53 protein-coding genes, 1 tRNA gene and 2 rRNA genes (1 of these 56 cut by a window edge) are annotated in these 57,083 nt (G+C 62.5%); 31 read left to right on the top strand and 25 right to left on the bottom strand.

The features are described from left to right. The 11 genes from phnH to phnE (EN808_RS01105) form a co-directional block, all read left to right on the top strand. On the top strand, window positions 1-252 hold the end of the coding sequence (gene phnH, locus EN808_RS01155) for a phosphonate C-P lyase system protein PhnH (RefSeq protein WP_127279889.1). Its footprint begins 360 nt before the window's first position; 252 of the gene's 612 nt are visible here — the last part of the coding sequence; its start codon lies off the left edge, out of view; its stop codon occupies window positions 250-252. Between the two features lie 2 nt (window positions 253-254). Continuing rightward, a complete protein-coding gene (locus tag EN808_RS01150) occupies window positions 255-1,367 on the top strand; it encodes a carbon-phosphorus lyase complex subunit PhnI (RefSeq protein WP_127279890.1) in 1,113 nt (370 codons plus the stop codon). Next, window positions 1,364-2,275, top strand: coding sequence for an alpha-D-ribose 1-methylphosphonate 5-phosphate C-P-lyase PhnJ (locus tag EN808_RS01145; protein WP_135865813.1), 912 nt, complete (start codon window positions 1,364-1,366; stop codon window positions 2,273-2,275). The genes EN808_RS01150 and EN808_RS01145 overlap by 4 nt, the downstream gene beginning before the upstream one ends. After that, window positions 2,272-3,048: a phosphonate C-P lyase system protein PhnK gene (gene phnK, locus EN808_RS01140; RefSeq protein ID WP_135914961.1), complete on the top strand. Its 777-nt coding sequence runs from the start codon at window positions 2,272-2,274 to the stop codon at window positions 3,046-3,048. The genes EN808_RS01145 and phnK overlap by 4 nt, the downstream gene beginning before the upstream one ends. Window positions 3,049-3,367: 319 nt before the next feature. Further along, complete coding sequence (gene phnL / locus EN808_RS01135; protein WP_127277885.1) at window positions 3,368-4,075, top strand: phosphonate C-P lyase system protein PhnL; 708 nt, start codon at window positions 3,368-3,370, stop codon at window positions 4,073-4,075. After that, the gene (locus EN808_RS01130; RefSeq protein ID WP_127277886.1) at window positions 4,072-4,689 is read left to right on the top strand and encodes a DapH/DapD/GlmU-related protein; all 618 of its coding nucleotides are present in this window, start codon (window positions 4,072-4,074) and stop codon (window positions 4,687-4,689) included. The genes phnL and EN808_RS01130 overlap by 4 nt, the downstream gene beginning before the upstream one ends. A 146-nt stretch (window positions 4,690-4,835) precedes the next feature. After that, a complete protein-coding gene (locus EN808_RS01125; protein ID WP_135914960.1) occupies window positions 4,836-5,546 on the top strand; it encodes a DUF1868 domain-containing protein in 711 nt (236 codons plus the stop codon). A 129-nt stretch (window positions 5,547-5,675) separates the two neighbouring features. Continuing rightward, window positions 5,676-6,533 carry a phosphonate ABC transporter ATP-binding protein gene (gene phnC / locus EN808_RS01120; RefSeq protein ID WP_127277888.1) on the top strand — a complete coding sequence of 286 codons (858 nt, stop codon included), beginning with the start codon at window positions 5,676-5,678 and terminating at the stop codon, window positions 6,531-6,533. Between the two features lie 110 nt (window positions 6,534-6,643). Further along, window positions 6,644-7,552 (top strand): phosphonate ABC transporter substrate-binding protein, encoded by a 909-nt coding sequence (gene phnD / locus EN808_RS01115; protein ID WP_135914959.1) that lies wholly within the window; start codon window positions 6,644-6,646, stop codon window positions 7,550-7,552. Window positions 7,553-7,607: 55 nt separating this feature from the next. After that, window positions 7,608-8,564: a phosphonate ABC transporter, permease protein PhnE gene (gene phnE, locus EN808_RS01110; RefSeq protein ID WP_127277890.1), complete on the top strand. Its 957-nt coding sequence runs from the start codon at window positions 7,608-7,610 to the stop codon at window positions 8,562-8,564. A gap of 3 nt (window positions 8,565-8,567) precedes the next feature. After that, window positions 8,568-9,935, top strand: a complete 1,368-nt coding sequence (gene phnE, locus EN808_RS01105; RefSeq protein WP_135914958.1) for a phosphonate ABC transporter, permease protein PhnE — start codon at window positions 8,568-8,570, stop codon at window positions 9,933-9,935. 162 nt (window positions 9,936-10,097) lie between these two features. On the opposite strand, the gene EN808_RS01100 is transcribed toward phnE (EN808_RS01105), so the two are convergent. The 3 genes from EN808_RS01100 to EN808_RS01090 all read right to left on the bottom strand — a co-directional run bounded on the left by EN808_RS01100 (window position 10,098) and on the right by EN808_RS01090 (window position 13,469). Then, window positions 10,098-10,949 (bottom strand): sugar phosphate isomerase/epimerase, encoded by an 852-nt coding sequence (locus EN808_RS01100; protein WP_135865831.1) that lies wholly within the window; start codon window positions 10,947-10,949, stop codon window positions 10,098-10,100. Window positions 10,950-11,175: 226 nt separating this feature from the next. Continuing rightward, a complete protein-coding gene (locus tag EN808_RS01095) occupies window positions 11,176-12,363 on the bottom strand; it encodes a Gfo/Idh/MocA family oxidoreductase (protein ID WP_135865834.1) in 1,188 nt (395 codons plus the stop codon). Between the two features lie 50 nt (window positions 12,364-12,413). Next, window positions 12,414-13,469, bottom strand: a complete 1,056-nt coding sequence (locus EN808_RS01090; RefSeq protein ID WP_127277894.1) for a sugar phosphate isomerase/epimerase — start codon at window positions 13,467-13,469, stop codon at window positions 12,414-12,416. Window positions 13,470-13,870: 401 nt separating this feature from the next. Between EN808_RS01090 and EN808_RS01085 the strand changes: the two genes are divergently transcribed. Genes EN808_RS01085 through EN808_RS01065 form a run of 5 tightly spaced genes read left to right on the top strand, consistent with a single transcriptional unit; the run spans window position 13,871 to window position 18,126 of the window. Next, entirely contained in the window at window positions 13,871-14,758 is an 888-nt protein-coding gene (locus EN808_RS01085) for a sugar phosphate isomerase/epimerase (RefSeq protein ID WP_127277895.1), read from the top strand. 59 nt (window positions 14,759-14,817) lie between these two features. Beyond that, window positions 14,818-15,987: a mandelate racemase/muconate lactonizing enzyme family protein gene (locus EN808_RS01080; protein WP_127872324.1), complete on the top strand. Its 1,170-nt coding sequence runs from the start codon at window positions 14,818-14,820 to the stop codon at window positions 15,985-15,987. A gap of 2 nt (window positions 15,988-15,989) precedes the next feature. Further along, the gene (locus EN808_RS01075; RefSeq protein ID WP_127872323.1) at window positions 15,990-16,709 is read left to right on the top strand and encodes a FadR/GntR family transcriptional regulator; all 720 of its coding nucleotides are present in this window, start codon (window positions 15,990-15,992) and stop codon (window positions 16,707-16,709) included. Between the two features lie 14 nt (window positions 16,710-16,723). Beyond that, a complete protein-coding gene (locus tag EN808_RS01070; RefSeq protein WP_127872362.1) occupies window positions 16,724-17,704 on the top strand; it encodes a hydroxyacid dehydrogenase in 981 nt (326 codons plus the stop codon). Next, a complete protein-coding gene (locus EN808_RS01065; RefSeq protein ID WP_245512088.1) occupies window positions 17,701-18,126 on the top strand; it encodes a hypothetical protein in 426 nt (141 codons plus the stop codon). Before EN808_RS01070 ends, EN808_RS01065 begins: the two co-directional genes overlap by 4 nt. A gap of 21 nt (window positions 18,127-18,147) precedes the next feature. On the opposite strand, the gene EN808_RS01060 is transcribed toward EN808_RS01065, so the two are convergent. Beyond that, window positions 18,148-19,437, bottom strand: a complete 1,290-nt coding sequence (locus tag EN808_RS01060; RefSeq protein WP_135865892.1) for an amidase — start codon at window positions 19,435-19,437, stop codon at window positions 18,148-18,150. A gap of 115 nt (window positions 19,438-19,552) precedes the next feature. On the opposite strand from EN808_RS01060, the gene EN808_RS01055 reads away from it, so the two are divergent. Next, window positions 19,553-19,900, top strand: a complete 348-nt coding sequence (locus tag EN808_RS01055) for a GFA family protein (RefSeq protein WP_135914957.1) — start codon at window positions 19,553-19,555, stop codon at window positions 19,898-19,900. Between the two features lie 12 nt (window positions 19,901-19,912). Here EN808_RS01055 and EN808_RS01050 read toward each other — a convergent pair whose 3' ends face one another. Next, complete coding sequence (locus tag EN808_RS01050; protein WP_127872321.1) at window positions 19,913-20,821, bottom strand: SDR family oxidoreductase; 909 nt, start codon at window positions 20,819-20,821, stop codon at window positions 19,913-19,915. Window positions 20,822-20,918: 97 nt separating this feature from the next. Here EN808_RS01050 and EN808_RS01045 point away from each other — a divergent pair, with 97 nt between their 5' ends. Beyond that, on the top strand, window positions 20,919-21,497 hold the full coding sequence (locus tag EN808_RS01045) for a TetR/AcrR family transcriptional regulator (RefSeq protein WP_245520978.1): 579 nt from the start codon (window positions 20,919-20,921) through the stop codon (window positions 21,495-21,497). Window positions 21,498-21,537: 40 nt separating this feature from the next. Here EN808_RS01045 and EN808_RS01040 read toward each other — a convergent pair whose 3' ends face one another. Further along, window positions 21,538-22,752, bottom strand: coding sequence for an MFS transporter (locus tag EN808_RS01040; RefSeq protein ID WP_135914955.1), 1,215 nt, complete (start codon window positions 22,750-22,752; stop codon window positions 21,538-21,540). Between the two features lie 91 nt (window positions 22,753-22,843). Here EN808_RS01040 and EN808_RS01035 point away from each other — a divergent pair, with 91 nt between their 5' ends. Together EN808_RS01035 and EN808_RS01030 are read left to right on the top strand one after the other, a co-directional pair. After that, window positions 22,844-23,830 (top strand): AraC family transcriptional regulator, encoded by a 987-nt coding sequence (locus tag EN808_RS01035; protein WP_135914954.1) that lies wholly within the window; start codon window positions 22,844-22,846, stop codon window positions 23,828-23,830. Between the two features lie 157 nt (window positions 23,831-23,987). Beyond that, window positions 23,988-24,833, top strand: coding sequence for a DNA adenine methylase (locus EN808_RS01030; protein WP_245525014.1), 846 nt, complete (start codon window positions 23,988-23,990; stop codon window positions 24,831-24,833). On the opposite strand, the gene EN808_RS01025 is transcribed toward EN808_RS01030, so the two are convergent. The 9 genes from EN808_RS01025 to EN808_RS00985 form a co-directional block, all read right to left on the bottom strand. Further along, window positions 24,801-25,778, bottom strand: a complete 978-nt coding sequence (locus tag EN808_RS01025; protein ID WP_135914952.1) for a hypothetical protein — start codon at window positions 25,776-25,778, stop codon at window positions 24,801-24,803. The genes EN808_RS01030 and EN808_RS01025 overlap by 33 nt on opposite strands. A 137-nt stretch (window positions 25,779-25,915) precedes the next feature. Continuing rightward, window positions 25,916-26,917 (bottom strand): ParB N-terminal domain-containing protein, encoded by a 1,002-nt coding sequence (locus EN808_RS01020; protein ID WP_210235443.1) that lies wholly within the window; start codon window positions 26,915-26,917, stop codon window positions 25,916-25,918. 221 nt (window positions 26,918-27,138) lie between these two features. Next, window positions 27,139-28,224 carry an ABC transporter ATP-binding protein gene (locus tag EN808_RS01015; RefSeq protein WP_135914951.1) on the bottom strand — a complete coding sequence of 362 codons (1,086 nt, stop codon included), beginning with the start codon at window positions 28,222-28,224 and terminating at the stop codon, window positions 27,139-27,141. Next, entirely contained in the window at window positions 28,224-29,327 is a 1,104-nt protein-coding gene (locus tag EN808_RS01010) for an ABC transporter ATP-binding protein (protein ID WP_135914950.1), read from the bottom strand. Before EN808_RS01010 ends, EN808_RS01015 begins: the two co-directional genes overlap by 1 nt. Beyond that, window positions 29,324-29,554 carry a hypothetical protein gene (locus EN808_RS01005; RefSeq protein WP_135914949.1) on the bottom strand — a complete coding sequence of 77 codons (231 nt, stop codon included), beginning with the start codon at window positions 29,552-29,554 and terminating at the stop codon, window positions 29,324-29,326. Before EN808_RS01005 ends, EN808_RS01010 begins: the two co-directional genes overlap by 4 nt. Next, entirely contained in the window at window positions 29,551-30,510 is a 960-nt protein-coding gene (locus tag EN808_RS01000) for a carbohydrate ABC transporter permease (protein WP_135914948.1), read from the bottom strand. Before EN808_RS01000 ends, EN808_RS01005 begins: the two co-directional genes overlap by 4 nt. 1 nt (window position 30,511) lies before the next feature. After that, entirely contained in the window at window positions 30,512-31,417 is a 906-nt protein-coding gene (locus tag EN808_RS00995; RefSeq protein WP_015315632.1) for a sugar ABC transporter permease, read from the bottom strand. Between the two features lie 69 nt (window positions 31,418-31,486). Next, window positions 31,487-32,803 carry an ABC transporter substrate-binding protein gene (locus tag EN808_RS00990; RefSeq protein WP_127279271.1) on the bottom strand — a complete coding sequence of 439 codons (1,317 nt, stop codon included), beginning with the start codon at window positions 32,801-32,803 and terminating at the stop codon, window positions 31,487-31,489. A gap of 359 nt (window positions 32,804-33,162) precedes the next feature. Further along, window positions 33,163-33,846, bottom strand: coding sequence for a TetR/AcrR family transcriptional regulator (locus EN808_RS00985; RefSeq protein ID WP_135914947.1), 684 nt, complete (start codon window positions 33,844-33,846; stop codon window positions 33,163-33,165). Window positions 33,847-33,946: 100 nt separating this feature from the next. Between EN808_RS00985 and EN808_RS00980 the strand changes: the two genes are divergently transcribed. Genes EN808_RS00980 through EN808_RS00970 form a run of 3 tightly spaced genes read left to right on the top strand, consistent with a single transcriptional unit; the run spans window position 33,947 to window position 36,442 of the window. Next, entirely contained in the window at window positions 33,947-35,143 is a 1,197-nt protein-coding gene (locus tag EN808_RS00980; protein ID WP_135914946.1) for a Tm-1-like ATP-binding domain-containing protein, read from the top strand. Between the two features lie 9 nt (window positions 35,144-35,152). Then, entirely contained in the window at window positions 35,153-36,019 is an 867-nt protein-coding gene (locus tag EN808_RS00975) for a phosphoenolpyruvate hydrolase family protein (RefSeq protein ID WP_135914945.1), read from the top strand. A 6-nt stretch (window positions 36,020-36,025) separates the two neighbouring features. Further along, window positions 36,026-36,442, top strand: a complete 417-nt coding sequence (locus EN808_RS00970) for a cupin domain-containing protein (protein ID WP_135914944.1) — start codon at window positions 36,026-36,028, stop codon at window positions 36,440-36,442. A 177-nt stretch (window positions 36,443-36,619) separates the two neighbouring features. Here EN808_RS00970 and EN808_RS00960 read toward each other — a convergent pair whose 3' ends face one another. Next, window positions 36,620-37,810, bottom strand: a complete 1,191-nt coding sequence (locus EN808_RS00960) for a Xaa-Pro peptidase family protein (protein WP_127279967.1) — start codon at window positions 37,808-37,810, stop codon at window positions 36,620-36,622. 369 nt (window positions 37,811-38,179) lie between these two features. Here EN808_RS00960 and EN808_RS00955 point away from each other — a divergent pair, with 369 nt between their 5' ends. The 5 genes from EN808_RS00955 (at window position 38,180) to EN808_RS00930 (ending at window position 43,484) form a co-directional block, all read left to right on the top strand. Further along, window positions 38,180-39,790, top strand: coding sequence for an ABC transporter substrate-binding protein (locus tag EN808_RS00955; protein WP_135914943.1), 1,611 nt, complete (start codon window positions 38,180-38,182; stop codon window positions 39,788-39,790). 262 nt (window positions 39,791-40,052) lie between these two features. Continuing rightward, entirely contained in the window at window positions 40,053-41,039 is a 987-nt protein-coding gene (locus tag EN808_RS00945; RefSeq protein ID WP_127872311.1) for an ABC transporter permease, read from the top strand. Next, entirely contained in the window at window positions 41,036-41,866 is an 831-nt protein-coding gene (locus tag EN808_RS00940) for an ABC transporter permease (protein WP_135865855.1), read from the top strand. Before EN808_RS00945 ends, EN808_RS00940 begins: the two co-directional genes overlap by 4 nt. Continuing rightward, on the top strand, window positions 41,863-42,711 hold the full coding sequence (locus EN808_RS00935) for an ABC transporter ATP-binding protein (RefSeq protein WP_189343707.1): 849 nt from the start codon (window positions 41,863-41,865) through the stop codon (window positions 42,709-42,711). The genes EN808_RS00940 and EN808_RS00935 overlap by 4 nt, the downstream gene beginning before the upstream one ends. Continuing rightward, a complete protein-coding gene (locus EN808_RS00930) occupies window positions 42,708-43,484 on the top strand; it encodes an ATP-binding cassette domain-containing protein (RefSeq protein ID WP_135865858.1) in 777 nt (258 codons plus the stop codon). Before EN808_RS00935 ends, EN808_RS00930 begins: the two co-directional genes overlap by 4 nt. Before the next feature lie 37 nt (window positions 43,485-43,521). Here the strand turns inward: EN808_RS00930 and EN808_RS00925 are convergent, their stop codons facing one another. From EN808_RS00925 to EN808_RS00910, 4 genes are all read right to left on the bottom strand, one after another. Beyond that, entirely contained in the window at window positions 43,522-44,277 is a 756-nt protein-coding gene (locus tag EN808_RS00925) for an ATP-binding cassette domain-containing protein (protein ID WP_127279898.1), read from the bottom strand. Then, window positions 44,270-45,331: a ribose ABC transporter gene (locus tag EN808_RS00920; RefSeq protein WP_127279899.1), complete on the bottom strand. Its 1,062-nt coding sequence runs from the start codon at window positions 45,329-45,331 to the stop codon at window positions 44,270-44,272. Before EN808_RS00920 ends, EN808_RS00925 begins: the two co-directional genes overlap by 8 nt. A 102-nt stretch (window positions 45,332-45,433) precedes the next feature. Continuing rightward, the gene (locus EN808_RS00915) at window positions 45,434-46,411 is read right to left on the bottom strand and encodes an ABC transporter substrate-binding protein (protein WP_135914942.1); all 978 of its coding nucleotides are present in this window, start codon (window positions 46,409-46,411) and stop codon (window positions 45,434-45,436) included. 431 nt (window positions 46,412-46,842) lie between these two features. Beyond that, entirely contained in the window at window positions 46,843-47,748 is a 906-nt protein-coding gene (locus EN808_RS00910) for a sugar-binding transcriptional regulator (protein WP_135914941.1), read from the bottom strand. Between the two features lie 280 nt (window positions 47,749-48,028). Between EN808_RS00910 and EN808_RS00905 the strand changes: the two genes are divergently transcribed. Beyond that, window positions 48,029-48,937: a tagatose-bisphosphate aldolase gene (locus EN808_RS00905; RefSeq protein ID WP_135914940.1), complete on the top strand. Its 909-nt coding sequence runs from the start codon at window positions 48,029-48,031 to the stop codon at window positions 48,935-48,937. 34 nt (window positions 48,938-48,971) lie between these two features. Next, on the top strand, window positions 48,972-50,417 hold the full coding sequence (locus EN808_RS00900) for an ROK family protein (RefSeq protein ID WP_135914939.1): 1,446 nt from the start codon (window positions 48,972-48,974) through the stop codon (window positions 50,415-50,417). 217 nt (window positions 50,418-50,634) lie between these two features. On the opposite strand, the gene EN808_RS00890 is transcribed toward EN808_RS00900, so the two are convergent. Together EN808_RS00890 and EN808_RS00885 are read right to left on the bottom strand one after the other, a co-directional pair. Continuing rightward, window positions 50,635-51,246 carry an NAD(P)-dependent oxidoreductase gene (locus EN808_RS00890; RefSeq protein ID WP_127872303.1) on the bottom strand — a complete coding sequence of 204 codons (612 nt, stop codon included), beginning with the start codon at window positions 51,244-51,246 and terminating at the stop codon, window positions 50,635-50,637. Between the two features lie 40 nt (window positions 51,247-51,286). Next, window positions 51,287-51,925 (bottom strand): DsbA family protein, encoded by a 639-nt coding sequence (locus EN808_RS00885; RefSeq protein ID WP_127279804.1) that lies wholly within the window; start codon window positions 51,923-51,925, stop codon window positions 51,287-51,289. 140 nt (window positions 51,926-52,065) lie between these two features. Between EN808_RS00885 and EN808_RS00880 the strand changes: the two genes are divergently transcribed. Further along, window positions 52,066-52,983: a LysR family transcriptional regulator gene (locus EN808_RS00880; protein ID WP_127872302.1), complete on the top strand. Its 918-nt coding sequence runs from the start codon at window positions 52,066-52,068 to the stop codon at window positions 52,981-52,983. A 366-nt stretch (window positions 52,984-53,349) separates the two neighbouring features. Here EN808_RS00880 and EN808_RS00875 read toward each other — a convergent pair. The 3 genes from EN808_RS00875 to EN808_RS00865 all read right to left on the bottom strand — a co-directional run bounded on the left by EN808_RS00875 (window position 53,350) and on the right by EN808_RS00865 (window position 56,732). Beyond that, window positions 53,350-53,426, bottom strand: a tRNA-Met gene (locus tag EN808_RS00875). A gap of 178 nt (window positions 53,427-53,604) precedes the next feature. Continuing rightward, window positions 53,605-53,719, bottom strand: a 5S ribosomal RNA gene (gene rrf, locus EN808_RS00870). Between the two features lie 203 nt (window positions 53,720-53,922). Continuing rightward, window positions 53,923-56,732, bottom strand: a 23S ribosomal RNA gene (locus tag EN808_RS00865). Window positions 56,733-57,083: the final 351 nt, after the last annotated feature.

The following is a 57,083-nucleotide window of genomic DNA, read 5'->3' as shown; positions in this document are numbered from 1 at the left end:
GACTATCCCGATCGATCGACAACGCTGATCCTGCAGGTCGGCGATCTCACTTCAGGAACCCCGCTGTTGCTCGAAGGCCCCGGCATCGAAACCAGCGCCACGATCGCGCCGGCACAAATGCCGCGCCATTTCGTCGAGCAGTGGAAGCAAAACAACAAGCGCTTTCCGCGCGGCGTCGACATCGTCCTCGCCACATCGCAAGGCGTAGCCTGCCTGCCGCGCACGACGCGCATCAAGACGATGGAGGCTTGAAGATGTATGTCGCGGTAAAAGGTGGCGAAGCCGCCATTGCCAACGCCCACGGCCTGCTTGCCGACCGCCGGCGCGGTGACCGCTCGGTGCCCGCGCTCCGCCTCGACCAGATCGTCGAGCAGCTGGCGCTGGGTGTCGACCGGGTGATGAGCGAAGGCTCGCTCTATGACCGTGAACTCGCCGCACTCGCCATCGTCCAGGCGCGCGGCGACATGATCGAAGCGATTTTCCTGGTGCGTGCCTACCGCACCACGTTGCCGCGCTTCGGTTACACCAGACCGATCGACACCAGCGCGATGCTGGTCGAACGGCGCGTCTCGGCGACTTACAAGGACCTGCCTGGCGGCCAGCTGCTTGGCCCGACCTTCGACTACACGCACCGCCTGCTCGACCCCGAGCTTGCCACCGGCGCCGATGTCGCCGAGCCCTTGCAGCGCGCCCGCGAAGCCGAGCCCATGCCGCGTGTCTCGGCCATCCTCGCCCGTGAAGGCCTGATCGAGCCCGATGGCAAGATGCCGCAGGATCACATCCCCGGCGACATCACCCGCGAGCCGCTGGAATTCCCGATGGCGCGCGACATCCGCCTGCAGGCGCTGTCACGCGGCGACGAGGGTTTCCTGCTGGCGCTCGGCTATTCCACGCAGCGCGGCTACGCCCGCAACCATCCCTTTGTCGGCGAGATCCGCATAGGCGAGGTCGAGTTGGAGCTTGACGTTCCCGAACTGCCCTTCGCGGTGCCGCTCGGCACGGTGCGGGTCACCGAATGCCAGATGGTCAACCAGTTCAAGGGCTCGGCCAAGGCGCCGCCGCAATTCACGCGCGGCTACGGTCTCGTCTTCGGCCAGAGCGAGCGCAAGGCAATGGCCATGGCGCTCTGCGACCGGGCGCTACGCGCCTCCGAGTTGGGCGAGGACGTCGTCGCCGCCGCGCAGGACGAGGAGTTCGTCATTTCGCATTCCGACAATGTCCAGGCGACCGGCTTTGTCGAGCATTTGAAACTGCCGCACTATGTCGACTTCCAGGCCGAACTCGACCTCGTGCGCCGCATGCGCGCCGAGTATGAGGCCCGCGAAAATCCAGCGAAGGCGGAAGAAACGAAGGAGGCAGCGGAATGACTGCGCAACCGACCGACATCGCCACCTACAACTTCGCCTATCTCGACGAACAGACCAAGCGGATGATCCGCCGCGCGATCCTCAAGGGCATCGCCATTCCTGGCTACCAGGTGCCGTTCGCCTCGCGCGAAATGCCGATGCCCTACGGTTGGGGCACCGGCGGCGTCCAGGTCACCGCCTCGATCATCGGCCCCGACGACGTGCTGAAGGTCATCGACCAGGGCGCCGACGACACCACCAATGCTGTGTCGATCCGCGCCTTCTTCAAGAAGGTCGCCAATGTCACTGTCACCACCGATACCGCCACCGCCAGCATCATCCAGACCCGCCACCGCATCCCCGAGCATCCGCTGACCGCCGGCCAGGTGCTGGTCTACCAGGTACCCATTCCCGAGCCGCTGCGCTTCCTCGAGCCGCGCGAGACCGAAACGCGCAAGATGCATGCGCTGGAGGAGTATGGCCTCATGCATGTGAAGCTCTATGAGGACATCGCCAAGCACGGCCGCATCGCCACCACCTATGCCTATCCGGTCAAGGTCGAGGGCCGTTATGTCATGGACCCCTCGCCGACGCCGAAGTTCGACAATCCCAAAATGCACCGCTCGCCGGCCTTGCAGCTGTTCGGCGCCGGCCGCGAAAAGCGCATCTACGCGGTGCCTCCCTTCACCGATGTGGTGAGCCTCGACTTCGAGGACCATCCGTTTGAGGTGCAGACTTTCGACCAGCCCTGTGCGCTCTGTGCGGCCGAGAACGTCTATCTCGACGAGGTCATCCTCGACGACCATGGCGGCCACATGTTCGTCTGCTCCGACACCGACCACTGCGAGAAGAGGCGCGAAGAGGGCCATCGCGGCCACCTTGCCCCCGAGACCCATCTGGCGCCAGCAAACATGGAGCCGGCCCAATGACCGACGAACCGCTGTTGCGCGTCTCGGCGCTCTCCAAATTCTACGGCTCGCGCGTTGGCTGCGACAACGTCTCCTTCGACCTGTGGCCCAGCGAAGTCCTGGCTGTCGTCGGCGAGTCCGGTTCCGGCAAGACCACGCTGCTCAACTGCCTGTCGACGCGGCTGCTGCCTTCCTCCGGCACCGCCAGCTACCGCATGCGTGACGGCCAGTTCCGCGAACTCTACCGCATGAGCGAGGCCGAGCGCCGCTTCCTGATGCGCACCGACTGGGGCTTTGTCCATCAGAACCCCGCCGATGGCCTGCGCATGACGGTTTCGGCCGGCGCCAATGTCGGCGAGCGTCTGATGGCGGTCGGAGACCGCCATTACGGCAAGATCCGCGCCACTGCGGTCGACTGGCTGTCGCGCGTCGAGATCGAGGAAGACCGCATCGACGACGAACCCCGCGCCTTTTCCGGCGGCATGCGCCAGCGCCTGCAGATCGCCCGCAATCTCGTCACCGGGCCACGGCTGGTGTTCATGGACGAGCCGACCGGCGGCCTCGATGTTTCCGTGCAGGCCCGCCTGCTTGATCTCCTGCGCGGTCTGGTCACCGACCTTGGTCTTGCCGCGATCGTCGTCACCCACGACCTTGCCGTGGCGCGGCTTCTGTCACAGCGCATGATGGTGATGAAGGACGGCCGCGTGGTCGAAAGCGGCCTCACCGACCGTGTGCTCGACGATCCGCGCGCGCCCTACACGCAATTGCTCGTTTCCTCGATACTTCAGGTGTGACGATGGCACCAGGTCACCCCCATCTGCCAAGCGCATTTTGCAACGTTGGAGATTGGCGAAACCGCCCGACACGGCCCCTTCACCCCGTCACTATACGGGGAGAAGTGCCCGGCAGGGCGATGAGGGGCGACGCTGACGTGGCGGGAACGCGCGCTGTGGACGCTTATGCTGTCCCGTTAGCCTCGCCCTGCCCAAAGCAACTTCTCAACCGGACCTCGGCGCTGCCCCTCATTGTCCTGCCGGACATTTCTCCCCGTATAGTGACGGGGAGAAAGAGCCGTATCCTCCCGCCGACCTACGACAATTGGAGAACCTTCTGATGCCGACTCCTCTCGTTGTCTCCGACGTCGCCAAGAGCTTCACCATGCATCTGCGCGACGGCATCAAACTGCCTGTCGTCTCCGGCGTCTCCTTCTCCATCAAGGCGGGAGAATGCACCGTGCTCGGCGGCCCCTCCGGTGCCGGCAAGAGCTCAATCCTGAAGATGCTCTACGGCAACTACGCCGTCGACGAAGGCCAGATCATCGTCACGCACGAGGACGGGTTGATCGATCTCGCCCATGCCAGCCCGCGCACCGTGCTTTCCGTTCGCCGGCAAACGATCGGCTATGTCAGCCAGTTCCTGCGCACCGTGCCGCGCGTCTCGGCTCTCGATGTCGTCGCCGAGCCGCTGGTCGAACGCGGCGAGCAGCGCGAGGCCGCCCGAGCCAAGGCCCGCGCCTTGCTGGCCCAGCTCAACCTGCCGGAAAAACTCTGGATGCTGCCGCCGGCAACCTTCTCCGGCGGCGAGCAGCAGCGCGTCAACATCGCGCGCGGCTTCATCACCGAGCATCCGATCCTGCTGCTCGACGAGCCGACCGCATCGCTCGACGCCACCAACCGCGACGTGGTGATCGAACTCATCGCCGCCAAGAAGCTGGCCGGCGTTGCCCTGCTCGGCATCTTCCACGACCACGATGTGCGCGAGGCGGTGGCCGACCGCATCATCGACGTCACCGCCTTCGCCCCGGGAAAACTCGCCGCATGACCAGGAAATTGTCGGAGACGCCGCTGGTCCACCCCTCAGCGGAGGTGCACAACTCGACGCTCGGCCGCTGGACCGAGATCGCCGACCGCAGCCGGGTGTCGGAAAGCGAACTCGGCGACTATTCCTACATGATGCAGGACTGCGCCGTCTGGTGCGCGACCATCGGCAAGTTTGCCAACATCGCGGCAAGCGTGCGCCTCAACGCCACCAACCATCCGACCTGGCGGCCGACGCTGCACCACTTCACCTACCGCGCGTCGGACTATTGGGATGACGCCGAGCATGAGAGCGAATTCTTCGCTGAACGTCGCGCCAAGCGCGTCAACATCGGCCACGACACCTGGCTCGGCCACGGCTCGACCGTCCTGCCTGGCGTGACCGTCGGCGACGGTGCCGCCGTTGGCGCCGGAGCGGTCGTCTCCAGGGACGTCGCGCCCTACACCATCGTCGCCGGCGTGCCGGCCAAACCGATCCGCGAGCGCTTCGACCGCCGCACCGCCGAACGCTACCAGGCGCTTGCCTGGTGGGATTGGGACCATGCCAGGCTGCGAGCCTCGCTCGACGATTTCCGCGAACTGTCCGCCGAGGCGTTCCTGGAGAAGTACGAGGGATAGGACAATTCCAGGAAAAGGGAGAACCGGTTTTCCTGGAATTGTGTCAGGTGAAGAGACATAGCCGCTCACATCATCGTCATATGGCGGTCCTGTTCATATCCCTGACACAGGACTCGGACAGGACGCCATCTCCCAAGGAGATCTCCATGCCCGACACTGTCAGACCCTCGCTCGCTGGATTCTTTGCCGGCTCCAATCCGATGCCGCCGACACATCTCGGCACGCGTTATGACACTTCCGGCAATTTCCTGATCGAACCCGGCAATACCGTCGTCAGCCATCTGGTCAGCGGCTCACCATCGGAAGCCGTTGTGCTTGCTGTGCGCGATCGGATGATGGCGATGCCGGACGCCGACCGCCTCGCCTTCACGCCGGTTTCCAGCCTGCACATGACGCTGTTCCAGGGCATCATCGAATATCGCCGCCGCTTGCCCTTCTGGCCGCGCGACGTTCCGCTCGACACCGGCATCGACGCCATGACCCGCCTCTATCTGGAGCGCCTGAGAGGTTTCGAGGGCGCCGGCCCGTTCAATATCAAGGTGGTCGAGATCGTGCCGAGCGGCCTCACCGTTGCCGGCGCGACCGACGAGGATGTGCGCATCATGCGTGCATGGCGCGATGCACTGGCTGTGCCGTTCGGCTACCGGCACCCCGACCATGACGCCTACGTCTTCCACATCACCTTCGCCTATCAGATCCAGCGTCTCGCCGACGACAGGGCTGCTGCCTGGCAGGCGCTGTTCGATGAGAGCCTGGCGCTTTTCGGCCGGGAGGCCCCGGTGATCGAGATCAAGCCGCCCGCCTTCTGCGCATTCCGCGACATGAAGCATTTCGAGGAATTGCTGGTGCTCGGCTGATCGCCAGCAGGACGCGGCCGTCGTATCTGTGGAGCGTAACAAAACTGACATGCTGGCGACATGGCAGGTTCATGTGGCTGCGTTAGGCGAGTGCCTGACGATCAATATGGACCGGACTGGAACCAGCCCATGTCAGCAAGCTCTGCCACGCTCGAAATCCGCGGTGTCAGCCGACGATTTGGCAAGAACACCGCCGTCAGCGACGTCAACATCTCGATCCCGCAGGGGCAGATGGTTGGTGTCATTGGTCGTTCGGGCGCGGGCAAATCAACTCTGCTTCGCATGATCAACCGTCTTGTCGACCCCAGCCAGGGGTCGATTTTTTTTGACGGCGCCGAGGTTTCCCGGTTGCGCGGGTCGCCGCTGCGCCGCTGGCAGCGCGACTGCGCCATGATCTTCCAGCAATTCAACCTGGTGCCGCGCCTCGACGTGCTGACCAACGTACTGCTCGGCAAATTGAACCACCGTTCGACCCTGTCCAACCTTCTCGGCATGTTTTCGCGCGCCGAGTGCGCGGAAGCGGTCGCCGCGCTCGAGCGGCTCGACATCGCCCGCACCGCACTTCAGCCCGCCGGCACCCTGTCGGGCGGACAGCAGCAGCGGGTCGCCATCGCCCGCGCCATGATGCAGCAGCCCAGGGTGATCCTGGCCGACGAGCCGATCGCCTCGCTCGACCCGCTCAATGCCAAGGTGGTGATGGATTCGTTGCAGGACATCAATCTGCGCGAAGGCATAACCGTCGTCACCAATCTTCATACGCTCGATACCGCCCGCACCTATTGCAACCGCATCATCGGCATGGCCGCCGGCAAGGTCGTCTTCGACGGGCCGCCCGAAGAGCTCAACCGCGAAGCTGTGCGTCTTGTCTACGGCGCCGACAGCAATGGCGGCGAGATATCGGAGACCATCACCTCCACCAGCGCTGCCTTCAAGCAGAAAATCGCCGCATCCGCCGGACCGCTCGAACCCGCATTCCCGGGATACTGAGCCCGTTACGGGCCAGTAGCGAGCGCCTGGATCGTCCGCCCGCGTCAAGGGCACTTGTCAAGATCAAGAACGCTGCCGGCGCGGGGCCGGAACTTACAGGAGAGACATCAATGTTCAGGAAGATGGTTTTCGGCGCCGTTTCGGTGCTCGCCATGGCCACCAGCATTGCCCACGCCGCCGACATGAAGGAATTTCGCGTCGGCATTCTCGGCGGCGAAAACGAAACCGACCGGCTGCGCAACTACCAGTGCCTGGCCGACCACCTGAAGACCGAGTTCGGCTTCGAGAAGGTTTCGCTGTTTCCCGCCGCCGACTATGACGGCGTCATCCAGGGCCTGCTCGGCGGCACGCTCGACTTCGCCGAACTCGGCGCCTCCGGCTATGCCAGCGTTGTCCTGAAGGACCCGAAAGCCGTCACCCCGATCCTCACCACCAAACAGACCGACGGCGCCACCGGCTATTATTCGATCGGCCTGGCGCTGAAGACCTCGGGGATCACCGACATCAAGTCGGCCAAGGACAAGAAGCTTGGCTATGCCGATCCGGATTCGACTTCCGGCTATTTGATCCCGCTGACCCAGATTCCGAAGGACACCGGCGCTTCGAACGAGACCTTCTTCGCTTCGACCCAGTTCAATGGCGGCCACGAAAACAACGTTCTGGCCGTGCGTGATGGCAAGGTCGACGTCGCGGTTGACGATTCCTCGGGCATCGGCGACTTCAAGAACGGCTACACCTCCGGCACTTTCCACAAGGAAGTCGCCAAGGGCGCCGTCGACCCCAACGACTTCGTCGAAGTCTGGCGCTCGGGCCTGATCCCGAACGGCCCGCTGGTCGTGCGCACCGCGCTCGGCGACGACATGACCGCCAAGCTGACCGCCTTCTTCACTGATCTGCCCAAGAAGGACAAGGCTTGCTTCGAAGGCGTCGAAGGCGGCGATTTTACCGGCTACGTTCCGGTGAAGCCCGACTTCTACAACGTCATCGTCGAAGCCCGTAAGGCAGCCATCGGCGGCTAACGGTGAAATCGGAAGGGGCGGTGTTCAAAACACCGCCCTTTTTGCATCTCCGATCATGACCCTTTCCGTGACAGCCCCCTCCGACGGCATTCACCAGACGGCCGATGCCTGGCGACGCCAGACGTCGCTGCGCCGGTTCTATACCGTGCTCGGCGTCGGCCTCCTGCTTGCCGCGATGCTTTCCAGCATGTGGTTCGCCGACGAAGCCAATGCCGGGCATTTCTTCGACCGGCTGCCGCACATACTGGATTTCCTGAGCTGGCTGGTCCCGAAAGACTGGAACGACGTCTGGCGAGCGCTGTTCGACATCGCCTCGCCGCGTGATACCGGCACCCAGGAATTCAACTTCCCGCTCGGCCGCGTCTATGTCTGGGGCGGTTTCTACGTCCCCGAATATTTCGAACTGATGCTGACCACGGTGAACGTGGCGCTGGTTTCGACCTTCATCGGCTTCATCTTCGCGGTGCCTTTTTCCTTCTTCGCGGCACGCAACCTGACGCCCCATCCGGCACTGAGGCTGGTGGTCAAGCGTTTCATGGAATTGCTGCGTGCCTTTCCGGAAATCGTCATCGCCGGCCTCTTCGCGGCAATCGTCTCGACCGGTCCGATCGCCGCCATAATCGCCATCGGCCTGCATTCGATCGGCGCACTCGGCAAGCTGTTCTACGAGATCAACGAGAACATCGACATGCGCGCCGAGGAAGGCCTGACGGCGGTCGGCGCCAACTGGTTCGAGCGGGTGCGCTTCGCCGACCTTCCGCAGGTGTTGCCCAATTTCGTGTCCTATACGCTGCTGCGGGTCGAGATCAACGTGCGGGCCTCGACCATCATCGGCGCCGTCGGCGGCGGCGGCATCGGCGAAGAGCTGAAGCTGTCCATCTCGCGCGGCTTCGGCGCCAAGACGCTGGCGCTGGTGTTGCTGCTGTTCACGACCATCTTCATCATCGATCAGTTTTCCGCCTGGCTTCGCCGCAAGCTGGTCGGCGAACAAGCCTTTATGATGGGGGCATAGATCATGGCAACCATGACCGCCGAGGAGATGCTGTCGATCGAGGCGCGCCACCCGCAGGTTTTCTGGCGCCCCGCATACAAGCGCTTCGGTCCGCTGCTCCTGTTCGTTGGCACTCTCCTCTATCTGGTCTATGCCTTGTGGTTCTTCAGCCTGCCGCAGGTATTGCGTGAATCGCATTGGGAGCGACTGCCACTCTTCCTGACGCAGTGGATCAGCTACGATCTGCAGCCGGAATTCCGTCTCGACCAGCCGGAGATCATGCCCAAATATCCGCGTTTCTCCGCACTGGGCGACAATCCCAATCCGGATTGGGTAATCAAGAATGCCGACGGGTCCTTCACCGTGCGGATCGACGGCCAGGCCAAATCCGTCACCTTCGACAAGACCTATGCGACGATTGTCGCCAATGGACAGACAGTGCCGGTGGCGCTGACCGGCGGCAAGCCGGTGGTCTCGGGCCCGGTGCCCGACTGGATGACGGTTCACGATGACGAGGTGATCGCCAGGATGGGCTTTGTCGGCGACGTGCGCGTCACCGTCGACCGGGTCAAGGTGCGCAAGCGCTTCCTCGGCTGGGCGAACTTCGTCTTCGACACACGCTCGCCCTTCTTCGGCAAATCAGCGTCGGAAGTGATCTCGCTGATCATATCGGGGCCTGAGCTGAAACCTGGCACCTCGAACCTCGCGCTGGCCGGCGACAGCATCTGGAACAACGCCCAATGGCAGCACGGCGACGTCTGGACGAAGCTCCTGCAGACCATCGTCATGGCTTTTCTCGGCACGCTCCTCGGCGGCATCGTCGCCTTCCCGCTTGCCTTCTTCGCGGCGCGCAACATTACGCCAAGCGGCGTGCTCAGCCAGGGGCTCAAGCGCTTCTTCGACTTCATGCGCTCGGTCGACATGCTGATCTGGGCGCTGTTCTTCACCCGCGCCTTCGGCCCCGGCCCGCTGGCCGGGAGTGCCGCGATCTTCTTCACCGAGATCGGCACGCTCGGCAAAGTCTATTCGGAAGGTCTGGAGAACATCGACGACAAGCCACGTGAAGGGGTGCTTTCGACCGGCGCCAACGGCCTTTTGGTGCAGCGCTACGGCGTTATGCCCGAAGTGATCCCGATCTTCATCAGTCAGACCCTCTACCAGTGGGAATCCAACACCAGGGGCGCCACCATCATCGGCGCGGTCGGCGCCGGCGGCATTGGCCTGAAACTGTGGGAAGCGATGCGCACCAACTCCAACTGGGCCAACGTCTTCTACATGGTTCTGCTGATCCTGCTCGTCGTCTTCATCTTCGACAACATATCCAACTTCCTGCGCCGCAGGTTGAGCCGGACGATCCACGACTACAATAGGATCCAGGCCCAGCAAGGATAACGATCTCGCCTCAGGGCATGTTGAGATTCGGGTCAGGCCGAGTCGAAAATGCAGGGTTACGAGAACCGGAGCGGAGCGTACTTTTTGGGTACGTGAGCACCGGAAGCGCAGGAACCCTGCATTTGCAGACCGGCCTCACCCGAATATCGACGTGCCCTAAGCCTAAGCCGCCTTCTTCCACCCGTCCCTGATATGCTTGTATCCCTCGCGATAGACCGCTTCCGGCGTCTCGGAAAAATCGCGCCACACTTTCGTCGCCGCCGCCAGATCCTTCAGCGAGCGCCCGAACGCCTCGATGGTCAGCCAGTCGTCATAGCCGCTCTTGCGGATCGCCGCGAAAGTCTCTTTCCAGGGAATGTTGCCGCGCCCCGGCACGCCGCGATCGTTCTCCGATATGTGGATATGCACGACATTCCTGCGGTGCTTCGTATAAGCGCCGATCGGGTCGGCCTCCTCGATATTGGCGTGGAACGTGTCGTACATCGCCTTGATGTGCGGCCGGTCGATGACGTCGACATGCTCCGACAGGTCGGCCATGGTGTTGAGAAGATAGCATTCGAAGCGGTTCAGCGCCTCGAGCCCGATGGTGACGTTGCGCTTGCCGGCATGGTCACCAATGGCGCGCTGCGAGGCGACGGAGCGTTTTTTCTCGGCGGCTGTCGGCCCGGCTCCGGAAAAGGCGCCCAGCGTCGAATGCAGCGGTCCGCTCAGCGTGCGGGCGCCAAGCGCATCGGCGCAATCGATGGCCCATTTCATGTAATGGACACCAGCCTTGCGCGTTGCAGCATCGGCCGAGATCAGGTTCATCGAGGGATCGCCCATCGCTGAAACCGCCGTCCGCTCCAACCCGATGCGGTCGAGCAATTCGCCCAGTTTCCGGTAGTCGTCCGGCGTCCCGGCGAAGATCGGTATCTCGACACCGTCGAAGCCGGTTGCCTTGATGTCGCGAAGCAATGGCTCGTGCTTCTTCGACACCGCCGTCGTCCACAAGAACATGCACATGCCGATTTTCATCGACGCCCTCCCCATTTTCAAGGCCGGCTGGTTGTTCCCGCCAACTTCGCGCCAAGCCCCTCATCCGGCCGCTACGCGGCCACCTTCTCCCCGAGGGGAGAAGAGACTGACGCCGGCACCAGCGACCTCCTCTCCCCTCGGGGAGAGGTCGGATTGCCCCGAATTGCCCTTCGCAATTCGGTTGGCAATCCGGGTGAGGGGGAATTCCGCGCTTGCCAGGCCCCCCTTACAGCTTCGTCCACGCCCCATTCTTCTTCGACGACTTCACACAGGCTTCGATGAAAGCCATGCCTTCGACGCCGTCCTGAATGGTCGGGAAGACGACATCCTTTGCCGGCTTGCCGCCCTTGCGCCGCGCCGCGCGGATGGCGCGTGCGGCCTCCTGGTAGATATTGGCGAAGCCTTCGAGATAGCCCTCGGGGTGGCCTGACGGAACGCGGCTGACGCGGCCTGCCACCGGCAACGCGCCGGCGCCGTTGCGGGTGATCAACTGTTTCGGCTGGCCGAACGGCGTGTACCAGAGATAGTTGGGATCGGCCTGCACCCACTCCAGCCCGCCCTTCGAACCGTAGATGCGCAGCTTCAAGCCGTTCTCATGACCGGGCGCCACCTGGCTCGCCCAGATCATGCCCTTGGCCGGATGCGTTTTTCCCGCCGGTTTGAAACGCAGCATGACGTTGACGTTGTCGTCGAGCAGCCTCCCCGGCACGAAGGCATCGAGATCGGCCGACAGCGAGTCGAGCTCGAGCCCGGAGACGAAGCGGGCGAGGTTATAGGCATGGGTGCCGATGTCGCCGAGCGCGCCGCCGGCCCCCGCCTGCTTGGGGTCGCCGCGCCACGACGCCTGCTTCTGGCCGGTGGCGGCCAGGTCCTCGGTCAGCCAGTCCTGCGGATATTCCGACTGCACGATGCGGATGTCGCCAAGCACGCCCTTGGCCACCATTTCGCGCGCCTGCCGCACCATCGGATAGGCGGTGTAATTGTGGGTGAGCACGAACACCTTGCCGGTCTTTTCGACTATCGCCGCAAGCTTTTTCGCCTCTGCCAACGTGGTTGCCAGCGGCTTGTCGCAGATCACGTGAATGCCTGCTTCGAGGAAAGCCCTGGCCGCCGGCACATGGACGTTGTTGGGAGTGACGATGGCCACCGCCTCGATGCCATCCGGGCGCTTCGCCTCGGCCTTGGCCATTTCCGCGTAGGACGCATAGCTGCGCGAGGGATCGAGCCCGAGTTCGGCGGCCGAGGCCTTGGCGCGTGCCGGATCGGACGACAGGGCGCCCGCGACGAGCACGAAATCATTGTCCAGTCGCGCCGCGATCCGGTGCACCGCGCCGATGAAGGCGCCTTGCCCGCCGCCGACCATGCCGTAGCGGATCGGGCCGCCTCCCGTTTCCGACTTCGATGCGCCAACCATATTTTTCTCCCTCGTATGAAATACCCTCCCCAAAGGGAGCGAAAGCCGTGTCAAATTCCCATCATGGCGCGCAGCAGCTTCTTGTCCGTGGTGCCCGCGGCGAAATCGTCGAATGCCTTCTCGGTCACCCGGATGATGTGGTGCTGGATGAAGGGGGCCCCTTCGGCCGCCCCGTCCTCAGGATGCTTCAGGCAGCATTCCCATTCCAGCACCGCCCAAGAATCGTAATTGTACTGCGTCAGCTTGGAGAAGATGCCACCGAAATCCACTTGCCCATCACCGAGCGAACGGAAACGGCCGGCACGGTTCGTCCAGCTCTGGTAACCGGAGTACACGCCCTGCCGGCCGGTCGGATTGAACTCGGCGTCCTTGACGTGGAACGCCTTGATCCGCTCGTGATAGATGTCGATGAATTCGAGATAGTCGAGCTGCTGCAGCAGGAAGTGCGAAGGGTCGTAATTGATGTTGCAGCGCTTGTGGCCGCCGACGGCGTCGAGGAACATTTCGAAGGTGGCCCCGTCGAACACGTCCTCCGAAGGATGGATTTCGTAGCCGACATCGACACCATTGTCCTCATAGGCGTCGAGGATCGGCTTCCAGCGCTTGCCGAGTTCGCCGAAGGCTTCCTCGATCAGACCGGCGGGCCGCTGCGGAAAAGGATAAAGGTAGGGGAAAGCCAACGAGCCGGTGAACGACACCGAGGCATTCAGCCCGAGATTGCGCGATGCCTTGGCACCGAACTTCATCTGTTCGACGGCCCATTCCTGCCGCGCCTTCGGGTTGTTGTGCACCGATGGCGGCGCGAAACCATCCATCTGCGCGTCATAGGCCGGATGCACCGCTACCAATTGCCCCTGCAGATGCGTTGACAGTTCGGTGATCTCGACCCCGGCGTCAGTGCAGATGCCCTTCACCTCATCGCAATAGGCCTTGGAAGACGCCGCCTTCTTGAGGTCGAACAGGCGCGCGTCCCAGGTCGGGATCTGCACGCCCTTGTAGCCGAGACCGGCGGCCCATTTGGTGATCGACGCCAGCGAATTGAACGGCGCGGCGTCGCCCGCGAACTGCGCCAGAAACAGTCCAGGGCCCTTCATTGTCGTCGGCATCGGCATCCTCCTCATTTTGTCGCGACCAAGCATAGCGCCGATTGGAAGCAGGGCCAGCCATTTTGGTCTTTTCGAACCAGGCGCCTTACAGGCACGGCCATTCTGGTATTACCAAATGGGGGATTTTGGTCAAGCCCGACAATGTCACGGCAAAGCCCTCCGCATATCCAAAATATCGGCACATAACGCAATACAATCAATGTTATAATTCACACAGGAAGTAGCGTCTCCACGCTTCTTGCCGTTCCAGGGAATTTGCTGTAGACCTCGCTTCAGGCCCAATTGGTCGAACCAGTTTGCGGGAAAAGGCTGGGGATGCCTTGGGGAGGAAACCCTTGCGTCGTCTTCCGGCGATGCATGTCGCAGGCAAACCATACGGACGAATCTGGGAAGGACAGACCATGCATCTTTCGACGCACAACTGGATGCGCGCGGAACCCCTTGAGACGACGCTCAAGCGCATCAAGAAATTCGGCTATGAGTCGATCGAGATTTCCGGCGAGCCCGCGCAGTACAAGACCAAGGAGACGCGGGCGCTGCTGAAGGAGCATGGCATCCGCTGCTGGGGCGCGGTGACCCTGATGTTGGGCGAACGCAACCTCGCCGCCAGGAACCAGGGCCAGCGCGAGCGCTCCGTGCAATACGTCAAGGACGTGCTGACGATGGTCAGCGAACTCGACGGCGAGATCATCACGCTGGTTCCGGCAACCGTCGGCAAGGTGGTGCCGGACGGCACCGAGGAAGAGGAGTGGAAGTGGGTCGTCGACGCGACCCGCGAATGCTTCACCCACGCCAAGAAGGTCGGCGTCAAGATTGCCGTCGAACCGCTGAACCGCTTCGAGACCTATCTGTTCAACCGCGGCGCACAGGCACTGGCGCTGGCAGATGCGGTGAGCCCCGAATGCGGCGTCTGCCTCGACGCCTACCACCTCCACATGGAGGAATTTAACGTCCATGACGCCATCCGGCAGGTCGGAAAGCGCCTGTTCGACTTCCATGTCGCCGACAACAACCGCTTCGCCGCCGGCCTCGGCCAGATCGACTGGCCCAGGATCGTCGCGACCTTGAAGGAAGTCGGCTATGATGGCGCGCTGACCAACGAGTTCGTCGCCCCGGTCGACCGCACGCCGGCGGCACCCTATCCCGACATGGTTGAGCGCCACCCGGTCGATATCTCGCCCGAGCAGCTGAAGTTCATCCAGGATCACGGCTCCAGCGTACTCACCGAGAAATTCTACACCGACCAGATGCGCATCACCGCCGAAACGCTGTTGCCGCTGATCAAGTAGTCGACCGCCTCTGGGAATTTGCCCTTCCGCCCTGGCCGGCGGCGGGGCTGGGGAAAAATATGCGCATCAAGACAGTCCAGGCCTGGTGGGTCCGCGTCCCGATCGAAGCCGCGAAGCAGCATCGCAGCGACTTCGGCCAGGTGACGACCTTCGACGCGGCCATCCTGCGCATCGAAACCGATGACGGGCTGGTCGGCTGGGGCGAAGGCAAGAATGCGGCCGGCAGTGCCGGCAGCTATGGCGCCCTCGTCCATATGCTGAACCAAGAAGTCGGGCCGCAATTGATCGGCCGCGATCCGGCCGATATCGGCGTCATCTGGGAAATGCTCTACAACGGCGTGCGCCACCAGAGTGCCGCCCATGCAGGCCACGCCATGCCGCAGCTGGCGCGGCGCGGCATGAGCGTCGCCGCCATCAGCGCCGTCGACATCGCGCTCTGGGACATCCTGGGCAAGTCGCTAGGCCAGCCGGTCTGGCGGCTTCTCGGTGGCCGTAAGGTCGATCGCATGCAGGCCTATGCCTCCGGTGGCTGGGCGTCGGCCGATGCCATCGGCGAGCAATTGAAATCTTATATCGCCAGGGGCGGCTTCAAGGCGCTGAAGATGCGGGTGGGCGCCATGGATGGCGCCGCGCATATTTCCGCGGCTCGCGTGCGCGCGGCACGCCAGGCGCTCGGCCCCGATGTCGATCTGATGGTCGATGCCCACGGAACCTATACCGTGGCGGAAGCCAAGCGCTTCATCCACCTCGTCGGCGATCTCGATCTCGCCTGGTTCGAGGAGCCCGTGATCGCCGACGACAAGCCGGGCATGGCCGAAGTGCGCGCCGCCGGCGCCGTTCCGATCGCCACCGGCGAAAGCGAGGCGACGCGCTATGCCTTTCGCGACCTCGCCGTGCTCAAGGCCGCCGACATCTTCCAGCCGGATCCGGCCTTTTGCGGCGGCATCAGCGAGGCAATGAAGATCGGCACCATCGCCAGCGCCTTCAATTTGCGCTTTGCGCCGCATCTATGGGCCGGCGCGCCCTGCTTCTTCGCCGGGCTGCATGTCTGTGCCGCATCGCCTTCGAGTTTCACGGTCGAATATTCGCTCGGCGCCAACCCGATGATCCACGATCTGGTCGATGAGACTGTCGAAGCGAAGGACGGTATGATAGCGATCCCGGAAAAGGCCGGATTGGGATTCACCATTTCGGAGCGATTCCTGGAGGCGCACGCGCAACGCAATTGACGATGAAAGAAAACAACCTTCTCGCGGAACTCGCCGCCTATCTGTTCTCCCACTCGGACAAGGAGAGCGGCCGCACGCCTTCCGAACGCGAGTTGGCTGAGCATTTTGGCGTCAGCCGCGGGCAGATCCGCGAAGCGCTTGCCATCCTCGAAGCCATGCGCATCGTCGAGCGCCGCGCCAAATCAGGCATCTACATCGACACCAAACAGGCGAGCGTGGAGGCGCTGGCGCTGTTCGCACGCGCCGGCCTGCCGCTCGATCCCATGCAGATTTATGAAACGGTCGAGTTGCGCAAGATCCATGAGATCAAGGCCGCGGAGCTTGCCTGCTCGCGCGCCACCGAGGAAAATTTCGAACGGCTGCGCGAAATCCTGAAGGCCTCCGAGGAGCGCATCGCCGCTGGCGAAGGCTTGGCCAAGGAGGACCGCGAATTCCACCTCGAAATCGTGCGCGCCACCAAGAACAGCGTCTTCCACAACATCTGCAGCGTCTACTATCTGATGGGCGAGCAGCGCCTGCCGATCTACTTCAACGATCCCGAACGCAGCGTGCGCTCGCATGCCGAGCACGTGCAGATCTACGAGGCGCTGCTGCGCCGCGACGGCAATCTCGCCCAGGCGCTGATGAGCGCCCATCTGCAAGGCGCCGAAAGCTACTGGAAGGGCCTGATCGAGGGCGGCATGGCGGCTTCGCCCGCAGGCGCGGCGCTCGAAAAGGCCTGACCGTGACCCAGACCGTGCCAAAGATCCTGTCGACCCATCCGCTGCACCCGCGCGCCTCGGCCAAGCTCGCCGGCGCCGGTCAGCTGGTGATCGCTTCGGCGCTGGACGCCGGCACATTGGCCAGGGAGGCCAAGGATGCCGACATCGTCATCGTGCGGGCGCCGCTGCCGCCGGCGCTGTTCGAGGGCGCCTGGAAGCTGAGGGCCGCAATTCGCCATGGCGCGGGGCTCGACATGATCCCGATGGAAGCAGCCGCGGCAGCCGGCGTGCTGGTGGCTAACGTGCCGGCGGTCAATGCCCGCTCGGTCGCCGAACATGTCATGTTCACCGCGCTTGCGCTGCTGCGGCAATTCCGCAGGGTCGACCGCGACCTGCGCGCCAAGGGCTGGCTTGCCGGCCGCGAGCATGCCAACTCCAACATCGAACTCGCCGGCAAGACCATCGGCATCGTCGGCCTCGGCGCAGTCGGGCAAGCCGTCGGGCATATCGCCGCGCACGGCTTCGACCTCAAGGTTGTGGCAACGACGCGCAGCATGCAGCCGGCGCCGGAAAAAGTCGGCTTCCTGTCGATCGACGCGCTGGTCGAGCAGAGCGACATCATCGTGCTCTGCTGCCCGCTGACGCCGGAGACGCGCGGCCTGATCAGCCGCGAGCGCATCGCCCGCATGAAACCCAACGCACTGCTGATCAACGTGTCGCGTGGGCCGGTCGTCGACGACGACGCGCTGATCGAGGCCTTGCGGCAGCGCCGCATTGGCGGCGCCGCGCTCGACGTTTTCTCGACACAGCCGCTACCGGCAAATCATCCCTATTTCGGCTTCGACAATGTCATCATCACCCCGCATATGGCAGGGATTACCGAGGAATCGATGATGCGCATGGGCGTCGGCGCGGCCGGCGAGACCCTGCTGGTGCTGGCCGGCAAGCTGCCTGTCAATCTGCGCAATCCCGAAGTGGTCGATCATTACCGGCGGCGGTTTCCGGCCGACACGTGAAATACACCGCGGTTTCGCTTCAATTGTTGGTGACGCTGAAAGTCATGTTGTATCGTCGCTTGGCATCCTTGGTTCTCGCCGCGTGTTCGACCGCGGCCTTGCCTGCACTCGCTGCGGCAGAGGGCAGCGACTATGTCTACTGCAGCAATGGAATCGTCTGCTTCAGAGACCCTTGTCCCTCGGGTAACGCGCTGGATCTGGCCACCGGCAAGGTCATCAAAGGCGTGGCGCTCAACACCACCGAATTGGCGCTGCAAGACAGGGCCGCACCCGACACTTCCGACAAGCTCCACGCGGGACAGCTCGTCGTCAGAGGATCGATCCAGCATCGCGGTGAGCCGAACGAGCCGCCCATGCTGGTCGTTACGCGTATCGAACGCGCCTCTGGCAAAGCCGAGCGCAGGCGCTGCGCGGCGCACTGATTGCCGTGGGCACGCTGCTCGTCACAGCAGCCTCTCCACTTCAGCCGCTATCCGCAGCAGACGATGGTCGTGGCCGTTGCGCGCGACCAGCATCAGGCCAGCCGGCAGCGCCGTGCCCGGCATTGGCAGCGAGATCGCGCAGAGGTCGAACTGGTTGGCGACCTGCGTGTTGCGCAGCAGCAGTCCTTCGGTGCGGTCGCGCAGCTCGGCGTCCTCGGCCATGGAGGCGATGGTCGGGGCGGTCACCGGTGTGGCCGGCAGAGCCAGGAGATCGACCGACGCCAGCCGCTCGTCCATGGCAGCGACCAGTGCGGCGCGCCGGCGCAGCGCCCTGATATAGACGGGCGCCGGCAGCAGCGCCGCCCGCGACAAGGGTCCACTCACATGCGGGTCGACCGGCGCCGGCGCGCCTGCCGCCAGCCAGTCGGCATGCACCTCGGCGCCTTCCATGGCGGCGATCGAACCGCGCTTGGTGGCCGCACGAAACTCCGCGATCATGTCGTCGATCGACAGATCCGCAATGTGCGCGCCGGCCTGTTCGATCCTGCCAAGACAATGCTCGAAGGCCGCGGCAACCCCGCCTTCTATGTCGCCGAAAAGAACGCCGCGCGGAATGCCAATGCGAAGCCCGGCGAGTGGAATGGCGGCCAATTCGTTCGGCGCCTCGCCGGCCATCACCGCGTCGGCGGCTGCGCATTGCGAGACGGTTCGGGCGAGCGGCCCGATAGAGTCCAACGTGCCCGAAAGCGGAAAGGCGCCGGTCAGCGGCACGCGCCGTGCTGTCGGCTTGAAGCCGACGACACCATTGAGCGCCGCCGGGATGCGGATCGAACCACCGGTGTCGGACCCGATCGAGATGTCGCTCGTCCCCTCGCCGACAGACACGCCGGCGCCCGAGGACGAACCGCCTGGAATGCGCCCTGGGTCGACGGGATTGCCGGGCGTTCCGTAATGCATGTTGTCGCCGATCGCGGTGAAGGCGAATTCGGTCATGTTGGTCTTGCCGATGATGACCGCACCGGCTTGCCGAAGCCGGCCGACGATGGCCGCATCGCGCTGAGCCGGCGCGGCGGTCTTGCGCATCAGCGAGCCCGCCGTGGTCGCTTCGCCGGCGACATCGAACAGATCCTTGATCGAGACAATGGTGCCGTCGAGCGGCCCAAGAGTCACGCCGGCTCGTTTGCGGGCATCGCTGGCGTCAGCCGCGGCCCGTGCGGCTTCGGCATAAAGCTTCGTGTAGACCTTCTCGTCGGCTGCACGACTGGCAAGACGTGACAGGATGTTTTCGAGACGGTCGCGGATTGATTGCATGTCGATGTCGGACTCCGCCAGGATAGAACGTCCTTCGGGCAAGCAGCCGCCAGGCCTGCCGAAGGAATAACCCGGCCAGCGTGCCTTTGCACCGGCCAGCGACAGGAAGATACTGATGCTGTACAAGGGCAGCTGCCATTGCGGCAAGGTTGCGTTCGAAATCGAGGGCGAGCTCGAGGGCGTCGTTCGCTGCAATTGCTCGATCTGCGCCCGCAAGGGTGCGCTGCTGTGGGCCGTGCCGCATGACAAGCTCACACTCGTCGCCTGGGGCGATGACCTTGGCCGCTACACATTCGGCGACGCGAAAATAGCACACCGCTTCTGCCGAACCTGCGGCATCCATCCCTTTGCCGAAGACATCAGCGAAAGCGGCGAACGCAGCGCCTACGTCAACATCAACTGCTTGACCGGTCTCGACCCGTCCACCTTGTCGATCTTCGACTTCGATGGGCGCTCGGCCTGAAGCAGTTCTGCTCTACCGGTAGCCTGTTGCATCGGCTGGTTTGCCGGCATCCTGAACCTCCGGAACATAGCGCCAGGCATCGGGTCGCGAGCCGTCCAAATCGGTGAACCCATAGACCTGCGCCAGCCCGCCGCTGGACAGCGACTGGCCGTTCCAGCGCGAGCGATCCGGATCCGTGGCCAAAGCGGTGACGGCGCGGCCGACGAAGCGCGGCGTTTCAGAGATGACGAAATGGGGCACTTTCGCCGTGGCGTCGCGCCAGTTTTCTTCGGCGACGCCATAGATCTCCAGCATCATTTCCGAGCGCATCCAGCCCGGCGTCAGCGACACCGACGTGGCGCCGTGTTTCGCCAGGTCCTGGGCGTGGGCCCAGGCCAAGCGGTTCACCGCCACCTTGGCAAGGTCGTAGAAAGGCGACAGGCGATAATGCCGGGCATTGTATTCGGCGGTGCCGTCGGTGATCTCGACAAGCAGCCCGCCCGACCGCTCGATCATCAACGGCAAGGCATGGTGCGCGGTGATCAGATGCGTGTCGATGGCCAGGCGCAGCATGCGCAGGCCGTTCTCCAGATTATGCTCCCAGACCGGCTTGTCCCATTCGAACAGCTTTTCGCCGCCCCAGATATCGTTGACCAGTATGTCGAGGCGACCCTGCTCGTCACGGATGCGCTCGACCAACCTGCGTACTTCATCGGCGATGAGATGATCGACCTTCACGGCGATGCCCGTGCCGCCGTTCACGGTGACCAGTTCAGCCGTCTCCTCGATGGTCTCTGGCCGGGCATACTCGGATTGCTGGCCGCGCGTGCTCCGCCCCGTGACATAGACGGTGGCGCCGGCGGCGCCGAGTTCGACCGCTATGCCGCGCCCGGCGCCCCGTGTGCCGCCGGCAACCAGGGCAACTTTCCCTTGCAACGTCATTGAACTCTCCCAAAACAGCACCATCGATCAAATCCGAGCTGGCAAACGCCGCTCGCAACATATATAAATGATCATTCGGTTATATTGGAATGTCAAGATGACCCGTCCCAAAACCCGGTCCGACGAACAGGTGCTGGAAGCAGCCTTGCGATTGATCCACGAGCACGGGCCGGAGGCGCTTACCTTCGAGCGTCTGGCAAAAGCCTGCGGCCTGTCCGGCGCAACCCTGGTGCAGCGCTTCAAGAACAAGGCGCGGTTGAAGCAGCGCACCTTGCTGCATGCCTGGGATGATCTCGACGACAAGACCAGAACGCTGGCCACCGGCGTTGCTAGAACCCCGGCCGGTGCCATCGAATTGCTGGTGGCGCTGTCGCAGGGCTATGGCGGCATCGAGTCCTATGCCGAGGGCCTGCTCGTCTTGCGCGAGGATCTGCGCGATCCTGTGCTCAGGGCGCGCGGCGCTACCTGGAAGGCATTCCTGTGCGCTGCTCTTGCGGCCTGCTTCGCTGAAATCGACGACCCGCCACCAGACGTCGGCCTGCTGATGGCGTCGCACTGGCAAGGTTCGTTGCTATGGTGGAGCTTTGATCCGACCATCGAAGTGGCCGTCTATGTCGAGGACAGTCTCAACCGCTTCGTCGCCGCCATCACAACGGCAACGGCCCGAAAACCGTAGTGGTTCTCGGGCCGTTGCCAATGGTGGCTGTTGGGAGAGACTATTCGGCCTGCCTCGGGCCGCGCAGGAACACCACGATGGCAGCCAGCAGCGTTGCGATGCCGCAATAGGCAAAGGCGCTGGCGACGCCGGCATTGTCGACCAGCAGACCGCCAAAGACGGCGCCGATCGCAATCGCCACCTGGAAGGTCGCAACCATCAGGCCGCCGGCGCTTTCTGCCTGGTCGGGTGCTGCCCGTACCAGCCAGCTCTGCAGCCCGACCGGCACCGCGCCGAAGGCAAAACCCCAGGCCGCGACGGCAGTGGCGGCGATCATGGGCGAAGCGCCAAGGATCAGCATCGAGGCGGCCGCCAATGCAATCAGCAGAGGCGCGAGCGCGACGGCGGCCTTGAGGTTGCGTTCGGCGAGGATGCCGCCGGCGATGTTGCCGAAGAAACCGCCTATGCCGTAGGCCAGCAGCACCAGCGAGATCGTCTCGATGTTGAGCACCGGCACCTTCTCGAGGAAGGGACGGACATAGGTGAAACCGGCAAAGTGCCCGGACGCGACCAGCAGCACGACCAGCAGGGCAACCCTGATCGACGGCCGCTCCAGCACTTCGAGCAAGGTGCGGAAGCTCGCGACGCCCACCGGCGGCAGTTTCGGAATGGTCGCCAGTTGCACCAGCAGTGCCAGCGCCCCGACGATGGTCGCGATCATGAATGCCGTGCGCCATCCCCAGATGTCGCCGACATAGGCGCCGACCGGAGCCGCGGTGACGGTGGCAAGCGACACGCCGGTCAGGATGATCGACATCGCCCGCGGCATCAGCCGCATCGGCACCAGCCGCAACGCCATGGCGGCCGACATGGCCCAGAAGCCGCCAAGGGCCACGCCGAGCACGACGCGGGCCAGCAGGAGCATGGGCAGCGACGAGGCAAAGGTGGCGAGAAGGTTGGACAGGATAAGGAACGCCGTCAGCATCCACATCACCAGCCTGCGGTCCATGCGCCTTGTGATGATGGCCATGGTGGGAGCGGCGATGGCGCCCACGATCGCGGTCGCCGTCACCGCTTGCCCGGCAACGCCTTCGCTTACGCCGAGATCGCGCGCCATCGGCGTCAGCAGACTGGCGGGCAGGAATTCGGCGGTGACCAGACCGAAAACGCCCAGGGCGAGCGAGACCACGGCACCCCACGCCGGTTCGGTTCGTTCATCGGATTCGGCGGGGTCGAGAAGTGCGGCGTCAATGGCGCCTGTCGCGGGTTCGGCCATGGTCAGTCTCCGATCTGTTTGCGGCGCAGCATTTGGCTGCAGTGCAACATAGGGAGTGACGGCGTGGAGTTTCCATGCTAGAAACACCATTATGTTTGACCGTTCGTCCAAAATTCCGGTCACTGGCGACGCGCTGACCGACATATTGCGCGGCTTGCGTCTCGATGGCGTCGAGTATGGCCGCTGCGAAATGAAAGAGCCCTGGGGCATCCAGTTCCCGGCCCAGTCCGCGGCCCGGTTTCATTTCATCGGTCGCAGAGGCTGCTGGCTGAAGCAGCCATCCGGCGACTGGGTGCAGCTCAATGCCGGCGATGCGGTGTTGCTGCCGCGAGGCGCTGCTCATGTGTTGGCCAGCGAACCCGGCGCCCAGGCCTGGCCAATTCACAGCTATGGGCGCGAAGAGGTCTGCAAGGACGTCTATTGTACTTCGAACGCCGAGATGTGCGACAAGAATTGCCAGCCGGGCACGCTGCTGTTCTGCGCCAGCATGTACTTCAACCTCGATGGCCTGCATCCCCTGCTCGGCATGATGCCGGATGTGATGCGGACGCATGAGCTCGAAGACTACGAACCCGGCATTCCGCACCTGCTGGATTCGATGGCGCGCGAAGTGACGATGGAGCGCGTCGGCTCCGGCGGCATCCTGGCGCGGCTGGCCGACGTGCTTGCCGCCACCGTCATCCGCTCATGGGTCGAACGCGGCTGCGGCGACTCCTCCGGCTGGATCGCGGCGGTCAGGGACCGCGACATCGGGCGCGTGCTGGCCGCCATTCATCTTGAGCCGGACCACGACTGGACGGTCGAGTCACTGGCCCGGATGATGGGCGCCTCGCGCTCGGGCTTTGCCGACCGCTTCGCCACCATCGTCGGCGAAACGCCGGCAAAATATGTCACCCAGGTCAGAATGCATCAGGCGCGACAGTGGCTGGTTCGCGACCGAATGAAGATATCGGTCGTTGCCGCCCGTCTCGGCTATGAATCGGACGCCGCCTTCAGCCGAGCCTTCAAGCGCGTCATCGGTTCGGCGCCCAGCCACCTGCGCGCCGAGGAACAGGCCGACATCCGCCAGGCCGGCTGAGGCAGCCTCTTTCGTGCACCGTTGCCATACAAAATTGGACGAGGTAACGCTCGGCCGTGGCTCTCGACAATGACTCGCTCACCACCTATTAACCTCAAAACGGTGAGGATGCGCGGTGACTCACACGCCGAAATTCACGGCAGGAGAACTTAGGTCAGTGTCCCCCTTCCGGTATCCGGGGGGGAAGGCATTTCTGAGCGATTACCTGACGAAAAAACTAGGCCTGATCAAGGGTCAGAATAAACACTATGCAGAGCCTTTTTGTGGCGGCGCCGGCGCCGCCGTCATACTTCTAAAGGCTGGCTTCGCAAGCCATCTCCACCTCAATGATGCTGATGTGCGGGTCTATTCGGCATGGAGAGCGATGCTTGAGGAGTCGGACCGCTTTGTTGAGCGGATCAACACCGTTTCTGTCGACATGGAAACCTGGCAATGGGCGAGCGAAATTGTCAACAAATCCAATCTCAAAGAATACGACTTTGAGCTTGGATTTGCGGCGTTCTTCCTCAACCGGACAAGTCGATCGGGCATAATTTTTCGCGCTGGCCCGATTGGTGGATATAATCAGACCGGCAATTGGAAAATTGACGCACGTTTCAATGCCCCAGCGTTGGCAGGACGTGTGCAGTGGATCGGCTCGGTCAAAGACCATATCACGCTCACCAACGAAGATGGTTTGACGTTCCTACACCGGTCCCTGGCTCGCGTACCTGTCGCGAGAACTCTGTTTTTTATTGACCCCCCTTATGTACAAGCCGGAGGAAGACTCTACCTCAATGCAATGAATGACGCGAAGCACATAGCGCTCAGCGACATTCTGCAGAACTCGAAACTGCGGCATTGGATTTTAACTTACGATGACCACCCGTTGATCAGATCGCTCTATGGATCACAAGATATCTCGGACCTTGGCGTTACATACAGCCTTCAGAACAAACGCAAGGAACGAGAGGTCCTAATCCAGCCTTCGCTACGCCAAGGCGGCGGCCCGATACTCACGTAGCCACTCAACAACACTGTCAACCCGATCGGCTTCGTCGACCATCATCCCGTGAAGCGCCTGTTGGAGCCCTTTGTAGGCATGCGGTGGCAAGCGAAGGCGGTCGATTAATGATCGGTGCATTAAGTTCTGCGCCTGCCAGAACCTTTTGTCCCATATCCTGAAGGGTATGATGGTAGCGTGCCCGCGATTGCCTGTCATAATGTCCTGCAAGTAGTTATTCTCGAACACCCTTGCATGCTCGGAAACCGGCTTCCCGGGCCAGTTATTGCCGCTCGCAGTTTGACCGAACAGCAGATTAGATGGCGGAGGCATCATCTCTGGCGTCCAGGCCATCACGTCGATGCCACCATCCTTCTCCTCTGGAGGAGTATATTGGCCCGGGGGGGTTCTAATACCGAATCCCGCACCATTCGCCGCTGCACGCTCCATTAACTGGACGATCGGCTCTCCACTTCTCCGCGGCCACCCCACGCTAATCGCTGGCCCGCCCGAAAGGCCTGCCATTGCCAGCGTCGCGAGCACCTGGAATATTTGATTACGAAGACGGGTCAAGAGGTCGCCAGACGGCGGGATTTTCAGGATCGGGGATCCAGTCACATGCGAAGTTACCAGACAAACAAGGTAGAACGAATACCGTGGTTCGTCCCAATTTTCCACAATCTGCAGCTCTTCCGCACCGTCACCCAGCCTGAAAGGATAAGTGTCGCCGAGGTGATGTCGACGTAAGTCGATTTCGTTTTCTATCTCGTTGATAATTTGTTCTACCCCTCGGTTCGCTTCTCCGATGTTTTCCTCGGCTTCTTCGCTCAGCTGCTTTAGAGACGCGAGTAGCGAGTCGACACGAGCGGTTCGATACGGATCAAACAAGGCAGCTAGTTCCAACCAGTCAACCAGCTGATCGGCATTCAATTCGAGGGTGGGCGGATCGATCGCCTTGGCTGTCACTTTGCGGCTTCCGCCGCAGCGCGAGCCACTTCGGAATCGACCTGCGTCTTGATAAGGCGAGCACGTTTTGCGGCTGAGTCGGCGATAAGAACCATCTCGGGTTGGGCAACAGGGTCGAACCCGTCCAGCGCGCTTAGTCAATGCTGAAGTTCTGCATTCGCGGCAATCAGATGTTCTTCAAATCGCATACTCAAGGGTGTTCCCGCCACGACTGCCTCCTCGAGGCTGCCTCGCTCCTCAAGAACTTTAGTGGCAACCTTGGATCCAAGCACTTCCCGAAGGCGATTGAGATCAGGGTTCTGGCTCTTTACCACTGGCTGGATGTCGCGATCTTTCGATCCGTACAACCAGATCAGGAGCTTCTGGAGCTGGGGGAAGTTGTTTGTCGGAATTGGGTTCCTTTGAGGATCCGTAGACCGGTCAGGTCGTTCCATACCCAGGTAGGTCGTAAATTCGTCGTAGGCCAAGCCGGTATACAGGTGGGAGAAGCTGAACGACTTCTTTTTTCGATCTTCGACTTCATACACCTCATTTCTTTCGGCCTGCTCGAGAACGAATAGAGCGGTAACCATCCGATGGATAGTCATATGCTGGTCGCCCATGCGTCCAGCTATATCGGCCAGTGTCATTCCACCAGGTCGCGAGTGTTCGTCGTCCAACCAGCGGGCGGCGAAGCGTGCTTTCGCGAACGCATCCCATCCTTGCGGGCCATTGATATGCTTGAAGCCAATCAAGTCGCGGGCATCTGCCTCTGTCGCAACGCGATAGCATAGAAGATCGTCAAGCGAAGCCCGCTTGCTTTTGTCCATGGGCGGCAATGTCAGTTTGGCCCTAGCAGCCAGATCGTCATTTCGCAGCACTTTCACTGCTGCCAATCGCCGATTGCCCTCCAAAACCGCAAACCGTCCAGCCCTCTCTATTACGATCAGCGGCTCGATATTTATGTAGCCGCTTGTCGAGATGGATTGCACGAGCTCCGCGAGATCAGCGCTCTTTGCCAATTGAATGACGATATCATCATCGCTTGATGAGGCGGGTTCCTTGTCCGGCGTAAAGCGGGGGTTATTGGTGTCAAAGTCAAGCAACCCGACTGGTACCTTCTCCGCGTGTCCGACCGGCAATATCTTATCGAGGTCCATACCCAAAACCTTCCTAGCCCAGCGAATGCCAGGTCATTCTGACCGGTATCTCAGAAAAGGCCTGATAATTTCAACCCCAAAGCAGCACTATAACCCATGCCGTCATTCCCGCAATTCGGCTTGAAGCGCCCCCCGCCTGACGGCCGATGTCGATTTTCGGGACGCGCCTCAGACAGAGCCCTCACGACAGCCTTCGCTCGGCTGAGCCGAGACAGCGCGACTCACCCTGTGTGCCGCAAGCTGACTCCACTGCCCTTGTCGAACAGCACCACCTTGTCGGGGTTCCAGGCAAAGCGCACCGGTTGCTCGATCGCGACATCGGTCCTGGCCGGCACCGTGGCGCGCAGGGTTGTATCGCCGACCCGCAGCGTCAGGATCTTTTCCACGCCATGGTTCTCGACGTCGTGGACACGCGCCTCGACCGGTGCGCCGCTTTCCAGATACACATCCTCCGGACGGATGCCGAAGACGAGCGGGCGACCCTCGGTCGCCCCACTCGCCTTGGCTCCCCCTGCAAACGGCAGTTCAAAATTCAATGGCGCCATCACCGCACGGCCGTTCACCAGCCTGCCGTCGATGAGGTTCATCGGCGGCGAGCCGACGAAGCTCGCCACGTAGGTGTCGCGCGGGTTGTTGTAGATCTCGTGAGGCGTGCCGGTCTGGATGATGCGGCCATGGTTGAGCACGCCGACTTTGTCACCCATCGACATCGCCTCGATCTGGTCGTGGGTAACGAACAGGAAAGTGGCGCCGAGCTGTATCTGCAGGTTCTTCAACTCGGTGCGCAGCGCCTCGCGCAATTTGGCGTCGAGCGCCGACAGCGGCTCGTCCATTAGGAACACGCGCGGCTTGCGCACGATGGCGCGGCCGATGGAGACGCGCTGCATTTCGCCGCCGGACAGCCGGTCGGTCTTGCGGTCGAGCAGGTGCTCGATCCGTAGCGTGCGGGCGGCGCGGTCGACGCGGTCCTTGATCTCGGCGTCAGGCAACCTGCGGATCTTCGGCTTCAGCGGAAATTCGAGGTTTTCGCGCACCGTGTAGCGCGGGTAGAGCGAATATTGCTGCAGCACCAGCGCCACGTCGCGCTCGGCCGCGCCCCAGTCGGCAACGTCGACCCCATCGATGAAGACCTGCCCCGCGCTCGGCTTCTCCAGCCCGGCGATCAGCCGCAGCGTGGTCGTCTTGCCGGCGCCCGTTTCGCCGAGCAGGACGAAGAATTCGCCATCGGCGATGTCGAGGTCGAGCCCGGTCAAGGCCGTGTGGTTACCGAACGTCTTGGAGATATTCTTGAGCTGGATATGGGCCATCAGAGCCTCACCTCAAGCGACTTGCCGCTTGCCTTGTCGAAGAAATGCGCCTGCGTCGGATCGATCCTGGCAAAGACCTTTTCGCCGGGGCCTGAAATGAAGCCGCTCTTGGTGCGGGCACGCAGCATATTGGAGCCGACCTTGAGGTCGACGATGTCGAAGGAGCCGAGCGGTTCGACGATCTGCGTCTCGACCGCCATGAAGCCGTCGGCCGCATCACGGCGAATGAGCACCCCTTCGGGCCGGATGCCGAGCGCCAACGCGTCGCCGGCATGACCGTTGAGCTTCGACAGCAACGTGCTGGGAAACTCGAAGCCGCTGGCCGCGTCGCCTAGGGTCACCGATGCGGCCGAGGCTTTCTCGGTCACGGCCGCGTCGGCGACATTCATCACCGGGCTGCCGACGAACTGGGCCACGAACAGATTGGCCGGCTGCGAATAGACCTCGTCGGGCGTTCCCACCTGCTGCAACACGCCCTCATGCATGATGACGATGCGGTCGGCGAGGCTCATCGCCTCGATCTGGTCGTGGGTGACGTAGATGGTGGTCGAGCCCTGCTTGATGTGCAGCCGCTTGATCTCGGCCCGCATCTCCTCGCGCAGCTTTGCGTCGAGCGCGCCGATCGGCTCATCCATCAGCATCGCCTTCGGCCGCCGCACCAGCGCCCGGCCGATCGCCACCCGCTGCATGTCGCCGCCTGAAAGTGCCGACGGTTTCTTGGCCAACAGGTCTGAAATTTGCAGCGTCTTGGCGACCGAGCGTACTTCCTGGTCGATCTCTGTTTTGCTCTTGCGCGTGGCGCGCAAGGGAAAGGCGATGTTCTCGTAGACGCTCATATGCGGGTAGAGTGAAAACGACTGGAACACCATGGCGATATCGCGGTCGGCCGCCTTCAAATGCTGGACCGGCTTGCCGTCGATGAGGATGTCGCCCTCGCCGATGGTTTCCAGTCCGGCGATGGCGCGCAACGTCGTCGTCTTGCCGCAGCCGGACTGTCCAAGCAGCACTATGAACTCATTGTCCGCGATCTTGAGGTTGAGGTCCTTGATGACCTGGACGGCACCGAAGAATTTCTGGACGCCGCGAAGCTCTATCTGGGTCAATGCTGTGCTCCCGGATTTCGCGTATCCGCGCCATGGCCGGTGCTGGCCTCTTCCTCGGGCGCTATCTTCGAGGTGATGTTGAAGCCGATCAGCCCGATCAGGATGATGGTCAGGCCGTAGCTGTGCAGCAGCATGTTCCACGGCTGGCAGAGTGCGACGATGCCGAGCACCATCAGCACTTGGCTACCGGGCTCCAGATATTTCTGATTGATGGCGCGAAAGCTCATTTGCGGATCGCTCCGAAGGACATGCCGCGCAGCAGATGATTGCGAAGCATGAAGGTGAAGATGGCGACCGGCAGCAGGAACAGGAAGGTTCCGGCGGCAATCACCGTCCAGTCCGGCAGGCCGGAGCCGACCTGGCTGGGAATGAACGGCGGCGCCGTCTGGGCGCGGCGGTTGGTCATGATCAGCGCGAAGGCATATTCGTTCCACGCGGTGATGAAGCAGAACACGGCTGTGGCGGCGATGCCGGTGGCGGCCTCCGGCAGCACGATCTTGAAGAAGGCTTCCATGCGTGTGTAGCCGTCGACGAGTGCCGCCTCCTCATACTCCTTCGGGATTTCGTCCATGAAACCCTTCATCAGCCACACCGAGAAGGACAGGTTGAAGGCAGTGTAGAGGATGATCAGGCCGATATGGGAATCGTTGAGGCCGACCGCGCGGTACATCAGGAACATCGGGATCGCCACCACCACCGGTGGCAGCATGCGTGTCGACAGGATGAAGAAGAGCAGGTCCGCCTCTCCTTTCACCTTGAAGCGAGAGAAGCCGTAGGCGGTGAACGTGCCCATGCCGACAGCCAGCACCGTCGAAGTGATGGCGATGATCAGCGAGTTCAGGAAGCGGCTCGGATAGCCCGACCACTGCACCTGGCCCTTGCCGTCGCGCACGATCTTTTCACCGCCGTCGAACACGACGCGCTCCCACCATGGGGCGGCCGCGTACTCTTCCGGCGAAGGCGGACTGCGCAATTGGGAGCGCTTGGTGAACAGCTTCACGAAGGGCGATATCTCCGGCTGGAAGACGACGGTCGGCGGAATGGTGGTGGCAAGATTGCGCGGCTTGAACGCCGTCGAGGCGATCCAATAGATCGGCGCCAGGAAGATGATGGTCACCAGCAGCACGGCGACGATGGCGACGCGGTTGAAGGTGATTTCGGAAGAAGTGCGGACGGCCGCCATCTCAGCGCTCCTTCACCTTGTTGAGATATTTGACGTAGATGTTGGTGATCGCCAGCACCATGATCAGCACGATGTAGGCCATCGCGCAGGAGCGCCCGGTCTGCCATTCCTGGAACGCCATCTTGTAGAGCCGGATCGAGATCAGCTCGGCCGTCGGCTGGCTGGTCAGGATGTAGGCGAGGTCGAAGGTCTTGAACGCTTCCATGGTGCGGAAAATGACCGCGATCATCAGGATCGGCGCGACCAGCGGCAGGGTGATGCGGAAGAAGGTGTAGAACGGCCCGGCGCGGTCGATCGCGGCGGCCTCATAGAGATGCTTCGGCACCGCTGACAGGCCGGCCAGCGACAGCAGCATGACGAAGGGCGACCACATCCAGATGTCGGTCAACGCAACGGCGTAGAGCGCCATCTTGGGATCGGCCAGCCACTCGAAATTGCCGAGCCCGAGCGCATAGTTGATGACACCCCATGATGGGTCGTAAAGCAGTTTCCAGAACAGCCCCACGACCGCCATCGACAGCATCATCGGCAGCAGCAGCAGCGTGGTGATAAGACCCTTGAGCGGAATATCCCGGTTGAGCAGCATCGCCACGCCGAAGCCGACAAGCAGCTGTCCGACGACCGAGACAATCACGTATTTCGCCGTGATGGCGAAGTTCGACCAGACATAGGGGTCGTTGAGCAGGTCGCGATAGTTCTGCAGCCCGACGAAATTCGCCGGCGCATTGGTCGACGCGCGAAAATCGGTGAAGGAATAGCCGAGCGAGTAGATCAGCGGAAAAATGTTGAAGACGATCAGGAACAGAACCGTCGGAATGATGAAGAGATTGCGGATGGAGATATCGCTCAGGCCGCGTGCCGCGGCGCGCGAGGATCTGTCGAGGGTGGTGATCATCGTGGTCGCCAAGACCCTGCTCCCGGTTCAAGAAAAAGAAACGGAGGAGGCGACACCGCCCCCTCCGCGGGACATGAAGGATTATTGCACGCGGCCGTATTTCTTGAAGGTCGCGTTCCAGTCTCCAGCCAATGCGTCCAGCGTTTCCTTGGCGGTGCCACTGCCGCCGATCATGTAGGGGTAGATGCGCTGGTTGAGCTGCTGCAGCAGTTCGGCGTATTCCGGCACCGCCCAGAAGTCCTTCACCTTGAACATGGTCTCGTAGAAGGCCTTGTTGTAGGGCGTGGCGTTCTGGAACTCAGGCGACTTGAGCACTGCCTGGCTACAGGTGTAGCCGCCGAGGGCCGCCCACTTCTTCTGGGTCTCGTCCTTGATGAACCATTCGAGGAACTTCATCGCCTCGTCCTGCTTCTTCGAATACGAGATGACGGAGATGCCTTGCCCGCCCAGTGCGGCGAACTGGTCGCCATTTGGACCGGGAGGGTTAGCGAAGAAGCCGGTGTTCTTGGCATTCGGGTTCGAGGCCTCGTTGATCAGCGAGGGGAAGAACGCGAAGAAGTTCATGCTCATCGCGGCCAGGTTTTCCGTGATTGCCTGGTTGTCCTCGACGAAGAACGATTTAGCCCAGCCCGGAGGTGTGAACTTGTAGAGTTCTTTGTAGGCATCGAGCGCGGCAACCGCCTTGTCGGAGTTGATATGGCCGTCGACCTTGTAGGTCGTGTAATCGCCCAATTCACCGCCATAGGAGAACAGCGCGTTCTCGAAGCCCATCGCCATCGCGTCATAGGAATTGTCGGTGTAGATGGCGATGCCGTATCTCTTCTGGTCCGGCCGGTGGAAGAACTCCGCGATGTCACGCAGCGCCTTGAAATCCTTCGGCACGTCGAGGTCGTAGCCATACTTGGCCTTGAAGGCTTCCTTTTCCTTGGGATCCTCGAACCAGTCCTTGCGATAGGACCAGCCGACGGCGTCGCCCTCGAGCGGGATCGCCCAGTATTTGCCGCTGTTGCCGGGATACTCGGCATAATATTTCACCGTCGCCGGTGCCATGACGTTGCCGAGATCATGCTTCTTGAAGAAGTCGGTCAGGTCGACATAGTGGCCGCCGGTGGAGCCGGCCCCGAGCCACTGAGAGTCGCCGACGACAAGGTCATAGGCGTCGCCATGGGCGTTGAACTCGGTGAAGGCCTTGGTCTGGAAGTCGGACCAGGGCGTGGTTTCCACCGTGATCTTGACGCCGGTTTCCTTCTCGTACTCGTTGCCGAGTTCCTGCAGGTAATTGGCCGGATCCCACTCCGCCCAGAAGATGGTGAGCGACTTTTCCTGCGCGTAGACGGACGTTCCGCAGGCAAGCGTTAAGCCGATACCAGCAAGCATGCTGGTCACTAACTTGCGCATAATGATTTCCTCCCTTGTGCGCATTCTACCCTGTCTTGCGAGCCGGCGACGGAGCCGGCCCTGGTAGTTCCTCCCGTGGTCGCGCTTTCCGAATTCGGAGCCTCCTCGCCCTGTCCGGAAATGGATCGCAGCCCTCACTTTCGATCCGCTTTTCTTTCCAAATCTGGTATTACCAATTGTGAATGCCCGTCAAGCCCTTTCTTGAGCAGTGATGTCGGACAAAGTCGGCGAATTCCAGACTTATCCACCTGTTTTCTCTATATTTTCCTACTCATTGATACGCTTTGGCCTTGTACGGACTTTTGCATTGGAACTATTATCGCTAGTCGACACGCAAATCTGGTAGAACCAGATAAGCGCTATTTCTGTGTCGTTGCCTGCATGATCCGGGCCGTATCGACGGCCGACTCCGCGATCGCCGCGCGCACCAGCGCACGCGCCGCCCATTGCGCGACCGACATCGTCCGGCGGCTGTCCAGCCCCCATATATCCTTGAGCACGATCAGCACCTCCACACCGAAGATCAGCGACAGCGCCTGCGCCAGCCGGTTGAAGTCGCGCGGCGGCAAGCGGCCCTTGAGTGGCGCCAGCGCCTCCTTCAGCAATTCGACCCGATGGCCGCGCGTGAAGGCCGGCTCGCCGCCCAGCGTGCCCGCCTGGCGACGCGCCCATTGATCAAGCGACAACTTCAACGCTGCCTTGAATGTGGCCTCGAAGGCCTCGATGCGCGGCATGGCCGTGTCGAACAGTTCGGCCACGCGGCGCTCGGCATCGGCGGCGGTGGATCTCCAGGTGAGGATCGGCCCGAGCCCCTCGTCGACGACCGCCTGCACCAACGCTGACTGACTCGGAAAATAGCGATAGGCGGTGGCGCGGGACACTTGCGCCGCCTCCGCCACTTCGCTGACCGACGGGGTGACACCCGCCTGCATCAGCCTTGTCGCCGTCTCCAGCATCAGCCGTTTCGTACGCGCGCGGGGTCCGCGCTCGGCTCTCTCACCGGTATCGTCGTTCGTTGCCGGTTGTTGACGTGAGACATCCATACCAATACGATACGCGCGTCTCAAAAAATTGCAATGGCAGCCCAGCGCGACCCTGGCGATGAGACACACGCATCGCAGCCGCCAGGATTGGGGACCCTTGATGAAGCGCGTCTATGTGGTGGGCACGACTGACACGAAAGGCGAGGAACTCGGCTTCCTGGCCGATGCCATCGCTGCCACCGGCGCAGTAGTCTGCCGTGTCGATGTCGGAACGCGCGAGGCAACAATATCTGTCGACATCGGTGCCAAGGATGTCTCGGCGCATCATCCCGGCGGCAGCACGGCCGTGCTCGGCGGCAATGACCGTGGCGCGGCGGTCGCCGCCATGGGCGTCGCCTTCACCCGATTCATCCAGTCGCGAAATGACATTGCCGGCGTGATCGGCATCGGCGGCGGCGGCGGCACCTCGATCGTCACCGCGGGCATGCGCGCGCTGCCGCTCGGCCTGCCTAAGATCATGGTCTCGACGCTTGCCTCCGGCGACACCGCTCCCTATATCGACGTCTCCGACATCGTCATGATGCCATCGGTGACCGACATGGCCGGCCTCAACCGGCTGTCGCGTGTCGTGCTGCACAACGCCGCCCAGGCGATAGCGGGCATGGCAGGCAATCCAGCGCCGGCAGCGGACGGCAAGGCGTCGATCGGCCTCACCATGTTCGGCGTCACCACGCCTTGCGTGACCGCAATCGCCGATCGATTGCGCGACGTCTACGACTGCATGGTCTTCCATGCCACCGGCACCGGAGGCCGCAGCATGGAGAAATTGGCCGACAGCAGCCTGCTGTCAGGTGTCATCGACATCACCACGACGGAGGTCTGCGACCTGCTGTTCGGCGGCGTTCTGCCGGCGACGCAGGATCGTTTCGGTGCCATCGCCCGCACCGGCCTGCCCTATGTCGGCTCGGTCGGCGCCCTCGACATGATCAACTTCTGGGCGCCTTCGACCATCCCGGAACAGCATCGCGACCGGCTGTTCTACGAGCATAACCCCAACGTCACGTTGATGCGCACGACCGCGCAGGAATGCCGCGCGATCGGCGAATGGATTGGCACCAGGCTCGCCCAGTGCGAAGGTCCGGTGCATTTTCTGATCCCGGAAAAAGGCGTCTCCGCGCTCGACATCGAAGGCGGCGCCTTCTTCGATCCGGAAGCCGACGCCGTCCTGTTCGACGCCATCGAGCGCACCATCAGGCCGAATGCGACGCGCCGCGTCACCCGCCTGCCGCTGCACATCAACGACCCCGAATTCGCCCAAGCGGCAACCGCCGCCTTCCTCGACATTGCCAGACAGTGAGACCCAGACATGCCAGCCATACCGCGCAAGGACATATTGAAGAAGTTCAGGGGAATGATCGACAAGGGCGTGCCGATCGTCGGCGGCGGCGCCGGCACCGGCCTGTCGGCCAAGGCCGAGGAAGCCGGCGGCATCGACCTGATCATCATCTACAATTCCGGCCGCTACCGCATGGCGGGTCGCGGCTCGGCCGCCGGCCTGCTCGCCTATGGCAACGCCAACGAGATCGTCAAGGAAATGGCCTACGAGGTCTTGCCGGTGGTCAAGAAAACCCCGGTGCTGGCCGGCGTCAACGGCACCGATCCCTTCGTCATCATGCCGCTGCTTTTGGCGGAACTGAAGACGATGGGCTTTTCCGGCGTGCAGAATTTTCCGACCATCGGCCTGTTCGACGGCAGCACGCGGCAGAGTTTCGAGGAAACCGGCATGGGCTTCGGCCTCGAGGTCGAGATGATCGCCGAGGCGCACAAGCTCGACCTCTTGACCACGCCTTATGTCTTCAACCCCGAAGAAGCGCGTGCCATGACCAAGGCCGGAGCCGACATCGTCGTCGCCCATATGGGGGTGACGACGGGCGGCTCGATCGGCGCCACCTCGGCCAGGTCGCTCGACGACTGCGTCGTTGCCATCGACGCCATTGCCGAGGCAGCGCGCTCGGTGCGCAAGGATGTCATCCTGCTTTGCCATGGCGGCCCGATCTCGATGCCGGACGATGCGCGCTACATCCTCTCCCATGCCAAGGGCCTGCACGGCTTCTATGGCGCGAGCTCGATGGAACGGCTGCCGGCGGAAGCCGCGATCGCCAGGCAGACGGCGGATTTCAAGGCCGTCACACTGGGCGACGACAGAGCGCCCGCGAAGAAAAAGAAGGGATGATGAGAGATGACCGACAAGAGCAAGGTGTTTGTCTATCCGAAGGACGTCAGCGCCTTCGGCTTCGACTGGGGGAAATTGTCCCTGACCGTTGCGCCCGAAGTGAATGGCGCGACCCGCTTTTCCGGCGGCGTCGTCGACCTGCCCTCGGGCAAGGGCCATACCCGCCACAACCATCCGGGCGCCGAGGAAATCATCTTCGTCATTTCGGGCCACGGCGAACAGATGGTCGAGGACGAGAAGGGCAATCCGGTGGTCGAAAAGGTTGGCCCCGGCTGCACAATCTATGTGCCGGAAAGCCGGTTCCACTCGACGCTCAACACTGGTGACGGGCCGATGCAGCTGTTTGTGGTCTATTCGCCGGCCGGGCCGGAGCTGGTGCTAAGGGAGCTGCCGGATTTCAGGCTGGTGCCGGCGGGGGGGTGAACCCTTCGAGGGTCGCGCCGCCCCTCATTGTCCTGCCGGATATTTCTCCCCGTATAGTGACGGGGAGAAATATGCTGTCATCGCCGCTTTCGCCAATCGCCGAAGCTGCCTTCTTCTCCCCGTTCTACGGGGAGAAGGTGCCGGCAGGCGGATGAGGGGCAGCGCCAGCCTTGGGCATCATGAAATCCCACTCCTATTCCAACCCCGCCCGCGATCGCCAAACATCACATATCCCGCCTCAGTCACCGCCAGCGTATCCTCCAGCTTGATGAAGCCGCGCGTCGGGTGAAGCATGGTGGTCTCCACCGACAGCACCATGTTTTTCTCAAGCGGTTTGGCCGCATAGGTGCCTTCATAGGTCACCGGATGGTTGGTCATCAGGAACGGCGCCTCATGGGTGATCAGGCCCATGCCGTGGGCGAAGAAATCCGTATAGGGCGCGACCGTGGATTTCTTCAGCACGCCCTCGGCGTAAGCAATCATGTCGCCGCCAAGCACACCTGCCCTGACCTTCGAAAACGCCGCCTGCTGCACCGTCTCGACCTCGGCCAGCAGATCCTCCAACTCGGCATCGGGTTCGCCCAGAATGCCCATCCGGCAGAGGTCGCCGATATAGCCGTGATAATTGCCGCCGGAATCGATCGACAGCACCTCGCCCTTCTTCCATGCCTGTGGCGAGGCGGCGCGGTTGTGGCTGGAGCCAAGCGTCAGCAGGCAATATTCGAAATGCGCGCCGCGACTGGTCTCCTCGCGCCGTAGCTGCTCGATCATCTCGGCCTTGGTCGTGCCTTCATGCGCCCAGGCAATGGTCGCCAGCATGGAATCCGTGATCAACTCGGAGGCGGTGCGCAGCTTTTCGAGCTCGGCATCGGTCTTGATGGCACGCATGCGCTCCAGCATCTCGGTCGCGTCGATCAATTTCGCGTCGGGCAAGGCCTTGCGGATCAGCGCATAGGCATCCGACGGCAGGAAGCCGGGTTCGATACCGATGCGAGCGCCCTCCTTGCCGATCTTCCTGACATGCTCGACGGCAAGGTTCGCGGCGTCGAGCGTGCCCCAGCAGGCGGCATGCAGCGTCGGCGTCCAGAACGGATGGTTCTGGTGCTCGCCGCCCTCCATGCGGTTGCCGATATAGGCCGCATGGTCCGGTCCGCCCTTTTCGTAGACGACGATCGGCAGGTAACGGCTGTGGCCGATCGCATCCATGGCGGCAAAGAAGATGAACTTGTAGCCGCCCAGCAGGTACTGCGTGTTGTGCTTGGAGGTCGCGAGCAGCACGTCGATGCCGGCCTCCTCCATCAGCCGGTCGACCCGTGCCTGGTCGAACGGGATATTGCTGACGGCACCCTTGCCCGGCGCAATGTTCATCACTCTCTCCCTGAATTGCCGGGATCGTCGCTGTTTCGCAGCGATCCGCTGGCTCGCGATCAAATCTGCACTATTTTGCTCACTCTGGTCCAGCCAGAAACGTTATGAATGCCCGTCCATGCGGCATCAAGCCGGTATTCGGTCCAGCTACCCGAATATCTGGTCCTACCAGACAAAGGAATTGAATGAACTTATGCCAAACTGGTCCAGCGGACGTAAATTTCAAAGCCAAGCAAGGATGCGCCAATTCCGTCTCTGGCGAAACCCTTCGCAAGGCTCATAATCCCCGCCGCAAGGATGCCGATGCACGCCGGCGTTCTAGGGGTGTCGCGCCCGGGTCGGGTCGCGCGGAGAGGACGGAGTTCGATCATGTCAGGTGTCACCATTTCCAGACGCACCATGCTTACCGGCTCGGCGATGCTGCTGGCCTCCACGGCCATGCCGGTGCTGGGTTGGGCACAGACGCCGAAGAAGGGTGGCCGGCTCGTGCTTGCCGCCGACTCCGAGCCGCGCAATCTCAACCCGGCGATCGTCGCCTCGAACGGCGTTTTCTTCATCTCCAGCAAGATCGTCGAGACGCTGGCGGAAGCCTCCTTCGACGGCAAGGACGGGCTTGCGCCACGGCTGGCGGTGAGCTGGGAAGGGGCCGCCGACGGACTGTCGGCGACGTTCAAGCTGCGCGAAGGAGTCAAATGGCATGACGGCAAGCCATTCACCTCGGCCGACGTCGCCTTCTCGGCGCTGCAGATCTGGAAGCCGCTGCAGAATCTCGGCCGCACCGTGTTCAAGGACCTCAGCGCGGTCGACACACCAGACGATCTGACCGCCGTGTTCAAATTCGCCAAGCCGACACCGTTCCAGCTGATCCGCAACGCCCTGCCGGCGCTGTCGAGCGTGGTGCCGAAGCACATCTACGAGGTCGGCAAGATCGAGGACAACCCGGCCAACAACGCGCCGATCGGTACCGGTCCGTTCAAATTCGGCGAGTACAAGGCCGGCCAGTATTACCGGCTGACGAAGAACACGGACTATTGGGGCAAGGACGAGCCCTATCTCGACGAGATCATCTATCAGGTCCTGCCCGACCGCACCTCCGCCGCTGCGGCGCTGGAAGCGCAAGAAATCCAGCTCGCGGCTTTCTCGGCCGTGCCGTTGGCCGACCTCGACCGCATCTCCAAGGTTCCCGGCCTGAAGGTCATCACCAAGGGCTATGAGGGGCTGACCTACCAGCTCGTCGTCGAGATCAACCATCGCCGCAAGGAACTGGCCGACGTGAAGGTGCGCCAGGCGATCGCGCACGCCATCGACAAGGATTTCGTCGTCAAGACGGTGTTCCTCGGCTATGCCGCCACCGCCACCGGCCCGGTGCCGAAGAACGATCCGCAATTCTACACCGCCGACGTGCCGACCTATGCCTTCGACGTCGCCAAGGCCAACGCCCTGCTCGACGAGGCAGGCTACAAGAAAGGCGCCGACGGCAACCGCTTCTCGCTCAAGCTCTTGCCGGCCCCCTATTTCAACGAGACCAAACAGTTCGGCGACTATCTGCGCCAGGCGCTCGCGGCAATCGGCATCGACGCGCAACTGGTCAACAACGACTCGGCCGCCCACATCAAGGCAGTCTACACCGACCACGCCTTCGACCTCGCGGTCGGCCCGCCGGTCTTCCGCGGCGACCCGGCGATCTCGACTACCATCCTGGTGCAGAGCGGCATTCCGGATGGCGTGCCGTTCTCCAACCAGGGCGGCTACAAAAACCCTGCGCTCGACGCGCTGATCACCAAGGCATCGGAAACGCTCGACACCACGGCGCGTACCGACCTCTACAAGGAGTTCCAGAGGCAAGTCACGGCCGACCTGCCGCTGATCAACGTCGCCGAATGGAGTTTTATCAGCGTCGCCAGTGACAAGGTGGGCAACATCGCCAACAACCCGCGCTGGGCGGTGTCGAACTGGGCGGACACCTATTTGGCGGGCTGATCCCGCACTTGCGGATCGAAGTTTGGGGTGCTCAGATTCGGAGAATGAGAGTTCCTTCGCGCCCCCCTCTGTCCTGCCGGACATCTCCCCCACAAGGGGGGAGATTGGCGGTTTCCGCGCCTCGCACTTCCCTGCAACGTTGGCGATTGGCGAAAGCCGCGATGACAACTGATCTCCCCCCAAGTGGGGGAGATGTCCGGCAGGACAGAGGGGGGCGCCGTGGAGCACGGCCTCAGAAGTTTACAAGCGGCGTCCCATCATTATGACTCGCGCCCTCGTCCTCCTGCGTCGTCGCCTCATCGGCAGCATCTTCGTTCTGCTTATCGTCGTCATCGGCACCTTCCTTCTCCTTGAAGCCGCGCCCGGCGACGCAGTCGACGCCTATATCGTCTCGACCGGCGGCGACGCCGGCATGATCGAGCTCTTGCGCCATCGCTGGGGCCTTGACCAGTCGGAGTTGACCCGGCTCGCCAACTATCTCTGGGCATTGCTGCATCTCGACCTCGGCCAGTCCGTCACTTTCTCCCGGCCGATCCGCGATGTCATCTTGGAACGCCTGCCGACCACGCTCATCCTGATGGTCAGCGCCACCGCGCTCTCCTTCGGCCTCGGCTCGGCGCTCGGCATCTATGCCGGCGCAAGGCCCGGCAGCTTCCGCGACCGTTTTCTCTCCGTCGCCTCGCTGGCGCTCTACGCGGTGCCTGGCTTCTGGCTCGGCCTGGTGCTGATCGTGATCTTCGCCGTCGACCTGCGCTGGTTGCCGATCGGCGGCATCGAAACCCTGGCATCGGACAGGACCGGTCTCGACCGCGCCGCCGACATCGCCATCCATCTGGTGCTGCCGGTATCCGCGCTCGGCTTCATCTACCTGGCGCTCTATCTGCGCATGATGCGCGCCGGCATGGCCGAGGCCTGGCGCCAGGATTTCGTGCTGGCCGCCCGCGCCAGGGGGCTTTCGCGCCGCCGCATCGTGCTCGCTCATGTCGCCCGCAACGCACTTTTGCCGCTGGTCACCATGCTTGGCCTGCAATCGGCGCAGATGCTGGGCGGCAGCGTCGTCATCGAGAGCGTCTTTGCTGTGCCCGGCCTCGGCCGGCTGGCGCAGGAAGCGGTGGCCGCGCGCGACACCCCCTTGCTGCTTGGCATCATCCTCACAAGCGCGGTGCTCGTCATCCTCATCAACCTGCTCGTCGACATCGCCTATGCCTTTCTCGACCCCCGCGTCGGCGCCAGCGAGGCGGGCGCATGAGCCGTCTGCGCCGCTTCCTGCGCACGCCCGAGGCGGTTGCCGGCACTCTCCTTCTGGCGGTGCTGTTCGCCATGGCGCTGTCGGCCTCGCTACTGTTTCCCGGGGATCCGCAAGCCATTGCCGGCCCCGCGCTGCTGCCGCCATTCCAGGATTGGTCGCTGCCGCTCGGCACCGATCGGCTCGGCCGTGACGTGCTGGCCGAACTGTTCCACGGCGCCCGCACCTCGCTGGCTGTCGGCCTCGCCGCGGCCGCCGCGGCCCTTGTCGTCGGTGCGATCGTCGGCACGCTGGCCGGCTTTGCCGGCGGCCTCGTCGACGAAGTGCTGATGCGCATTGCCGACGCGTTCCAGACCGTGCCTGGTTTCCTACTGGCGCTGGCTTTCGTCAGCGTGGTCGGCCCCTCGCTCGGCGTCGTTGTCGTGGCCATAGCGCTCGGAACCTGGACTGGACCGGCGCGCATTGCCCGCGCGGAAGTGCTGTCGATCCGCGAGCGCGACTATGTCGCCGGTGCCCGTGTCATCGGCATGCATCCAATGGAGATCGCCTTTCGCGAAGTGCTGCCCAACGCCTTGCCGCCGGTGCTGGCGATGTCATCGGTGATCGTCGCCGCCGCGATCCTCACCGAAGCGGCCCTGTCCTTCCTTGGCCTCGGCGATCCCAACCGGGTCACCTGGGGCGGCATGATCGCGGAAGGCCGCACTGTCTTGCGCACCGCGCCGTTCCTGTCGATCGTCCCGGGCATTGCGCTGGTGTTGACGGTATTGAGCGTCTATCTCGCCGGCGAAGGCATCGTCGAGACGACGGCCGTGCGCAGGGGCCTGTCGTGACCGCGCTGGCGTCGATCCGCGATCTCTCGGTGACCTACCGCGGCGATGGCATCGAGGTCACGGCGCTGAAGAACATCACTATCGATCTCCACGCAGGCGAACGGCTTGCGATCATCGGTGAAAGCGGTTCGGGCAAGAGCACCCTGGCGCTGGCGATCGCGGGGTTGTTGCCACTGTCTTCGAAAATTGAAGGCAGCATCGAGTGGTTCTCTCTACCAACGTTGGATGCCGTAGAACGCAGAACGCCAAAGTCTCACTCCGGACAAAACCTGACACCCCTCCTCGGCCGCGACATCGGCTTCGTCTTTCAGGATCCCTCCGCAAGCCTCGATCCCGTGATGACCATCGGCAAGCAGATCGCCGAAGTCGCCCGCACCCATCTCGGCCTCACATGGCAGCAGGCATACGCCAAGGCCAGAACCCTCCTCGAACGCGTCCGCTTGCCCGACCCTGACTCCGCCCTGCGCGCCTTCCCGCACCAGCTTTCCGGCGGCCAGAAGCAGCGTGTGGCGATTGCCGCCGCGATTGTCGCCGGGCCGAAACTGCTGATCGCCGACGAGGCAACCAGCGCGCTCGACACCATCGTGCAGGCCGAGATCGTCGTGCTGATCCGACGGCTGGTGGCAGAGGACGGCATGACGCTGCTGTTCATCAGCCATGACATCGCGCTCGCCGCCGAACTTGCCGAACGCATCGCGGTCTTCCGACATGGCCAGTTGGTGGAGCTTGGCAAGACGGCGCAGATGATCGACGCACCCGCCCAAGCCTACACGCGCGCGCTGCTCGACGCCCATATCGGCCTCGACGCCCAACCCTTGCTGAACCGAAGCGGGCTGAATGGATGAGCCTGCTGACGGTGTCCAAGCTCACCAAACGCTATGGTCGCGGCGGCAAGACCCTCGCCGCGGTGGACGATGTCTCCTTTCATGTCGAACCCGGCGAAACACTGGCGCTGGCCGGGCCTTCCGGCAGCGGCAAATCGACGATCGCGCGACTGGTGTTGCGCTTGATCGAGCCGGATGGCGGAGGCATCGAATTCGAAGGCGATGATTTCTTGGCGCTGCGCGGCGCGCCCTTGCGTGTGCGCCGCGCCCGCCTGCAAATGGTGTTCCAAGATCCGCTCGCCGCCTTCAACCCACGCGCCACCGTGGCGCGCGTCCTCGACGACCCTTTGCGCATTCATGGCGTCGCCTCGCGCTCCGAGCGGCCGCGCCGCATCGCTGCCTTGCTGGAGCGGGTCGGCCTTGCGGCCGGTCTTGCACCGCGCGCCATCCATGAAATCTCCGGCGGCCAGCGGCAACGCGTGGCGATTGCCCGCGCCATCGCCACCAAGCCGTCGCTGATCGTGCTTGATGAAGCGGTGTCGGCGCTCGATGTCTCGGTGCGCGGCCAGATCCTCGATCTCCTGCTCGACCTGCAGCACCAGGAACGGATCGCCTATCTCTTCATTTCGCATGATCTCGGCGTGGTGCGCGCGATCGCCCACCGCGTCATCCTTCTCGATGGCGGGCGGATTGCCGAGAGCGGCGATGCCCGAACCGTTATCGACGCACCGCAATCGGCCGTCGGCAAGGCGCTGGTGGCGGCCGCGCCCAGATTGGACAGAAGCAGACCATGATCCGGTCTTCGAGCAAGATCACACTGAGAGAACCCGCCTATCCCCCGACCATCAGCCTGACGACCTCATCATGGTTGGTCTCCGAAATCTTGCGCTCGCCGGCCTGAACGCCGCGCCGCAGCACGACGATGCGGTCCGAAACCGCGAAGATGTCCTGCAGATTGTGCGAGATGAAGATCACGCCGCGTCCTTGCGCCTTGAGCTGGTGGATCAGCGAGATCACCTTGCGCTGCTCCGGCACGCCCAATGCCGCCGTCGGTTCGTCCATGATCAGGATCTGCGCATCCCAGTAGACGGCGCGGCCGATGGCGACGGCCTGGCGCTGGCCGCCGGAGAAATTGCTGACCGGGGCGTTCATCCGGCTGACATGGAAATCGAGCCGCTTCATCGTCTCCCTGGCGGCCTCTGCCATCGCCTTGCGATCGAGCACCGGCAGGAAGCCGAACGCCTTGCGCATCGGTTCGCGGCCAAGGAAGATGTTGGCGCCGATCGACAGATTGTCGGCCAGAGCCAGATCCTGGTAGATCGTCTCGATGCCTTTTTCGCGCGCCTCCTGCGGCGTCGCGAAAGCCACTGGCTGGCCACCGAGCAGGATTTCGCCCCCCGTCGGCTGGAACACGCCCGAGATCGCCTTGATCAGCGTCGTCTTGCCGGCGCCATTGTCGCCGGCAAGCGCCACCACTTCGCCCGGCCGCACGGCCATGGAGAAATCGCTGAGTGCACGCACGGCGCCAAAATGCTTGGACAGGTTGCGGACTTCGAGCAAGGGGGTGTTCTGGTCGGTGCTATTCATCCTGGCGGCCTCCACTGAACCGGCGCTGCGCCTGGTCTATGAGCACGGAAATGATGATGACGACGCCGACGGCGATGAATTGCCAGAACGGCTCGACATTGACGAAGACCAGCCCGTACTGGATGACCGCGATCACCAGCGCGCCGGCGACCGTGCCCAGGATCGTGCCGGAGCCGCCGAACAGGCTGGCGCCGCCGATCACCACCGCCGCGACGCTGTCGAGCAGCAGCGGCTCGCCGGCTTGTGCCGCACCGGCGGTGAAGCGCGCTGCGTAGAGCGCCCCGCCAAGGCCGGCGCACATCGCCGACAGCACATAGAGCCGCAATATGTGGCCCCTGATATCGATGCCGGCGCGCCGCGCCGCCTGCACATTGGCGCCGATGGCATAATTGTGCTGGCCGAACCGCGTCTGGCTGAGCAGGTAGTGCATGCCGATGACGAAGACGGCAGCGATCATGACCAGATAGGGCACGCCATAGAACTTGCCGTTGCCGAGCAGCGCGAACCAAGAATTCTGCACCGGCACCGTGGTGCCGCCGGCAAGCAGGAAGGCAACGCCGCGCGCGACGCCGAACATGCCGAGCGTACCGATGAACGGCGGCACCCTGAGGCGTGAGATCAGCAGACCATTGATGATGCCGGGCACACCGGCAACGATCACGGCGGCGAGGATGCCCGCGAGCATGGCCAGCGGCAAGGGAATGGCGGCGCCCGCCATATTGGTGGCATGCGCGGCAACGACTGCGGCAAGGCCCATGATGAAGCCGAGCGACAGGTCGATGCCGCCTGAAATGATGACGAAGGTCTGGCCGGTCGCCAGCAGCAGCGGCGCTATCGCGAAGATCGCGATGGATTGCAGGTTGAACGGGTTGAGCACGAACGTCGCGCCGAAGGCGTATCTCGACCATATCTCGAAACAGATGATCAGGCCGGCAAGGAACAGCCAGGCGCGCCCTTCGGCGATGCGTCCGATCAGGCTCCTGGCCGGATCGCCATGATCGGCCTGGGGGGCGACATGCTTCTCGGCAGGCTGGGCTGGTGATGTCGAGGTCATGAATACTCCGCGGCGCGGCTGCCTTCAAACAGGCCCCGCCTTTTGCGGGACCCGGCGCGAACTCCCCCCGGCAAAACCGGGAGGAGCCAAGCTCGTCTGGGCTTACTCGGAGTAGAGATACTTCGAGATGTTCGGGTCCGCGATGTTGGACTTGTCCATGATCGTGAAGCCGGTGCCGATCGTGACCGGGATCGAATGGCCGGTCAGGTGGGCGTAGGCCGAAACGACGCCGTAATAGCCGATCTCGGCCGGATGCTGGGCGATTGCCACGTCCACGAGGCCGGTATTGATGTTGTCGACGATGCTGGTCGGTGCATCGAAGGCAACCACCTTGACGGTTCCCGTCTGTCCCGCCTGCTTGACGCCGTTGGCGGCGCCGAGCGCCGAGAACAGGTTGGCGCCGAACACGCCGACGAGATCGGGATTGCGCGCGAAGACAGCCTGCAACTGCGAGGCCGCCTTGTTGGCGTCGTCGTCATTGAACTGGGTCTCCAGAACGGTGATGCCGGTATGCTTGGCCATCTCCTTCTTGAAGCCTTCTTCGCGTTGGTCGGTGGTCGAAATGCCGGGCTTGACGTTCGATACATAGACCTTGCCCTTGTCGCCAATGGCGGTGGCCAGCGCCCGCGCCGCGATCTCGCCGCCCAGCACATTGTCCGAGGCAATGTAGGCCAGCGGGAAATCGGCGTCGCCGGCACCCGTCTGGTAAACGCCGCTGCCGATGAAAGTGTCGACGGTTATGACCGGGATGCCGGCATCATTGGCCTTGCGCAGCGGTTCCACCAGCTGAACCTTGTCGGTCGGGGCGATCAGGATCGCATCCGGCTTTTTGGCGATGACCGCGTCGAGCACCGGCACCTGGGTGACCGGGTTGAAGTCCGGAGCACCCTGGAAGACCAGGTTCACGCCGAGCGCATCGGCAGCCGCCTGAGCACCTTTGCGCATGGTGATGTAGAAGCCATCGGTGGTGAGGCCCGGAATGAGCGCAATGGTGTATTTCTTGTCCTGTGCCTTCGCGGGCGCCATCAGCACCGTCGCGCTGACGGCAAGCGCCGCGAGCGCGGCAACGATCTTCTTCATGACATCCTCCTCATTGTTGGCAATTCTGCCGTTTGCGGTGACATTGGAATGGCCGTCATCCGCGCGGGGGCAGGATGCCGACGGCCGGGAACGCCTGTTTGCCTTTCGCGGGCAGCTCCTCCCAAGCGCCCTCCAGTCTGTCAGCCGGTCCAGCCGACCGGCGCAATCGCCGTGCTCGCTTTCCTCGCCTCCGCCAGGTCAGGGAACACAGCGCCCGGCATGCCTGCACGCCAGGTCCGTATTTTGTAACACTTTGCAGAAATAAATTGCAACCCGGTTTTTCCGGGACGGCAACGCCGGCTTTTCCAGACACCATCCGACTGCTCCTCGGAGCCCAGGCGAACTATCGTCCCGACTCCCCGGCGATACAATCGATTTCGCAACGGCTTCTCTCCGCGCCACGGCGCGGCATCCGTCCGGCATATCTGCCGCTATCGCGTTGCAAGAACCGCGAGGATGGCCTGCGCCGTCTTGGTATCCGTCACCAGCGTGTTGATGAGCCCGGAACGAACGGCGCCGATGATTGCCGTCGCCTTCTCAGGCGAGGCGGCGACGCCGATCACCAGCGGCACGGCGCGAAGCTGCGCCGGCGACATGGCGATCATCCGGCTCTCCCCTTCCCAGGCGATCAGGGCGCCTTCCGCATCGAAGTAATGACGCAGCACGTCGCCGGCCGCGTGAACCAGCGCCTGCTCGCTCGGCGTGGCTGCGCTCGCCTCGGGCGCGTTTATGGCGTGCGGCAGGCCGATGCCGACGATCGCCACATCGGTTCTCTCCCACAAGGCGACGGCGTCGCGGATGGCGGCGTCGCGCAGGAAGACCTCGCGCAGCTCGCTCGACGGCAAATAGGGCGCATGGATGAAGCGCGGCGTGCCACCGAACTCCTCCGCGGCAAGCCGCACGAATTCATTGACCTGGAAATGCGCCGCGTGCTGCTGCATGCCGCCGGTTGCGGCCACTGTCAGCACGCCCGGCATGCGCGGCAGGCCGGCGCGGATGACCTCGCGCACGGCGCGCCCCCAGCCGATGGCGACCACGGAGCCGGCCACCAGCTGCGCCTGCCTGAGCAAAGCGCCAAGCGGGGCGGAAAGCGCCGTCAACCCACCCGCCGCCGGCGTCTCGACAACCGCGGCATCCCGCAATTTCAGCCCGTCGACCAGTTGCCTGGTGATATCCTCCGGCGTCGCCAGGTCGATGACCTCGATGCGCACGATGCCCTCGGCCCGCGCCCGCTGCAGCAAGCGCGAAATCGTCGCGGTGGAGACACCGAGCTGCCGCGCTATGTCGACCTGCGACATCTCCTCCACATAGTGCAGCTTTGCAACCGTGTGCAGCATCGTGCGCGATGCGGTCGCGTCCTGGACGGAGGGAACAGACAGCTTGCAATTCCTTTCAGCAACGTGTTACACACGTATACGCCGATGGGAGTTATCGCGCAAATCGGGTGAACTCGCAACTTGAGGGCCATACCAGGCCACGCGCCGGCAAGGCTGCTTGTGCTGGCAGCCGGCGATGCATCAGGCGGCAAAATCTTCCTGCCGGCAGGCAGGCAAACTGACCATTGTTTCCACGGGATCAGCGCCTCGGCGAGAGAGCGCCAACATCGGACAGAAAACCATGACGAAGATGACCACCGCGGAACTGCGCGGCTACCAGCAGATATGCGGCAGGGACGGCGCCATGGTGGCCATCGCTTGCGACCAGCGCGGCGGCATGCGCACCTTGCTGGCATCAGACCCCGCGGACCAGGCCAGGATCACCAACGACATGCTCGGCGACACCAAGGCCGACATCACGCGCTACCTCGCAAGCGCTGCGTCCTGCGTGCTGCTCGACCCGCTCTGCGCGGTGCCGAGGGTGGTCGACGAGGGCGTGCTGAACCGGGATACCGCACTCCTCATCGGCCTCGACGCCTCCGGTTTCGACGTTTCGCCGGAAGGCTACCGCCTGTCGCGGCTGGTTCCCGGCATCGACGCGCGGCGCGTGCGCGAACTCGGCGGCACGGGCGGCAAGATCATGGTCTATCTCAGGGCCGACAAGCCGCAGGCCAACGAGCACAACATCGCCATCCTGCGCCAGTGCATCACCGACTTCGGCAAAGAGGATCTGCTGCTCGTCGTCGAGTTCCTGACCTATCAGCTCGACGGAGAAAGTCCGGAAGACTATGCGGCCAAGACGCCTTGGCTGGTCGAGGAAGGCACAAGGATTTCGCTGGAATGCGGCGCAAAGGTGCTGAAGCTTCCCTACCCCGGAACGCCGGAAGCCTGTGCCAACATCACAAAAATGGCTGGCGAAGTGCCGTGGGCGGTGCTTTCGGCAGGCGTCAACCACGCTACCTTCCTCGGCCAGGTCGAGATCGCCATGCAAAATGGCGCCTCCGGTGTGATCGCCGGCCGTTCGCTCTGGAAGGACTGCATCTCGCTCGACCGTGACATTCAGCGCGAAAGGCTTAAGACCATCGCGGTGCCGCGACTGCGAGAAATCCAGGCGGTGATCGGGCACTATCGGCAGAAGGCCGCCGCCTGATATCCCGTTGGATCACCGGCACGTGCAGGACATCATGCCACAAAAATCGATGGCCATAGGGATCGATATCGGCGGCACCAATTTGCGTGCCGCCCGCATATCGCGCACGGGTGAAATCCTCAAACGCCTCAGCGAGAAGAGCGCGCCCGACCCGGAACTGGTGCTTGGCCGGATCGCCGACATGGTGCGCCTTCTCGATACGCCCGACGTGGCGGCCATCGGCGTCGGTGTTCCCGGCCGCGTCGACGCGCGGCGCGGCACGGTCCTGTCGGGTGGCTATGTCAACCTTGCCTCGGTCGCGCTGGCGCAGCGGCTGGAAAGCATGACCGGCAAGCCTGTTATCCTCGACAATGATTGCAACATGGCGCTGGCCGCAGAGATGGCTCTTGGCGCCGGCCGGGGCCACGACAACATCGCCATGTTCACCATCGGCACCGGCATTGGCGGCGCCGTGGTCCAGAACCGACGGATCATGCGCGGCCGGGCAACGGCGGGACAACTTGGCCACATCACCGTCGACGTCGACGGCGAGGTCTGTGCCTGCGGGCGGCGCGGCTGTGTCGAAACCACCAGTTCCGGCACGGCGCTTGGCCGCCACATCGCGCGCGCCGGCTTTGGGCCTGACGTTTCGGTCGACCAGCTCTTTGCTCGCGACGTGGCCGGCGATATCGAGGCGCGCAGCATACTGGAAGCCTGGGCAAGGCCGCTGCGCGCGGCGATCGATACCACCGTCGCCATGTTTGACCCCGACCTCGTTCTGCTTGGCGGTGGGCTTGGCCTCGCGGCACACAGAGCGCTCGGCCACGCGCCGGCGCTGGCGCCCTGGTACCAATGCCCGGTCGAGCCGGCACAGCTCGGCGACGATGCCGGTGTGATCGGCGCCGGGCTCCAGGCGCTTTCGGCCCCGGCATCGACATCGCTTTCCGTTAACCTTGGTCGCGCCAGACGCGCCGTGCTCGTCAACGGCATCCCGGCCAGCGGCAAGAGCACCGTGTCACGCGGCATCGCCGACCGCATGGGATGGCCGCTGCTTGCACTCGACACGGTCAAAAACCCGTTCCTCGAAGTGCTCGGCGGCGCCGATCGCGAATTCAACCGCACGCTGGGCCGCGCCAGCTACCAGGCAATCTGGTCGGTCGTCGGCGACGCCCCGGCCGGCAGCACCTTCATCGTCGACGCCTGGTTCGGTTTCCAGCCGCGGCAAGTGCTCGAGGATCATCTGCGCAAGGCCGGCGTCGAACACACCGTCGAGATCTGGTGCCACGCGCCCGGCGAGGTTCTGGCCGAACGTTATGGCGCCAGGCTCGGCCAGCGCCTCCCCGGCCATCCCGGCGCTGCCTATATCCCTGAACTGATTGAACTGGCCAAGCGCGCCGAACCGCTGCGGCGCGGACCGCTGTTCGACGTCGACACCACGCGGCCGATCGACTTCGATGCCATCACCGCATGGCTGCGCGCGACCTTGGCCAGCGACGCCTGAGTCGCTCGGTGCCAGCGCCGGTCATGCCGGCGGCAGCCGAAGCGTCCTGCGAGCGATCTGCCAGGCGGATTCGGCATGCCGCCGCGCCGCCGCTTCAGCCTCATGGCATCCATGATCTCGGTCATCACGGCAATCGCCGGCCCGCGTTTCCAGCCTGAGGACTAGCGAAGATGACGAGCGGTCACTTTGCGACGCTCGTCACTTGCGCAGCGCTGTATCAATAGCCGACGGTGAAGCGCTGCCTGACATGCGCCGGCTTCTCGATCTCGTCGACCAGGACGATGGCATAGTCCTCGAAGGAAATGCTGCTGCCCTTGTCCGAGGCGAGAAGCGTGTCCTTGCCGAGACGGTATTTGCCGGTGCGCTCGCCTGGGACGAACAGGGCCGAAGGCGACAGGAGCGTCCAGTCGAGATCGCCGACCGTCTTGAGCTTATCCAGGAAGTCGGCGCCCTTCTGTGCTTCGGCCTTGTAGATCTCGGGGAATTCGGGAGTGTCGACCAGCCGCTTGCCGGGCGCGACTTCGAGACTGCCCGCGCCGCCCACGACGAGATACCGCTTCACGCCGGAGTCACGCACCGCAGCGATCAACGTATCGGGGTCGCTGTCCAGGAAATGCACCGAGCTGATCACCACGTCGTGTCCGCGGATCAAATCGGCGAGACCTTGCCTGTCAAAGACATCGCCTTTTCTGGCGGTCACGCCGGGCAGCGCCGCGATCTTTTCCGGGCTGCGGGCGATGCCGGTGACCGTATGGCCACGGTCGGAGAGTTCCTTGAGCAGGCGCGAACCGACGGCGCCGGAGGCGCCGATAAGAGCAACTTTTGCCATGTCTTCTTCCATTTCCTGTTGGAGGCTGATTGGGTGGAGATCAGGCCGCAGCGATATGGGCGACGAGATTGTCGAAGCTGCCGAACAGCGCGTTCGAACCGATGAGCCGGGGCGCTTCGTTGCGGATGACCGCCAGCGAAGGCACGCCATTGGCATGCAAGCGCTGGAACAACGCGCGGCCGCGACCGACCAGTTCGCGGTGAGCCGTCAGCAGCCGCTCCGTTGGCGCCGCCAGCAACTCGCCCGCATCCGCCATGCCAGCGGCGGAGAGCACCTCGGCGACACCGCCGGCGGTGACGATATCGCGGCCGTCGACATAGCGTGCCCGCTGGATCGCCTTCAGCGCGGTCAGCCGCCGGCCGGGATCTTCCAGGCCTGCGGCGCTGATGGCGAGCGTGGCGGTATGGGAGTCCAGCAGAGTGCCACGAACGTTTAGAACGTTGCGCTGATAAGCCTGCGTGAACGGCTGTCCCGTCAGACGTTCGATACGCTGATCGTTGGCCCAGGCATGGGCGGCAAACCCCTCATCCATCGGACGCGCGCCGGCGCCGGAAAACAGGCCGGTCGCCAGCAATTCGACGCGCACGCCGCCTGCCATCAATTTGTCCAGCATTGGGGTGGCGCCGTAGCACCAACCGCAGAGCGGATCGAAAAGGTAAGTCACGCCTGAGTTGCGCATGATTGCCTGATGTCCGTTGGCGGGGCTCCCCGCGACCTGACCGTCAAATGTCCTGGCCCATATGTGGCAGCGGGCGGTCTTGCGATAAATGGCTACCAATAATACAAACTGTCTGATCCAATCAGACAAAAGCGATCACTTTGGCCGACCTGCTGAACCTCAATCGACTCATTTACTTCACCACCGTGATGGAGACCGGGTCCTTCACATCGGCAGCCGACCGACTTGGCGTCGCCAAAGCCGTGGTCAGCCATCAGATTGGCAAGCTCGAGGAAGAACTGGGCGCGTCTCTCATGCGACGCACGACGCGCCGCGTCACACCGACAGAAGAGGGACGCCTCTTCTATGACCGTGCAATGATCATTCTGCGGGAAGCGGAAGCCGCCTATGGCGAGATTTCGCGCGGTGGCGTCGAACCGGCGGGAATGCTGAGACTGACCGCACCGCTCGACTACGGCACGAAGATCGTTGCGCCGGTCATCGCCGCCTATCTGAAAACCTATCCGCATATGCGCGTCGAGGCGATCTTCGACGATGCGGTAAGCAATCTGGTCGACGAGCAGATCGACCTCGGCATCCGCGTCGGCTGGCTTGCCGATTCCTCGAACCAGGCGCGGCGCCTGGGCACGATACGGCAGATCGTGGTGGCAAGTCCTGCCTTCGCCGCGAGCCTGCCGCAGGGTGTGAGCCCGCGCCAGGCGCGATCGCTGGCCTGGGTCGGAAACGCCCAGCTTCGCGGTGTCGGCCAATGGCTGTTTTCCAGGAATGGTGACAAGGTGCTGACCGAGCTCAATCCGGTCATCACATGCGACAAGAGCCCGGCCGCCCACGCCTGCGTGCTTGCCGGCATAGGGCTGGGTGTGTTTCCCGACTACAGCGTCAGCGATGATATCGCCGAAGGACGGCTGGTGCCGGTCTTTGCCGAATGGGCCTTGCCCACCGGCGGCATCCACGCCGTCTTTCCGCCGGCAAGGTTCAGGCCCGCCAAGGTACGCGTATTTGTAGACCTGCTCGCCGCCGCCGAGAAAAAACGATCGCGCGGCAGCGCGATGCTGTGAGATGTGACCGCCGCAGAAGGTCAGGAATGACTTACATTAAAGCGGTTATGCCATCTCCCAAAAACAAAACGCCCGCGGCGATTGCTACGGGCGTTTGTATGGATTGTTTTGGTCGGTGGGATTTGTTTGTTGTGCGTCGCGGGCTTGTTCTCGCCTGGGGGGCGGATTGATCTCTGGTGCGAACGCGAAACGGCCCGCCGGGTTTGATTCTGGCGGGCGTTTTAATTTGGTTGCGGGGAGAGGATTTGGTTTTTTGTCCTGCTGCGTCGGCAAGGCCTGCTTGCGGGCCGCTGATGACAGGTTCGAATCGCCGGCGACCACGGCAAAATACAAAAGAGCCCGCACGATGGCGGGCTCATTTGTATTTGGTTGCGGGGACAGGATTTGAACCTGTGACCTTCAGGTTATGAGCCTGACGAGCTACCGGGCTGCTCCACCCCGCGCCACCGATTTGCAAGCGAGAGCTTGCGAGAGGTTTGTCCGCCAAATGAAAGGGCCGCTTACGCGGCCCGTGTTTCCCGTTGGCGGGCCATGTTCAGAGAAGATTTCATCGCCTCGACCCAAAAACAGGCTTCGATTTTTGGAAAGTAGGATGTGACACATAAAACGTGCGTTTAGCAGACCTGGCAGCGACCTACTCTCCCGCGTCTTGAGACGAAGTACCATCAGCGCTGGAGCGTTTCACGGCCGAGTTCGGAATGGGATCGGGTGCAGCCGCTCCGCCATAACCACCAGGTCGGCAAAACGCACGTTATTCGAGAAGCTGTTTTTTGTGCCTTTGGAGTTCTTTTAGCCTGGCGCCTTTCGAAGCGAAGCTTCGCAAGGTCGACCGACCGTCGGCGCTTGTGCGCCGCACCCACGTAGCGCCGCCCGCAGGGCGGAACAAGCGTGAGTGAGAACAAACCATCTGACGAAGTCAGATGGACATAAGGAATGAGAACGATCAAGCCGATCGAACTATTAGTACCGGTAAGCTTCAAGCGTTGCCGCTCTTCCACACCCGGCCTATCAACGTGGTCGTCTTCCACGGTTCTCAGGGAATACTCGTTTTAAGGTGGGTTTCCCGCTTAGATGCCTTCAGCGGTTATCCCGTCCGGATATAGCTACCCTGCTATGCGGCTGGCGCCACAACAGGTCCACCAGAGATCCGTCCATCCCGGTCCTCTCGTACTAGGGACAGATCCTTTCAATATTCCTACACCCACGGCAGATAGGGACCGAACTGTCTCACGACGTTCTGAACCCAACTCACGTACCGCTTTAAATGGCGAACAGCCATACCCTTGGGACCTGCTCCAGCCCCAGGATGCGATGAGTCGACATCGAGGTGCCAAACAACCCCGTCGATATGGACTCTTGGGGGTCATCAGCCTGTTATCCCCGGCGTACCTTTTATCCGTTGAGCGATGGCCCTTCCACGCGGGACCACCGGATCACTATGACCGACTTTCGTCTCTGCTCGACTTGTCAGTCTCGCAGTCAGGCAGGCTTATGCCATTGCACTCAGCGAACGATTTCCGACCGTTCTGAGCCCACCATCGCGCGCCTCCGTTACTCTTTAGGAGGCGACCGCCCCAGTCAAACTACCCACCATACATTGTCCCGGACCCGGATAACGGGCCGCGGTTAGACATCCATAGTAATAAGGGTGGTATTTCAAGGGTGGCTCCACCTGAGCTGGCGCCCAGGTTTCAAAGCCTACCACCTATCCTACACATGCCACTACGAATGCCAATGTAAAGCTATAGTAAAGGTGCACGGGGTCTTTCCGTCTAACCGCAGGAACCCCGCATCTTCACGGGGAATTCAATTTCACTGAGTCTATGCTGGAGACAGCGGGGAAGTCGTTACGCCATTCGTGCAGGTCGGAACTTACCCGACAAGGAATTTCGCTACCTTAGGACCGTTATAGTTACGGCCGCCGTTTACTGGGGCTTCGATTCAGAGCTTGCACCCCTCCTCTTAACCTTCCAGCACCGGGCAGGCGTCAGACCCTATACGTCGTCTTGCGACTTCGCAGAGCCCTGTGTTTTTGATAAACAGTCGCTACCCCCTGGTCTGTGCCACCCTCCTCCACTTGCGTGGAAAAGGGTCACGCTTCTTCCGAAGTTACGCGTGCAATTTGCCGAGTTCCTTCAGCATAGTTCTCTCAAGCGCCTTGGTATACTCTACCAGACCACCAGTGTCGGTTTCGGGTACGGTTTATAAGGAGGAGCTATTTCCTGGAACCACGCAGCAGCCCGTTCAATCCGATAAGATTGGACTACCTCAATGATCCGTCACTACCTCCAAGCCCACGAATATTAACGTGGTTCCCATCGACTACGCGTTTCCGCCTCGTCTTAGGGGCCGGCTAACCCTGCTCAGATTAGCTTTAAGCAGGAACCCTTGGTCTTTCGGCGGGGGAGTCTCTCACTCCCCTTACGTTACTCATGTCAGCATTCGCACTTCTGATACCTCCACCACCCCTCACGGGTATGGCTTCATCAGCTTACAGAACGCTCCGCTACCGCTCGTATTGCTACGAACCCTAAGCTTCGGTGTATGGCTTTAGCCCCGTTACATTTTCGGCGCAAAGACCCTTATTTAGACCAGTGAGCTGTTACGCTTTCTTTAAATGATGGCTGCTTCTAAGCCAACATCCTGGTTGTTTTGGGATCCTCACATCCTTTCCCACTTAGCCATAACTTGGGGACCTTAGCTGTAGGTCAGGGTTGTTTCCCTTTTCACGACGGACGTTAGCACCCGCCGTGTGTCTGCCGACTAGTACTCCCAGGTATTCGGAGTTTGGTTAGGTTTGGTAATCCGGTGAGGACCCCTAGCCCATCCAGTGCTCTACCCCCTGGGGTATTCGGTCGACGCTCTACCTAAATAGATTTCGCGGAGAACCAGCTATTTCCGAGTTTGATTGGCCTTTCACCCCTAGCCACAAGTCATCCCGAACTATTGCAACAGTTATGGGTTCGGTCCTCCAGTAAGTGTTACCTTACCTTCAACCTGCTCATGGCTAGATCACTCGGTTTCGGGTCTAATGCGACGAACTGAACGCCCTGTTCAGACTCGCTTTCGCTGCGCCTACACCTAGCGGTTTAAGCTTGCTCGTCACACTAAGTCGCTGACCCATTATACAAAAGGTACGTGGTCACCCTTGCGGGCTCCCACTGTTTGTAGGCAATCGGTTTCAGGTACTCTTTCACTCCCCTTGTCGGGGTGCTTTTCACCTTTCCCTCACGGTACTAGTTCGCTATCGGTCATGCACGAGTACTTAGGCTTGGAGGGTGGTCCCCCCAATTTCAGACAGGATTTCACGTGTCCCGCCTTACTCGAGGACGATTGATTGCATTACGCGTACGGGGCTGTCACCCACTATGGCCCTACTTTCCAGAAGGTTCCGCTTGTCTCTCAATCGCCACTGGCCTGGTCCGGGTTCGCTCGCCACTACTTCCGGAGTCTCGGTTGATGTCCTTTCCTACGGGTACTTAGATGTTTCAGTTCCCCGCGTTCGCCACTTTATCCCTATGTATTCAGGATAAGTTACCTATATCTGATACTTGGAAACCACAGCAGCAAGTCGGCCTTGCGACCTTCTGGCTGCTCTGATTTTCCAAGTACCTTAGGTGGGTTTCCCCATTCGGAAATCTACGGATCAAAGGGTATTCGCACCTCCCCGTAGCTTATCGCAGCGTATCACGTCCTTCATCGCCTGTGCATGCCAAGGCATCCACCAATTGCCCTTAAGACACTTGATCGTTCTCATTGCCAATGCCCACCCGCGCAATCCGAAGGATTGTCGCTTCAGCCACCCTTGAGGGGTTAGCGTCCGCGCAATTCCGAAGGAATTGTCGCCTGAACCGGATCCTGTGCGGGATCCAATTCGATGTCATTGGCACAAAAAGACCAGCTTCTCGAGATCGGTTCGAGGGTGCGGTTAGGCAAACCCATCATATGCAAGGGATTGAGCGTCCCTTGCGACAAATCACGATCCTTTCAGATCATGAAGTTCGAACAAATCTTCTCTTTACGATGTCAAACAGAACAGGCGGTGAGCATGACGCTCGCCGCAAACTCTTATTACGAATGACTTTTTCTCACCATCTCTA

The organism is Mesorhizobium sp. M8A.F.Ca.ET.165.01.1.1 (assembly GCF_004792065.1).
GTDB lineage: Bacteria > Pseudomonadota > Alphaproteobacteria > Rhizobiales > Rhizobiaceae > Mesorhizobium.
Note: the sequence above shows the minus strand (reverse complement) of the source record. Positions and strands in the feature narration are given on the sequence as shown.

Coding starts and splice junctions, on each gene's coding strand:
- EN808_RS01150 (WP_127279890.1), top strand. CDS start 255: ATGTATGTCGCGGTAAAAGGTGGCGAAGCCGCCATTGCCAACGCCCAC.
- EN808_RS01145 (WP_135865813.1), top strand. CDS start 1,364: ATGACTGCGCAACCGACCGACATCGCCACCTACAACTTCGCCTATCTC.
- phnK (WP_135914961.1), top strand. CDS start 2,272: ATGACCGACGAACCGCTGTTGCGCGTCTCGGCGCTCTCCAAATTCTAC.
- phnL (WP_127277885.1), top strand. CDS start 3,368: ATGCCGACTCCTCTCGTTGTCTCCGACGTCGCCAAGAGCTTCACCATG.
- EN808_RS01130 (WP_127277886.1), top strand. CDS start 4,072: ATGACCAGGAAATTGTCGGAGACGCCGCTGGTCCACCCCTCAGCGGAG.
- EN808_RS01125 (WP_135914960.1), top strand. CDS start 4,836: ATGCCCGACACTGTCAGACCCTCGCTCGCTGGATTCTTTGCCGGCTCC.
- phnC (WP_127277888.1), top strand. CDS start 5,676: ATGTCAGCAAGCTCTGCCACGCTCGAAATCCGCGGTGTCAGCCGACGA.
- phnD (WP_135914959.1), top strand. CDS start 6,644: ATGTTCAGGAAGATGGTTTTCGGCGCCGTTTCGGTGCTCGCCATGGCC.
- phnE (WP_127277890.1), top strand. CDS start 7,608: ATGACCCTTTCCGTGACAGCCCCCTCCGACGGCATTCACCAGACGGCC.
- phnE (WP_135914958.1), top strand. CDS start 8,568: ATGGCAACCATGACCGCCGAGGAGATGCTGTCGATCGAGGCGCGCCAC.
- EN808_RS01100 (WP_135865831.1), bottom strand. CDS start 10,949: ATGAAAATCGGCATGTGCATGTTCTTGTGGACGACGGCGGTGTCGAAG.
- EN808_RS01095 (WP_135865834.1), bottom strand. CDS start 12,363: ATGGTTGGCGCATCGAAGTCGGAAACGGGAGGCGGCCCGATCCGCTAC.
- EN808_RS01090 (WP_127277894.1), bottom strand. CDS start 13,469: ATGCCGACGACAATGAAGGGCCCTGGACTGTTTCTGGCGCAGTTCGCG.
- EN808_RS01085 (WP_127277895.1), top strand. CDS start 13,871: ATGCATCTTTCGACGCACAACTGGATGCGCGCGGAACCCCTTGAGACG.
- EN808_RS01080 (WP_127872324.1), top strand. CDS start 14,818: ATGCGCATCAAGACAGTCCAGGCCTGGTGGGTCCGCGTCCCGATCGAA.
- EN808_RS01075 (WP_127872323.1), top strand. CDS start 15,990: ATGAAAGAAAACAACCTTCTCGCGGAACTCGCCGCCTATCTGTTCTCC.
- EN808_RS01060 (WP_135865892.1), bottom strand. CDS start 19,437: ATGCAATCAATCCGCGACCGTCTCGAAAACATCCTGTCACGTCTTGCC.
- EN808_RS01055 (WP_135914957.1), top strand. CDS start 19,553: ATGCTGTACAAGGGCAGCTGCCATTGCGGCAAGGTTGCGTTCGAAATC.
- EN808_RS01050 (WP_127872321.1), bottom strand. CDS start 20,821: ATGACGTTGCAAGGGAAAGTTGCCCTGGTTGCCGGCGGCACACGGGGC.
- EN808_RS01045 (WP_245520978.1), top strand. CDS start 20,919: ATGACCCGTCCCAAAACCCGGTCCGACGAACAGGTGCTGGAAGCAGCC.
- EN808_RS01040 (WP_135914955.1), bottom strand. CDS start 22,752: ATGGCCGAACCCGCGACAGGCGCCATTGACGCCGCACTTCTCGACCCC.
- EN808_RS01035 (WP_135914954.1), top strand. CDS start 22,844: ATGTTTGACCGTTCGTCCAAAATTCCGGTCACTGGCGACGCGCTGACC.
- EN808_RS01020 (WP_210235443.1), bottom strand. CDS start 26,917: ATGGACCTCGATAAGATATTGCCGGTCGGACACGCGGAGAAGGTACCA.
- EN808_RS01015 (WP_135914951.1), bottom strand. CDS start 28,224: ATGGCCCATATCCAGCTCAAGAATATCTCCAAGACGTTCGGTAACCAC.
- EN808_RS01005 (WP_135914949.1), bottom strand. CDS start 29,554: ATGAGCTTTCGCGCCATCAATCAGAAATATCTGGAGCCCGGTAGCCAA.
- EN808_RS01000 (WP_135914948.1), bottom strand. CDS start 30,510: ATGGCGGCCGTCCGCACTTCTTCCGAAATCACCTTCAACCGCGTCGCC.
- EN808_RS00990 (WP_127279271.1), bottom strand. CDS start 32,803: ATGCGCAAGTTAGTGACCAGCATGCTTGCTGGTATCGGCTTAACGCTT.
- EN808_RS00985 (WP_135914947.1), bottom strand. CDS start 33,846: ATGGATGTCTCACGTCAACAACCGGCAACGAACGACGATACCGGTGAG.
- EN808_RS00980 (WP_135914946.1), top strand. CDS start 33,947: ATGAAGCGCGTCTATGTGGTGGGCACGACTGACACGAAAGGCGAGGAA.
- EN808_RS00975 (WP_135914945.1), top strand. CDS start 35,153: ATGCCAGCCATACCGCGCAAGGACATATTGAAGAAGTTCAGGGGAATG.
- EN808_RS00970 (WP_135914944.1), top strand. CDS start 36,026: ATGACCGACAAGAGCAAGGTGTTTGTCTATCCGAAGGACGTCAGCGCC.
- EN808_RS00960 (WP_127279967.1), bottom strand. CDS start 37,810: ATGAACATTGCGCCGGGCAAGGGTGCCGTCAGCAATATCCCGTTCGAC.
- EN808_RS00955 (WP_135914943.1), top strand. CDS start 38,180: ATGTCAGGTGTCACCATTTCCAGACGCACCATGCTTACCGGCTCGGCG.
- EN808_RS00945 (WP_127872311.1), top strand. CDS start 40,053: ATGACTCGCGCCCTCGTCCTCCTGCGTCGTCGCCTCATCGGCAGCATC.
- EN808_RS00940 (WP_135865855.1), top strand. CDS start 41,036: ATGAGCCGTCTGCGCCGCTTCCTGCGCACGCCCGAGGCGGTTGCCGGC.
- EN808_RS00930 (WP_135865858.1), top strand. CDS start 42,708: ATGAGCCTGCTGACGGTGTCCAAGCTCACCAAACGCTATGGTCGCGGC.
- EN808_RS00925 (WP_127279898.1), bottom strand. CDS start 44,277: ATGAATAGCACCGACCAGAACACCCCCTTGCTCGAAGTCCGCAACCTG.
- EN808_RS00920 (WP_127279899.1), bottom strand. CDS start 45,331: ATGACCTCGACATCACCAGCCCAGCCTGCCGAGAAGCATGTCGCCCCC.
- EN808_RS00915 (WP_135914942.1), bottom strand. CDS start 46,411: ATGAAGAAGATCGTTGCCGCGCTCGCGGCGCTTGCCGTCAGCGCGACG.
- EN808_RS00910 (WP_135914941.1), bottom strand. CDS start 47,748: ATGCTGCACACGGTTGCAAAGCTGCACTATGTGGAGGAGATGTCGCAG.
- EN808_RS00905 (WP_135914940.1), top strand. CDS start 48,029: ATGACGAAGATGACCACCGCGGAACTGCGCGGCTACCAGCAGATATGC.
- EN808_RS00900 (WP_135914939.1), top strand. CDS start 48,972: ATGCCACAAAAATCGATGGCCATAGGGATCGATATCGGCGGCACCAAT.
- EN808_RS00890 (WP_127872303.1), bottom strand. CDS start 51,246: ATGGCAAAAGTTGCTCTTATCGGCGCCTCCGGCGCCGTCGGTTCGCGC.
- EN808_RS00885 (WP_127279804.1), bottom strand. CDS start 51,925: ATGCGCAACTCAGGCGTGACTTACCTTTTCGATCCGCTCTGCGGTTGG.